We start from the raw sequence: 56728 nt of genomic DNA, 5'->3' as shown, positions 1-56728 counted from the left end.
GGCAATGGGCACGCTCGCCGCGTTCGCCACGTTCGGCGTCGGCTTCCTGTTCCGCCCGCTCGGCGGCTTCGTGTTCGGCCACTACGGCGACCGGCTCGGCCGCAAGCGGATGCTGGTGCTCACCGTGATGATGATGGGTCTGTCCACCGCGGCGATCGGTCTGCTGCCCGGCTTCTCCAGCATCGGCTGGTGGGCGCCGGTGCTGCTCGTGACGTTGCGTGCGATCCAGGGCTTCGCGGTCGGCGGCGAATGGGGCGGCGCGGCGCTGATGGCGGTCGAGAGCGCACCGGAGAAGAAGAAGGCGTTCTACAGCAGCGGCGTGCAGGTCGGCTACGGCGTGGGCCTCGTGCTCTCGACCGGACTGGTCGCGATCATCAGCCGTTCGATGGACAACGCGTCGTTCCTGAGCTGGGGCTGGCGTCTGCCGTTTCTGTTCAGCGTCGTGCTGGTGCTGATCGCGCTGTGGATCCGCTCGAGCATGGAGGAGTCGCAGGAGTTCGTCGAGAAAGTCGGCGAGCACGGTGAACGCAGCGTCCGGCTGCCGATCGTCGAAGCCTTGCTGCGGCATCCGAAGGCGTTTCTGCTGATCATCGCGCTGCGCCTCGCCGAGTTGTTCACGATGTATATCGTGACCGCGTTCGCGCTGAACTACTCGACGGCGAATCTGCACATGCCGCGCGAGTTCTTTCTGTCGATCGGTCTGCTGGTCGGCGCGGTGAGCTGCGTGACGATTCCGTGCTTTGCGTGGCTCGCAGACCGCTTCGGCCGGCGGCGCGTGTATATCGTCGGCGCGCTGGTCGGCATGTTCAGCGCGGTGCCGTTCTTCCTTGCGCTGGACGCGCGCTCGACGGTATGGATCGTGGTTTTCGCCGTGATGCTCGCCAACGTCGCGCACGACATGGTGGTCAGCGTGCAGCAGCCGATGTTCACCGAACTGTTCGGCACCGAGTACCGCTACAGCGGCGCAGGTGTCGGTTACCAGGTGGCGAGCGTGGTCGGCGGCGGCTTCACGCCGTTTATCGCGGTGGCGCTGGTCAGCTTTGCCGGTGGCTCGTGGCATCCGGTCGCGGCTTATCTGGCGATCGGCTGTCTGATCTCGGTGCTGGTGGCAGCAAAAATGAAGACCGGGCGCACGCTCGCCTGATTCTCGCCAACGGCTGCTGTTGCGCGGGCCGGCGTGGCAAGGTTGCCACTGCCGGCCCGCTTTGTTTTTGGCGCATGGTTTCTTGTGGCGGAGATTTTTCTTTCGCCGCCTTACCTTCTTGCCGGTTCCGGCCTTCCCTTTGCGTTCCATTCGGCGGCTCCCCCGGCGAATTCGCCACGTACTGCCGCAATCCGAGATGACGGGCGCATTTCGTCAGACCTAATACTTATGCATTTTCATCTCATATTGCAAAGCAAAACTTCCCAATCTATCGTTCCGCCGAGCAGTGTTTGTTGTAAATGTGTGCGCCTCATATGAAATTAGAGCGCATATATTCGGCGACGGATACCTGCGATTTTTACACCGTGACATCTCAAGCATTTGTTCCACGCGCCGATAACAAAGAATTCGTCTACGGAGACCGACCATGAGCAGCATCACTGAGCCGAGCGGCAATCAAGGCTCTGCCCCCTTCTTTTCCAAGCAGGCCACCGTCGCGAAACCGGGCTTCTCGCGCTGGATGGTTCCGCCCGCGGCGCTCGCCGTCCACCTCTGTATCGGCCAGGCGTATGCCTTTTCAGTGTTCAACGGTCCGCTGACCAAAGTGATCGGCATTACGCAGTCCGCGGCGGACGATTGGTCGCTGACTTCGCTCGGCTGGATTTTTTCGCTGGCGATCGTGTTTCTCGGTTTGTCTGCGGCGTTTGCCGGCAAGTGGCTCGAACACGTCGGTCCGCGCCGCACGATGTTCACCGCGGCATGCTGCTTCGGCGGCGGCTTTCTGGTGTCCGCGCTCGGCGTGCATCTGCATCAGATCGCGTTGCTGTATCTCGGCTACGGCGTGATCGGCGGCATCGGGCTCGGCCTCGGCTATGTTTCGCCGGTGTCGACGCTGATCCGCTGGTTCCCGGACCGCCGCGGCATGGCGACCGGCATGGCGATCATGGGTTTCGGCGGCGGCGCGATGATTGCCGCGCCACTTTCCGTGGCGCTGATGAACCACTTCCGCAGCGCGACCAGCGTCGGCGTGGCCGAGACCTTTGTCGTGCTCGGCATCGCGTATTTCATCTCGATGTCGATCGGCGCGCTGGCCATCCGCGTGCCGCCGGCCGATTGGAAACCCGCCGGCTGGACGCCGAGCGCGACCAATCAGAAGAAGATGATTTCGCGCAACCACGTGCATATCGACCAGGCGCTGAAGACGCCGCAGTTCTATCTGATCTGGCTGGTGCTGTTCCTGAATGTGACGGCCGGCATCGGCATTCTCGGCCAGGCTTCGGTGATGATTCAGGAGAGCTTCAAGGACACCGTGACGGCAGCCGCGGCGGCCGGTTTCGTCGGCCTGCTGTCGCTGTTCAACATGGGCGGCCGTTTTGTGTGGGCTTCGGCTTCGGACTGGATCGGCCGTAAGAACACCTACTTCATCTTCTTCGTGCTCGGCGCCGTGCTGTATTACCTCGTGCCGGGTTTCGCCGCTTCCGGCCAGATCGCACTGTTCGTGCTCGCCTATTGCGTGATCCTGTCGATGTACGGCGGCGGTTTCTCGACAGTGCCGGCGTATCTCGCCGACATGTTCGGCACGGCGTTCGTCGGCGGCATTCACGGCCGCCTGTTGACCGCATGGGCCGCGGCGGGCGTCGCAGGTCCGGTGCTGGTGAATTACATCCGCGCCTATGAAGTCGCGCACGGCGTTGCCAAAGCGGACGCCTACACGATGACGGTTCACATCATGGCCGTGCTGCTGGTGGTCGGTTTCGTCTGCAATCTGCTGATCAGGCGCGTGGACGACAAGCACCACATGACCGATGCACAACTCGCCAAAGGCGCCTAAGGAGACTCGCATGTCGACCATTCAAGCCGTTCATCCGACCAACAAGGTCAAACTCGCCGTCTTCTGGCTGTACGTGACGATTCCGCTGGCGTGGGGCGTGGTGAATACCCTCTCGCAAGCGATGAAGCTGTTCAAGTAAGCGTTTGAACGGCACCCCGCGCGATGCTATGTGCGGGGTGCCGAAGTGGTTATCCGGCTGCGTTTTCCCGACGCGGCACCCTCCCCCGCCAGGCTGCCACCGGTGCGCCGCACCGGCGCCGAGCTCTGCAACGGACCACAAGCGGACCCACTGCGGACCCACTGCGTGCCCGCGCCGGACGCCCGGCGGCCGGCGAGGCCTCGCCGCCGCACGAGCCCGACGCGGCTACGTGGCCCAGCCCGCCTAGATCTTCTCGAACAGCACTTCCTGCGCGCCTTCCCATAGCACCTTGGTGCCGAGTTCACGCAGCTTCTCCTTCCCTTCGACGATGGTCAGGAAGTGATTGCCCGCGAGCTGACCCAGCTTGCTTGCGAAGCAGCACGAGCCGTACGCGAGGATGATCTCCGTTTCGCTGTAGCCGCCCGGGTAGAACAGGATGTCGCCGACCGACGGGTGGCTCGTGTGATTCTCGAAACCGACCGCCGCGCCGTCGTTCTCGAGCTTGAAGTCGCCGAGGGGCACCCAGCAGCCCTCGCCGCTCCAGCGCACATGGATGATCTTCTGGCGGTACGGCAGCAGCTTCAGGAAGGCGGCCACGGTTTGCGGCGCATCCGGATGGGTTTCAGCGGTAAATACATGGCCGCATGAGGTGATTCGAAGTCGGGTCATCGCTAGGTATCCGGTATGACGGGTTGAATGGAATGGTCGGTTAGACGCCGGTCAGGTCAAGCCGCTGGCGCGATATTCTGTCGGCCGTTGCGTGGCTTCGACAGGTACAGTTGCCGCGCATCCGGTCAGGCCAGTTGAAAAAGAGCACCCAAGCAGCATCGAGGCCAGCCGTCGCCATTTCTCTCTTCGCATGCGCCCCGAAAGTTCGTAGTTTGCAAGCCGCGCAATGAGCAGCACACTGCGCAAGTTGCGTGTTTGCCGCCATGGCGGCTCATCGGACTTTCCACTCGATGATCCGCCGCGGCCGTTGGCGATACGTTGCGCGCAGCGTGCCGATCGCGGCGGCCGGTAATCGGCCGGTAATCTATTCCCGCACCGCACAAGGTCCACGCGAACGGGCACGCGCACAGTGCCGGCCGCGACTGCCGCGGCGCGGCCGGCTTGCGGTCACGAACCATCATCCAGCCGCGAGCCGCGCAAACCTCGGATCAGCCGCGCAACCGGTAAGCAAGCGGCGTCACGCCATAGCCACGCTTGAACTGCACGGAGAAATGACTGGCATTCTCGAAACCAACCGCAAGCGCAATTTGCAGCACCGTCTGATCGGTAGCGCGCAGCAGCCTCGCAGCTTCCTCGAGCCGCAGGCGCGTAACGAACTGATGTGGCGTTTCGCCGGTCTCGCGGCGGAACACGCGCGCGAAGTGAAAACTGCTGAGCCCGGCATGCGCGGCCAGTTCGCTGATCGCCAGATCGGCGGCAAGATTGGCCCGCACGTAGTCGATCACGCGGCGAATGCGGCGCGGCACCAGCCGCTCCGGACCCGCCGCGGGGCCTGCTGAACCGTTGTTGCGGCCGCGCGAATAATGTTGCAACAGATGCGCGGCGAGGGCATGAGCCAACGCGTCGACGTAAAGACGTGAGTCGGCCGGATCGCTGGCAGCGCGATGCAATGCAGCGAGCATCGCCGCGATCAGCGGATCGTGAAACTGCATCGCGTCGCCCAGCGACAGCTCGCGTGAGCCGCCCAGTTCCATCTGGTCGGCGACGCTGTCGATCAGGCTTCGCTCCATGTGCAGATGGACGGTCGACAACGGCTCGTCGCTGATCGAACGCCAGCGCCAGGAGATCGGCACGGGCGGCACGAACCAGACGTCGCCCACCCGCAGGTCGGCACTTTCCCAGCGGCCGTCGAGGTTGCGCTCGAGGTGTTCGGCGCCGCTGCCGAGAGTCATCAGCGTGAGGTCCTGTAAGCCGGGCGCCTCCAGCAGTTCCTGCTCGGTCGGTTCGAGATACGAGCGCAGCACCAGGTTCCGCCACGGCCGGTCGACGCTCGACACCAGTTTCTGGCCCGCCATATAGCGATCGTAGGCGAGCGTTGTTGTCAGCTTTGGAATTCTTGCCATCGCGTCTCCTGGAACATGCCGCATGCAGATGAGAAACCCAGCGGGCTCGCGCCCGCCCACAAGCGGTCAGCGCAAGATCTCAAAAATGATAGCAAGGAACCGGCTACCGTAATATTTGGAAATAGTTAATCATTCAGGTCGTCGTCCATCACGCGTTTCGAACGCCGGAGCTACCGTTTCATGGAACACGAATGCGATACGCTGCCGCATTGGCTGACCGGCTCGCCGCAAGGCGAAGCCGGCCGGGCGTCGGCAACTTACAACTCAGCGGTTTCCGCACAATCGGCTTACCAGGCCGACGCGCGGCAACCGGCGAAATCAGCCCACGCGGCTGAAGCAACCAGGGCGGCAGTCCGCACGGCTTCGTCAGGCATGGCGCCAGCGGGCTTTCTCACGCTCTTCACCGAGGAGGAAATCGGCACGCCCTCGCCTGCCAAGCGGCAGGCCACGCCCGTCATCAGTCCGCTGGTCCGTTTTGGCAGTGCGCAGGACCGCATCGAATTCGTACGGCAGCGCATCAAACAACTCGGCTTCGACTCGTTCAGCTATACGGCCACGCGCACCACCGCGCATCACAAGACGATGTTCGTGCTCACCAGCTACGAGTCGCAGGCGTGGCTCACGCGTTACTTCCGCGAGCGCTATTTCGAGCTCGATCCGCGTGTCGCGCTGGCCTCGCCGACCGGGCTGCCGTTCCTGTGGAATACAGCCGACATGCGCGCCGACCTGTCGCGTGCGCAAATGCGCAGCGAGCGGCTCTGCGGCCTGATCGACATGCTGGAGGCGACCGGCCGCAAAAGCGGAATTCTCACGCAGATGCCGCTGCCCGAGCCGGAACTGAGCGCGAGCCTGTGCTTCAATTCGGAGATCGCCAATCCGCGCTGGATGACAGAATCGATCGCGGCCGAGACGCTGATGTTCGCGCACACGATCCACGAATTCATCTGGACGCATGCGAAAAGCGTGATCGGCATTGCGCCCGCGCAGCAGCAGCGCGTTGCGCTGAGCGACTTGCAGCATGCGGTGCTGAAGGCGGTCGTGCAGGGACAGCGCGACAAGGAAATCGCCTACTTCCTCGGGCTGTCGCCGCACAACGTCGACTACCACCTGCGTCGGCTGCGGCAATTGTTCAAGGTGCGCAACCGTGTGCAGTTGATCAACGTCGCGCAGGGGTATGTGTCGTAATGGCTATCGGCATCCGTGGTTTGGATGCCGATCAGCGGATGATCGGCGAACGTGTTGCGCACGGCAGGTAGCAAGCGTCAGGACTTGAGACGATAGCCCGTCTTGAAGATCCACGCGACGATCGCGAGAAACACCGCAAGAAACACCGCGGTCATGCCAAGGCTCACGCCGACGTTCACGTCGGCGATCCCATAAAAGCTCCAGCGAAACCCGCTGACCAGATAGACGATCGGATTGAACAGCGTCACGACCTTCCAGAACGGCGGCAACATGTTGACCGCATAGAAACTGCCGCCGAGAAAGGTCAGCGGCGTGATGATCAGGAGCGGCACGAGTTGCAGCTTCTCGAAGCTATCGGCCCAGATGCCGATGATGAAACCGAACAGACTGAACGTCACCGCGGTGAGCACGAGAAACAGAATCATCCAGAACGGGTGCTGCACCTGCAACGGCACGAACAGTCCCGCGGTCGCGAGAATGATCAGGCCGAGCAGAATCGACTTGGTCGCCGCCGCGCCCACATAGCTCACGACGATCTCGAGATACGAAACCGGCGCCGACAGCAGCTCGTAGATCGTCCCCGTGAAGCGCGGAAAGTAAATTCCGAACGAAGCATTCGAAATGCTTTGCGACAGCAGCGACAACATGATCAAACCCGGCACGATGAACGCGCCGTAACTGATGCCGTCCACTTCCTTGATGCGCGAGCCGATCGCCGCGCCGAACACGACGAAGTAAAGCGAAGTGGAAATCACCGGCGCGATGATGCTCTGCATCAGCGTGCGCCACGTGCGCGCCATTTCGAACTTGTAGATCGCGCGAATTGCGTAGAGATTCATTGGTCACCTCGGAGCAGACTGACGAAGATGTCTTCGAGCGAACTTTGCGTGGTATGCAGGTCCTTGAAACGGATGCCGGCATCATCGAGCGCCTTGAGCAGCGCGATGATGTCGGTGCGGCCGCCGTCGCCCTCATACGTGTAGATCAGCTCGTTGCCGCCCGTCGCGACATCCAGCCCATACTGAACGAGTGCCGGCGGCACCTGCTCGAGCGGGTTGTCCAGTTGCAATGTCAACTGCTTCTTGCCGAGCTTGCGCATCAGCTCCGTCTTCTCTTCGACCAGCATGATCTCGCCCGCGTTGATCACGCCGATGCGGTCGGCCATTTCCTCGGCTTCGTCGATATAGTGCGTGGTGAGGATGATCGTCACGCCGCTCGCGGCGAGCGAGCGCACCAGCTTCCACATGTCGCGCCGCAACTCGACGTCCACGCCCGCGGTGGGTTCGTCGAGAAACAGCACGCGCGGTTCGTGCGAGAGCGCCTTCGCAATCAGCACGCGCCGCTTCATGCCGCCCGACAGCGTAATGATCTTGCTATTGCGCTTTTCCCACAGCGACAGATCCCGCAAGACCTTTTCGATGTAAGCGGGGTTGTTCGTTTTACCGAACAGTCCACGGCTGAATGAAACGGTCGCCCAGACGGTTTCGAACGAGTCGGTAGTGAGTTCCTGCGGCACCAGCCCGATCAGCGACCGCGCGCGACGGTAGTCGGCCGCGATGTCGTGGCCGTCCACCGTCACATTGCCTTCGCTTGCGTTGACGATGCCGCAGATAATGCTGATCAGCGTGGTTTTGCCCGCGCCGTTCGGGCCGAGCAAGGCGAAGATTTCGCCGCGGCGGATAGCCAGATTGATGTTTTTGAGTGCATGAAAACCCGTAGCATAGGTTTTTGAAAGATTCGTAACCGCGACGATTGGCTGCATGGATTCGACGATGGCAGACACCGGTATTGGATTGGAAGGAGGCGGTGCGAATGCGCGACCGCACCCGCAATGTAAATGAAAGAACGAAAGCGTGCAGCGTGCCGTTCTTTGACGTCAAGAACGCGCGGGCTTCGCTTACGCCGCCATCACGGTTCAGCGCACACGAAACTGCTGGCGAGATTCAGATTGCCCTTGCCCGCATAACGTGGAAACAGCGGGTAGCGGCACAACGGCCGGGAGCGCCCATTGGTGGCCGCCGCAATGTCGGTCGCGGTCAGCGTTTCGGGCGATACGCCACGCGTCACCCAGTTGTCGAGCGCGCCGAGCAGGTCCACCGACGGAATGAACACGCCGCTGCCGTGCTGGAAACCCGGCACCATATAAAGCCGCATGAACGCGTTGACCTGGTCGATGCCGAAGCGGTCGATCAGCGCTTCGTAGTAGGCGATCGTCTGGTTCGGGCTGATGACTTCGTCGGCGAGACCTTGAAGCGTGATGAGCTTGCCGCCGCGTGCGATGTAGCGCGTCAGATCGGTGTTCATCGCGCCGATCGTCTGCGACAGCGCGACCAGCTGGGCGCGATATTTGCCCGGACGTTGCGGGTCGAAGCTGAGCGAGTCGAAGCTCGCGTCGCGCGCGACGAAATAGCGGATGTAGCCGTCGCCCTGAGCGAACAGGTAGCCGTTGGCGAAGAAGGTCGGCACCGGCTGCCGGTCGGGTTGATGCCCGAGCCCGAGCGTGCCGGTCAGATGCGTGCCCTGAAAGATGTTGTAGCCGTGATAACCGCTGACGTCCCACGCCAGCCGGTATGGCAACGACAGACCGTCGCGCATCACGAGCAAGGTGGATAGCTGCGCAGCGGTGAGGCATTCATCGTGCGACGGCCTATGCCCGGCGCAACGCAATGAAGCGATGATTTCCGCTTCGTGCTGGCGGCATGCGGCGACGTCGCTGACGATGCCGTCCGCCGCGCCGTCGAGCCGGTCACAAACCGCCAGCGTGCGTTGATACACGCGTTCGAGCAACAACGGCGGGATATAGCCGCCGCGCGTGGCGTATTCGGCCTGGCCGAGTTTCACGCCGAGCAGGCGCACGCCGGAAAAATTGAGCGCGGGCGAATTGGCGATCACGCCGTCGTAGTCGTCCGGAAAGCGCTGCATCACCGTGTAGCCTTCGCGCCCGCCGGTCGAACCGCCGGCGAAGTACATCCGTTGTGGCGGCCGTCCGTAAGCGCGCGCGATGAGTGCAAGCGCCGCGTCATGCGTTTTCTTCAGATGTGCGTAGCCGAAATTCGTCACTGCCTCATCGACCAGCCCGAAGATCGCGAGCGACGAATCGCCCACGTGTCCCGAGTCGTCGCCGAAGGTCGCATAGCCTTGTGCGAGCGGCGCGCGATCTGGCGAAAACGGCATCACGCCAGTGCCGCTGACCACCACGCCGTTGTACCCGCCGCCGCCGATCTGCAGCGCGCGGCCATTCCAGCGGCGCGGCAGATTCAGGTCAAAACGGATATCGGGCGTGCTCGCGTTGAGCCCTTTGATGCGGCCTGTGATACGGCAATATTCGCCGCCTTGCTGATTGCCGGGCGCGGTCGCGCCCACCATCGCCGCGCTTTCGATCTGCACGCCGGCAGTGGGCATGGCGATGAGTTCCGGCGGCAACACGGCGCCGGCGAATTCCGCGCAACGCATCGCGAGCGGTGCGTCCTTGGGCGCGCCGAGCGCCTCGACGGCGCTCAGCCATAGCATCGCACTGACAGCCGTGACGACCGCGCGTGAAACTCGTGTGCGCATGCGGCGCGAACGCGCCGTCATCCGTAACCTGCCCCATTGGCCGCCGCGCGCGACTGCTGCCCTTTCCAGCCGTCCCAGCCGCGCGCGATCATCAGCACGGCGCCGATGGCGACCAGATCGCCGCCGAGTCCGATCAGCGTGCCGCGAAAACCGTGAAACGTATGCGGCGTCGCCGTATCGATGATCAAGGAGACCAGCGTGCCGGCGACGAAACACACGAGCCCGGTGCGGCCGACGGTCACCACCGCGGGCAGCCGCCTCGCGAGCCGCGCGATGCTGCCCATGCGCACGAACTGCGCCGCGAGCCAGGCAATGACGAGGAAGTTGATCACACGGTCCACGGAAAGGTTCTGTTTAAACGTGCCGGGCAGCGGTTGCGTCAGCACGAAGAGTTTGACTATAGCGAATGCCAGTACCGCGATCGCCGCGGCCCATGTCAGCCAGCGCGCGGTGCGGTTTGTGTGAAAGCGCTCGCTGACGGGTTGCACCCGGCACAGAATCCCGAGCACGAACATCAGTTGCCACGCAAACGGATTAAAAGCCCAGTCGGCCATGTCGTCAATGCTGAATAGCGCAGCCAGCGGCCGGGCGAGCGCCCAGATCGCCAGACTGAGCCCAAGCGCCAGCAGCGGCGAACGGCGCGCCAGCGGCACCGCGAACGGCACGCACAGCGCAAAGATCACGTACATGGGCAGCACACTCGACAGATACGGCTGACGCCGCAGCACGGCGATATCGAGTGCTTCGCGCAACGGCTGCGCCGCGAACGGCGTCCAACTGGTCAGATCGACCATTGGCGGGTTCAGATGCAGCGTCGCGAGAATGGCGCCGGACAATAGCGTCAATACGGCGGTCAGCAAATAGGCGCGGTAGATTTCCCAGCAGCGCCGGACGAAACGCAGGTTCGCCGCGCTCTCGCCGCGACCCGCGAGCACCCCGGTATAGGCGGCTGCGGACGCGTAGCCACCGATAAACACGAACACTTCAGCCGAATCGCACAATGCATAGGCATGCAGCATCAGATGCGACAGCACGCTGCCGGGCATGTGGTCCAGCACGATGACAATCAGCACGATACCGCGGAAAAAATCCACTTCGATCGAGCGTCCGCGGCGTGATTCCATTCAGGTTCTCGCAGATGGCGCGTCCGTCCAATGCGCCGTGAGAGGCGGTCATATACCGCTGTTTCTCATAGGAACATTAGAACGTTTCCGCCGATGCCGTGCATTATCCCGGCGCGCGCTGACAACCGCCCTTTAATCGCGCAGGCATTGGCAGCAATCTGAAATTTAGATGTCGGCGTGCGGTAATGCTGAATCATTCCGTATTCGCTTGCCGGAAAGTTTTGCGGCTTTGAATGGCGAATGAGCGATTCATACCGGTAATGACCGCGGAAAAAAAATAGATGAATGCCCTGCGCGATTTTTTTCGCTTTTTTTCGTCGTAGCATGGGTTCATGCACGCCTGTCGGACATCGCGCATTGCGAGCGGTGCCACCTCCCGACGGCAGCCACCCATGTGGACCGGATACGCCGCCAGCCCGATCTTCGATCGGCTGGATCGCTGAGCGTCCTTGCGGCGTCCTCTAGTTGCCATTGCTGACTTTGCCGTCGCGATGCGCTCCGGTCCTTCCGCTACTGCCCTGAACGGCGATGCTTCGCGCACCGCCGTTGCCCCTGGAAGACGACCACATGAACAACAGGATTGCCGGCTTCGACGGATTGCGCGCGATCGCGGTCCTGATGGTGTTTTTTCAGCACCGCCTGTTTGGCGACATCGGCGAGATCGGCCATCTGGGCGTATGGATTTTCTTCGCGCTGAGCGGCTTTCTGATTATCGGCATTCTGTCCGCGCAACGCACCCGCATTGAACGCAACGGCAGTCGCTTTGCCGCCGAACTGAAGCGTTTCCTGTTTCGCCGCACGCTGCGCATATTTCCGATTTACTACCTGATGCTCGTGGTGATGTGCATATTGATGACGCTCGGCATGGCGAGTCCTGAACTGGCTAGCGGCATGCCGTTTCATTTTGCTTATCTGACGAACTTCTGGATCGGTTCGGTGTTGCATTACTGGCCGGGGCGTTACTCGCATCTATGGAGCCTTGCGATCGAGGAGCAGTTTTATCTGGTGTTTGCGCCGTTGTTGTTGCTGATCGCCGCGCGGCGGCATTGGGCGGTGTGTGCGGCGGTCGTGGTGGTCGGACTCGCTTCATTGCTCGCGATGCGCGCGGCGCACTGGCAGGAGATCACTATCTACACGCATCCGTTGACCAATTTCTGGATGCTGGCGCTCGGGGGAATCTGCGGCTTGATGATCGCCGGAGACACACACCGCTTGCGGGCCGTGCTGGGACATGGCGTGACGTTAATTGCGCTTGCGGCATGCCTTGTCGGGTTTTGCGCGACCGAGCCCGTGTGGAGTGAGTTGACGAGTCCGCTTGGGTTGACTGTTGTTTCCGCGGCGTATGGTGCTTGCATCGCGGCGCTGGTGTGTTCGATCGCCTGCTGCCGGAGCGCTGTGATCATGGGTCTGCTCGAGACCCGTTGGCTGGTGAGTTTTGGGCGTATCAGTTACGGGTTTTATCTTTATCACAATCTCATTCCGGATTTGATGCGGAATCATCATGCGGCGGTTTTTTTCGGCGGCGCCGTGCCGGGGTGGGCGCATGTTGCAGGGATGGTGGCTTCGTTTCTGATTTCGTTAGCGATCGCCGTTTTGTCCTGGCGATTCATCGAAGAGCCTATCTTGAGGTTTAAGGGCCCCAAGGGGGCCGGTGCCGCTGCGCAAGCCGGGACCACTGCGCAGCGAGCCGGACGCGGGTTTGTGGCTCGGGGCGATGCTCCTTGATGCCTACGGCGTCGCCTTTCCTTGATTTGATCTTGATTTATTCGCGCCCGGCGGATCAATAAAGCAATTGCGTAATCTGCACAGCTTCGAGCTGATGATGATTCATAAGAAACGTGGACCAACCAACGGTGATCGGGATTGTGCGCAAAACACGCCGATCATGTCACGATCGGCGCCGTACACAGATCCGATCGCGATTGGCGCCGACGTGCCGATGCTCTGGGGCATCGATATGGTCTCCCGCTGCTAACCCCGATTACCGCAATTCACTCCAACATCAGATTCCGACTGCCGTCCTACGCCGCACCGTGATACCCGCTTACCTCTGAAGCCGGTCGAGCAGCTTGCTGACGCGGCGCTGCTGGCTGGCAACCAGATCGTGCGTTTCTTCCAGCGCACGAACGCGCTTTTCCCAATACTCACGGTCGAACCGGTTCAGAACACTATCCGCGTCCCCACGCGTCAAGTACTGGACCATGCTCTCGAGATGCTCCAACTGGCTGTCCGCCAAACTGGCCGGACGCAGCCCACCGCGCCGCGCGGTCGGCCGATTGATCGTGCCGCTCATTTTCTCGTGCCCCGTATATTGGCCAGACGGGCGATGCCTGACGCGCTCGCCCTTATGGCGCCGCGCATGGCAAAGCGGCGCTCTTTCCATCGCGCAGTTGCGCTTTCAAACGAGGCTACGGATACAATGATTCGCCGCGCCACTAGCGAAAACGATCTGCATCTTATTGTCGGACGATAACGCTGTTTTTTTGTCTGGCTTTACCATACGTCTCAGTTTCCGATGGCAGCGTGTTAAAAATTCGCTTGCCGGGACTGCTTTGCCCGAACCGTATCCCTCGCTCGCTGCAATTGGCTCATGAACCAGCGCTCACTGCCGTGTAGCCCGGTGGCCGACGCAACCGCCGCCGCAGCCGAACCGCGCTCAGTCATCACGACGAGCAGCTTCAGCACACGCGCGCTGGCGGCCGACGAGCAACTGCTCGCATGGCGCAAGCGCGTGGGCCACGTAGTCGACGTACGGCCGTCGAAACAGCAGATCGCCGAGGGGTTCCGCGGAGAGATCGATTTATATGCGGTTGGCGGAATGACGTTGACCGACTGCCGCAGCGAGAAACTGGTGCTCGAACGATCGGTGGCGCGCGTTTCCACCGACACGCGCCGCGACTACGCCTTTCAGCTGTTCGTGGAAGGCGAAATCGGCAACGTGACAGGCATGCGCAAGAAGCGCAGCGATCCCGGCTCGGTGCAGGGCATCGTCGCGTTCGATCTGAACCAGCCGTTTCGGGCCGAGCGGCCCGCCTGCCGTCTGCTGAGTCTGTTCTTGCCGGCGGCGATCGTGGACGAGGAACTGCGTGACGGCGCGTCGCTGCATGGCCGCATCCTCCCGCTGGGCTCGCCGCTGACCCACCTCGTCATGGCTCACATGGCGGCCATCGCCCGGGAAATGCCGACGCTCGACCCGCAGAGCGCGGCCGGCGCATTGAATGCCGGTGCCCAGCTTCTGATCAGGGCGTTTCGCAAGGAATCGCGTCTGACAGGCAGGGGCCGCGCCGCGCTGCAGGCCGCGGTGATGGGGCAGGTCCGGCGTTACGTCGAAGCCAATCTGCACCAGAGCGACCTCACGCCAACCCGTATCGTCGAGGCGCTGCAACTGAAGCGCGCCACGATCTACCGCTGGTTCGAGCACTACGGCGGGCTCGGCGCCTACATTCGCAATCGCCGGCTGCGGGAAGCGGCGGACGAACTGGTCCGTTTCCCGCATCTGCAGGTAACCGAAATCGCTTACGGGCTCGGCTTCCAAAGCGCGTCGGATTTCACGCGCGCGTTTCGCCGCGCGTTCGACATGAGCCCGCAGGACATGCGGGCGCGCGCATGGGATCTGAAGCATCGCAATGCGGCGTAGCGATTGAACCGACGCATTACGCCGGCGGCTGCGCAGCGTATGCGGGCCCCTCCGCCGGCGCCTGCTCGGGAAACCGGTTCAGCGCGACGAGCGTGAGCCCGGTCGCGGCCATCACGTACCACGCCGGGATCATCGGGTTGCCCGTCACGCTGATGAGCCATGTGACGAAGAACGGCGAAAACCCGCCGAACACGACAACGCCGACACCGTAGATCACGGCAAGGCCCGCCGCGCGCCGATGCGCGGGAAAGGCCTCCATCATCAGCACCAAAATCGCACCGTCGTTATTCACCGCGAGCGCCACGTACGCCGTGATGATGACGAGCGCGGCGAGATCGCTCACGCCGTGGGTCAACATCCAGAAAACCGGCCATGCCGCCGCCAGCGACGCCGCGAAAAGGAGGGACTGGAGCGTCTTGCGGCTCGCGAACCGGTCGGCTGCGCGCCCCATCAGCGGCGTCATCACGAAGATCGCGAGGCCCGAGAGACTGGCGGTCAGCAGACTGATCGCCGGCGGCCGATGCAGCGTTCGCACCAGGTAGGACGGCATGTAGAACACGGTGAGATAGATGGTTACCGAAGTCGCCGCCGTCATCGGAATGCCGCAGACAAGCGGCCGCGTGTACTCGACGAGCAGGCGCCTGGGATTCAGCCGCCCAATCGGCTGCCCCAGGGCCGCCGGCGCCGGCATATGGCGGCGCAGATACCAGCCGACCGGGCCGATCAGGCCACCCAGCACGAACGGAATGCGCCATCCCCAGCTCTGCATGGCCTCGGTAGAAAGCAGCGCGGTGGTGCTCGCGCCGACCAGCGCGGCGGCGAACGCGGCCGCGCCCTGGCTCGCGCCGCGCCAGCTCACCATGAAACAGCGGTGCCGGTACGCGACCGACTCCATCAGCGAGGCCGCCGCCGGACCGATCTCCCCGCCTGTCGCGAGCCCCTGCATCAGCCGCGCGAGCACCATCAGCACCGCCGCCGCCGGACCGATCGACGCATAGGTGGGCAGGCACGCGATCAGCCACGTGCCGAGCGTCATCAGCGTGAGCGAGACGGTCATCCCGGCCTTGCGGCCGCGGCTGTCGGCAATGTGGCCGATCAGGATCCCGCCGAGCGGGCGCATCACGAAACCCGAGCCGAAGGTGGCGAGCGACAGCAGCAGCGATGACACGGGGTTGCCGGACGGAAAGAACAGATTGCCGATCAGCACGGCCGAAAAGCTGTAAACCGTGAAGTCGTACGCAACGAAGCCGTTGCCGATCACGATCGCCACGATGAGGCGCCGGAGTTCGGCGCGGGACAGGTTGGCTGGCTTGGCTGCTGTTTTGTGCATGGGCGCGGTGGACGGGGTCGGCGTGGTGTTCCGGAAGGTCGGCGGCAAGAACGGTGCTCTTCCCGCTCTAACGGCCCGCAAAGGGACGACTTTACGTCACGCGCCGGTTCGTTGCATGGGTCTGGCCGCCACGAACTTCGTCGAACGCTCGTTGGACTGCGGCTCTGCGCGGATCCTCTACCAGTTAGTTCGGTAAAAACGCTTACTTCAATTGCAATGCGATTAAATGCATTTCAATGCGATTTTTTTACTTCTATGCTTTTTTCCAGACATCGCGGGTTTCGCCGTTTCGAACCGGACCCGCGCATCTCTCGAGGAACCGCACATGAACCCTGTCCTGCCCCTGGTCGCAGCGCTGCAAGCCGAACTCGCAGCGGACGCGGTGTTGACCGCCGAGTCCGATCTGGAAGGTTTCGCCGAGGATTGGCGCGGCCGGTACAAGGGCCCGGCCGCCTGCGTGGTGCTGCCGTCGAACACGGCGCAGGTGGCGGCGGTGGTGCGGCTGTGCGCGGCACATGGCGTGCCGGTGCTGCCGCAAGGCGGCAACACCAGCCTGTGCGGCGGCGCCGTGCCGGCTGCTCGGGGCGTGGCGCCGGTCATCGTCAATCTGGCGCGGATGCGGCGTATCCGCCATATCGACGCGGTCAACGACTCGATGGAAGTCGAAGCAGGCTGCGTGTTGAAGACCGTGCAGGACGCGGCCGCGGCTGAGCATCGCCTGTTCCCGGTGAGCCTCGGCGCGGAAGGCTCATGTCAGATCGGCGGCAATCTGTCGACGAATGCGGGCGGCACCGGCGTGCTCCGCTACGGCAATACACGCGACAACGTGCTCGGCCTCGAAGTCGTGCTCGCCGACGGCACCGTGTGGAACGGTCTGCGCGCGCTGCGCAAGGACAACACGGGGCTCGATCTGAAGCATCTGTTCATCGGCACGGAAGGCACGCTCGGCATCATCACGGCGGCCACGCTGAAGCTGCATCCGCTGCCGACACAGCACGCGCTCGCCTGGTTCGCACCGGCCGACCCCGCCGCCGCATTGCGTATTCTCGGCATGTTTCAGGCCTCCTGCGGCGCACGGCTGAACGCCTTCGAAATGATCAACCGCCGGCAACTCGAACTCGTCATCGAGCATGTGCCCGAGCGACGCAATCCGCTCGGCGAACCGCACGAATGGCACGTGCTGGTCGAACTCGCCGACACGCGCGACGGCGACGAGATGGCCGAACTGCTGCAGCACACGCTCGAACAGGCCGCTGAAGCCGGCCTCATCCTCGACGCGGTGCTGGCCAGCAACGATACGCAGCGCGCGGCCCTCTGGGAGGTTCGCCACAGCGTGTCGGAGGCGAACAAGAAGGCCGGCGTCGGCTTGACGACCGATTGCGCCGTGCCGGTATCGGCCGTGCCCGCCTTCATCGAACGGGCGACCCGCGCAGTCCATGCAATCGTGGCGGAGCTCGACATTCTGGTGGTCGCCCATCTCGGCGACGGCAACGCGCACTTCATCCCCTTCTTCACGTTCGACGCCTGGCGCGAACTCGCCGACCCCGCCGCGATCGCAGCCGCGCTGCGCCGAAGCGTGAACGACGTCGCGCACGAACTGCATGGCACGTTCAGCGCCGAGCACGGTGTCGGGCAAACCGGGCTGACGGAAATGGCGCATTACAAATCCGCCGCCGAACTTTCTTTGATGCGCGCCGTGAAGCAGGCGCTCGATCCGCATCATCTGTTCAACCCGGGACGTTTGCTGCCCTGACGCCCCACACGTTGCCTCCGATCACGCCGTTCACACGGTCTGAAGCTTCGCTTTCCTCTTCTCCTGGAGCCGTCATGAAAAAGCAGCCCGCACGCGATCAGATTCAACAACCCGGCCGCCGCACAGCCATCAAGACGGCACTGGCAGGCGCCGCAGCGGTGGCGTTTCCGTTCGTCTGGACGCCGTCGCGCGCGGCCGGCAAACGGATCGTCATCCGCGACGACGGCGGCATTTATACCAAGGCGTACGGCGCGGTGTTCTACCGGCCGTTCACGGAGAAGACCGGCATCGAAGTGGTCGGCGTGCAGGCCAACGCCGAGCCGACCGCGATGATCAAGAGCATGGTCGAGACCGGCAGCTACACATGGGACATGGCGAAGATCAGCCAGCCGGCCATTCTGCTGCTGACCGGCGGTGGCAAGGAGTACCTGGAGAAACACGGGCTCGAATCCGATCCGTCGATCTCGAAGATTCCCGCGCAATACATGTCGCCCTACGGCGTGGGCACCAACATCTACACCACGGTGCTCGCCTATCGAACCGACGCGTTCAAGGGCCGCAAAGCGCCGGCCTCGTGGGCGGACATGTGGAACGTAAAAGATTTCCCGGGCCGCCGCGGCCTGCGCAAGTATCCGTTCGACACGATGGAGCAGGCCTTGATGGCCGACGGCGTGCCAGCTTCGCAGGTCTATCCGTGCAACCTGGACCGCGGCTTCGCGAGCCTGAACAAGATTTCGAAGCACGTCGACGTGTGGTGGACCACTGGCGCGCAGGTCGAACAGATGCTGGGCTCGGGCGAAGTGGACATGATCAGCACGTGGATATCGCGCGCGCAAGCAGCGATCGCGACTGGCGCACCGGTGGGCATCGTCTGGGACCAGAACATCTGGGGCGTCGACAACTGGTCGATTCTCAAAGGCACGCCGAACGCGAACGCCTGCCGCGAATTCATCAAGTTTGCCGCCGATCCGAAACGCCAGGCCGCGCTCGCCGAATACTTTCCGGCCGGTGTCACACAGCCGGAAGCGTTCAACTTCATCAAGCCGGAAATCGCCAGAAACTGCCCGACGTTCCCGGCGAACATGAAAAACGGTCTGCATATCGACGCGAAGTTCTGGCAGGAAAATCAGAGCGTCGCGCTCGAGCGGTTCAACCGCTGGATCCTGACGTAAGCCCGTTTCATCAGCACGTTTCATCAGCACGCCTTGCCGATCCTGCCCACACTTTTCACGGATGCCGATGCCATGTCTGCTTCGAATCTTCAAATCGCGGGACTGTGCAAGCGCTACGGCGACTTCGTCGCGCTCGCGCCGACCAGCCTCGACGTCGCCGAAGGTGAATTCCTGACCTTGCTTGGACCGAGCGGCTCCGGCAAGACGACGCTGCTCAGCCTGATCGCCGGCCTCGCCCAGCCCGACGACGGCCAGATCCGCATCAATGGCGTCGACGTCACATATGGCGCACCTTACGAGCGGGACATCGGCATGGTGTTTCAGAACTACGCGCTGTTTCCGCACATGACGGTCGCGCAGAACATCGCGTTTCCGCTGCAGATGCGCAAGACCGACGCCAAAGCCGCGCACGACAAGGTGATGCAGGCGCTGGAGATGGTGCATCTGCCGCATGTGGCGGGACGTTATCCGCGCGAGTTGTCCGGCGGCCAGCAGCAGCGGATCGCGCTCGCCCGCTGCATGGTCTACCGCCCTTCGATCATTCTGATGGACGAACCGCTCGGCGCGCTCGACAAGAAATTGCGCGATCACATGCAGCTCGAAATCAAGCGGATCCATCGCGAACTCGGCACGACCATCGTCTACGTCACGCACGATCAGGAAGAGGCGATGACCATGTCGGACCGCATCTGCCTGATGAACGCCGGTTCGATTGCGCAACTCGGCACGCCGGCTGATTTGTACTTCCGGCCGAACAGCGTGTTCGTCGCGGATTTTCTCGGCGAATCAAATCTGCTCGACGCGGTCGTCACCGAGCGCGCCGGCGACCAGGTGCAAATCAGCGTGCAAGGCGTCGCGAAAGGCCGGGCGATGGCGTACGACCCCGTGATCGGCCACGGCAAGCCGGTCAAGCTGATGCTGCGTCCGCAAAACCTGCGGGTTCACGACGGCGCGAGCGCGGACCCGGCCAGCGGCGGCGCCTTGTCGGCGCGACTCACCGACATCATGGTCACCGGCAGCATGACGAAGCTCTACCTTCAGCCGCAGGCGGCCGATGCCGCGCCGCTGGTCGCCGCCTTCCCCACCCACCGCCTCGGCAGCCAGTACGAGGTCGGGCAGACGCTCGGGCTCTCATGGCTTGCCGCCGATGCCGTCGCGATCGCGGGGTAAGTCATGAATCATTCCGTTCTGAGCGCGCAGCGCACGCATCCCGCGCCGTCGCCGGCCCCGCGGCGCGCGGCGTGGCGCGCGTGGTTGAGCCCCGGCGCGAAAGGGGCGCCGCTCGTCATGCTGCTGCTCGTGATGCTGGTCTACCCGGTGGGCCAGCTCCTGCTGCTGAGCATTCACAACGGCAGCGGCTTCACGCTGCTCGAGTACAAGCGGCTGTTCGCGTCCTCAGTTTATGTGGACGTATTGCTGATCACACTGAAAGTGTCGCTGTGGACCACCTTCTTCTCCGTGCTGACCGGCTATCCGATCGCGTATCTGATTTCGTCGCTGACGCGCGAGCGCAAGAACCGGCTGCTGTTCTGGGTGCTGCTGTCGTTCTGGACCAGCTTTCTGGTGCGCACGTTCGCGTGGGTCGTGCTGCTCGGGCGCAACGGCGTCATCAATCAGATGCTGCTCAAGCTCGGCATCATCGACGAACCGTTGAGCCTGCTCTATCACTTCTCTAGTGTGATCGTCGGGATGGTGCACGCACTGATGCCGCTCGCGGTGCTGACCATGCTGTCGGTGATGGAGAACATCGACCGCCGTTTGCCCAGCGCCGCCGCCACGCTCGGCGCGCGTCCCGGCACGGTGTTCTGGAAGGTGTACTTTCCGCTGTCCTTGCCGGGCGTCGCGGCCGGCGCGTTGATGGTGTTCGTCACGTCGATCGGCTTTTTCATCACACCGACGCTGCTAGGCGGCCGTCATCAAACGATGATCACGCAACTGATCATCGATCAGGTGATGCAGGCACTGAACTGGGGTTTCGCGGGCGCGATCTCGGTGCTGTTGCTAGCTGTCGTGCTGATCGTGTTCCTGGTCTACGACCGCATGGTGGGACTCTCGACGATGGCCGGCGACAGCAGCGCGGCAAGCGCCTCGCGAGCCGGCGGCGGCTGGAGCCGCAAGCTCGGCGACGCGATCCTCACCGTGCTCGGCAACGCGACGGATGCGCTGATCGGCGTGCTGCCGAGGCGCCGCAAGCGGGCCATGTCCGGCAGCGGCGAAAGCCTGAGCTTACGCGTGATCGTGTTTCTGCTGCTGGTGTTCCTGAGCGCGCCGGCCTTCCTGATGATTCCGCTTTCCTTCGACTCGGGCTCCGGGCTCACCTGGCCGCCGCATGGCTTTTCGCTGCAGTGGTACCGGCAGATCGCCGACTCGCCGCTGTGGATGCAGGCGATCACGCGCTCGATGCTGGTCGGTTTCGGCACCGGCGTGCTGTCGATGCTGATCGCCACACCTGCCGCCTTCCTGCTGGTACGCGGCGGCATGCGCGGCAAGGCGGCCATGCTCGCGTTCGTGCTCTCGCCGATCGTGGTGCCGCGCATGATCATCGCGGTCGGCATCTTCTACTTCTTCGCGAAGATCGGCCTGGTGGGTTCGTCGTTTGGCCTGGTGCTCGCTCATACCACCGTGGCCGTGCCCTACGTGGTGATCACGATGATGGCCGTGCTGCGCAACTACGACACGCGCCTCGACCTCGCCGCGCAAAGCATGGGCGCACGCCCGTGGGCCACACTGCGCCGCGTCACCTTTCCGATTCTCGGCGCGGGTCTGATGTCGTCGTTCCTGTTCGCCTTCGCCACTTCGTTCGATGAGCTGACTATCGCGCTGTTTAGCTCGGGTGGCATGAGCACGACCTTGCCCAAGCAGTTCTGGGACGAAATCACCATGCAGATCTCGCCGGTCATCGCGGCCGTATCGACCTGCCTGTTCGCCTTCATCGCCGTTCTTATCTGGGTAGCGGACCGCCTGCGCCGGCGCAGCCTCGCTTCCTGAACTCACCTCATCTACCGGGACTTCTTATGCTTTCAGCACAACAACTGCGCGGTGTCCTGCCGGCCATTCCCACCCCGGTCAACGCCGACGACACCATCAACGCCGACGCCGCACGCACGCTGATGCGCTACCTGCTCAAACAGGGCGTGGACGGCGTCGTGCCGCTCGGCGGCACCGGCGAATATGGCGCGCTGGCGCGTGCCGAGCGCATCCGCATGGCCGAAATCACGGTCAAGGAAGCCGCGGCGGCAAGCATTCCGGTCATCGCGGGCGTGCTCGATCCCGGCTATCACGACGCGTTGCAGGCCGGCAAGGAGTTCGCCGCGGCGGGCGCGGACGGCTTGCTGGTTCTGACGCCCTATTACACGAATCCGACCCAGGCCGGCATTCGCGATTACTTTATGCGCTACGCCGATGAATCGCCGCTGCCGATTCTGGTCTATGAGATCCCGTATCGCACGCGCATCGCGATCGCCCCCGAAGTGCTGCACGACCTGTCGAAGCACGAGCGCATCGTCGGCATGAAGGCGTGCAACACCGACATGTGGCACTTCCTGCGCACCGTGGCGGGCGTCGACGAATCGTTTGCCGTATTGAGCGGCGAAGACACGCTGTTTCCGCTGCATGTCGCGGCCGGCGCCCGCGGCGGCATTGTCGTCACGGCCAGCCTGTTGCCGAGCGCGTGGCGCGAGATCTATCGGCTCGCCTCCGAGGGCAAGACCCAGCAGGCGCTGGCGCTGCACCGTTCACTGATTCCGTTGATGAACATGGCCTTCGCCGAAACCAATCCGGGGCCGATGAAGTCGGTGATGGATCTGATCGGCGTCCATGCGCCCGATATGCTCGCGCCGCTGGTGCAGGCGGCGCCCGAATTGTCGGCAAGCCTGCGCGTCGAACTCGACAAGCAGCTCGACGTGTTCGAGCGCCGTCTTTGATCGGCCGGCGCGGCCGGCGCGGCCGGCGCGATCCGTGCGATCCGTGCGATCCGTGCTATCAGCGCTGATAGCCTGTGAGCCGCGACTTCGAGATCGAAGTCGCGGCGACCTGCACGTGCTGCGCCAGTTCGGCTTCCACCCTTTCGCGCGACCAGCGCGAGGTCGGCACCGAGATGTTGATCGCGGCCACGCCCATGCCGCCGTGATCCGTGACCGGCGCCGCAACCGAAATGTCGCCGAGCACGGTTTCGTTTTCGATCACAGCGTAGCCGCGCCGCGCGACTTTGCGCACACGCTCCAGCAGCTTGTCGGGATTGGTTTCGGTGTAGTGCGTGAGCGGATCGAGGCGGGTTTGCGCAAGGATTTCGCGCACGCGCTCGTCGGACAGGCGCGACAGAATCGCAATGCCGGCGGCGGTGAACATGGCCGGCAAACGGGCGCCGACCACGATGTCGATGTTCACCAGATGCTGACCGGGAAAGCGCGCGACGAACACGATTTCATGGCCGTCGAGTTCCAGCAGATTGGTGGTTTCGCCGAGCCGCCGGCTGATGTCGAGCAGATACGGCGACGCCTTGTCGATGAGTTCGTTGGCGCGCACGTAGTTGTACGAAAACTGCAGCACCTTGGTGGTCAGTCCGTAGTTGCGCGTATCGGGCACGCGGTACAGATAGCCGAGCACCTCGAGCGTATGGACCACGCGTTGAGTGGCGCTGCGGTCGAGACCTGACACGCGGGCGATATCGACGAGCGTCATGTGCCGGTTCGGACCGTCGAACGCATGCAGCACCTGAAAGGCTTTCTCGGTCGAGCCGACGAAAAGCGACGAGCGCGAACTGGCCGGCTCGCGGGGTTCACGGGATCTGCCGGAGGCGCGTTCTGACATGGCGGTGAATGGCCTCAAAGAGATTGCATGACGGTTATCTCGATTGTAATGCAATCGAATTGCTCAACTGAAGTACTAACCGAGGCGCGCGAGACGCCGGGAGTGTTCATGTTTTCATGCGTCGCCGATTACCGGTTAGCCGCCCGCAGGCGCCTGCCCCGTCTCGCCTTCGACTATCTCGACGGCGGCGCCGAGGACGGCGACGCGTTACGGCGCAATGGCGAAGCGTATCGGCATTGGCTCTTCAAGCCGCGCGTGTTGACCGACGTCTCGCGCTGTTCGAGCGCGACGCAATTCTTCGGACACGCCGCAGCCGCGCCGTTGATCGTCGGGCCGACCGGCCTGAACGGTCTGTTCTGGCCGCGCGCCGATGAATTGCTCGCGCAGGCCGCGAGCGCGGCGGGCTTGCCGTTTGTGTTGTCGACTGCGTCGACGTCTTTGCTGGAGGATGTGCGCGCGGCCGCGCCGCGGGGCGACCTGTGGATGCAGTTGTATGTTCAGCAAGATCGCGGCATTGCGGAAGATCTGATGCGCCGCGCGCGCGCCGCCGGTTACTCGACGCTCGTTCTCACCGTCGACGTGCCCGTGCACGGCAAGCGCGATCACGACACACGCAACGGCTTCCGCATGCCGTTGCGACTCTCGCCGAAGCTGATCGCCGATTGCCTGACGCATCCGTCGTGGTGCTGGCACATGCTGCGGCACGGCTCGCCGGCGCTAAAAAACATCGCGAAGAGTGTCGGCGAGCGCAACGACCTGGCCCGTCACGCCGCGATGCTGAGCCGCCAGATGGATTTGACGCTGTCGTGGACGGATCTTGCGTGGCTGCGGCGGCATTGGGATGGCAAGCTGATCGTCAAAGGCGTCCAGGGCGTCGACGATGCGTTGCTGGCGCTGCGTCACGGCACCGACGGCATCGTCCTGTCCAATCACGGCGGGCGGCAATTGGGCAGCACGTTTGCGCCGCTCGAAATACTGCCGCAGGTCGCCGAGGCGGTCGGCGGCCGGCTCGATGTCTTTATCGACGGCGGCGTGCGGCGCGGCAGCGATGCGTTGAAAGCGGCCGCGCTAGGCGCACGCGGCGTTCTGCTGGGGCGCGCCCCTTTGTATGGACTCGCCGCGCGAGGCGCCGACGGCGTCAGCGAGGTGCTGACGCTCATGATGAGCGAGATGCTGATTTCGATGCAGCTGCTGGGATGCGAAAGGATCGCGGACCTCAACCCGGCATTCGTCGAGCTCACGCCGGCCGCGGACGCTCCCCGCGGTTGAGCGGGAAAAAGCCGGCCGCTACGAATCGGCACGGTGAGAGTCCCGTTCCGCGGGTGCTGAAAGCGGGTTCGCGCAGAACTTAAACGAACGAAGCGATCGCGCTATTTCATCGTTCGAGTGAAGTCGTGACCGTGGGTCAACTCAAGCGGCTGCTAGTGGAAATCCCGTATCGGGCATGGACCTCCGTGAAAGCCAAGGGAAGGATTCGCTCACCTAGAATCGCTCCGTCAAAGCAGACCGACAGGCGGCATTCCGCCGCCAGAAACAATAAGGGAGACTATCGATGACCCACGGCTTTCGCACGCTGCGCCATATCGCCATCGCTTCCAGCCTGCTTTTCGGCCTTGCCTCGCAGCAGGCGACGGCGGCGGACAGCGGCAAGATCACCATCATGGTGGGCGGCATCACGAAGCTGATCTACCTGCCGGCACGCCTGACCGAACAGCTCGGCTATTTCAAGGACGAAGGGCTCGACGTCGAACTGCTGTCGCAACCGGCCGGCGTCGACGCGGAAAACGAACTGCTGGCCGGCGCTGTCCAGGCGGTGGTCGGCTTCTACGACCATACGATCGACCTGCAAACCAAAGGCAAGGACGTCAAGGCGATTGTGGTGTTCGGGCAGGTGCCGGGCGAGGTGGAGCTGGTATCGACCAAAGCCGCCGACACAGTCAAATCGATGGCCGACGTGAAGGGCAAGACGCTTGGCGTGACGGGCCTCGGCTCGTCGACCAGCTTCCTCACGCAATACCTCGCTGGCCAGCACGGCATCCAGTCGACGGAATACACAATGCTGCCCGTGGGTGCCGACGCCAGCTTTATCGCGGCAATCAAGCAGGGCCGGATCGACGCGGGCATGACGACCGAACCTACGGTTTCGGCGTTGCAGAAGTCCGGCGACGCCAAGGTGCTGGTCGATATGCGCTCGGTCGAGGGCACGAAGGCAGCACTGGGCGGCACCTACCCGGCGTCGAGCCTCTATGTGCAGGCGGCATGGGCCGAGACGCACAAGGCTGAAGCAGCGAAGCTCGCGCACGCGTTCGTTCGCACGATGCAGTTCATCCACACGCACAGCGCGGAAGAAATCGCCGCGAAGATGCCCGACGACTATCAGAAGGACAAGCCGCTCTACGTGAGCGCGCTGAAGGCTTCGCTGCCGATGTACACCGCGGACGGCAAGATGCCGGCTGACGGCCCGGCCACCGTGCTCAAGGTCTTGTCGGCGTTCAATCCGTCGGTCAAGGGCAAGCGTGTCGAGCTGGGGAAAACCTATACCAACGAGTTTGTCAGCGCGAAATAAACCGGCGCTTACCGACCGTTGTTGCGTGTCGCGTGCCGCCTGACCCCGATGCCATGCCGGTACCGCCTTCGTACCGGCAACTTCGTGGTAGTCGGCAATGCATTCCAGTGTGTGCGTGAAGCCGTCCGCGTGTTCGCCCGGGATGTGGACGTCGAGCCCATGAGCCTCGGCGCCACGGGTTGCCCGTGCGTCGCGCAAGTGAGGAAACGCGATGAAGCTGCTGCTGGTGGAAGACAACGCTGAACTCGCACACTGGATTGTCAACTTGCTGCGCAATCAGAACTTCACGATTGATTGCGTCCCCGACGGTGAACGCGCGGATGTGGTGCTCACGGCTCAACGCTACGACGCGGTGCTGCTTGACATCCGCCTGCCCCGCATGGACGGAAAGGAAGTGCTGGCGCGGTTACGCCGTCGCGGCGACAAGGTGCCCGTATTGATGCTGACGGCATATGGCTCGACAGACGACAAGCTCGATTGCTTCAGTGCGGGTGCTGACGACTATGTCGTCAAGCCATTCGATGCACGTGAACTGGTAGCGCGTATCGAGACGCTGATTCGCCGGCAATCGGGCGGCATGCCGGACGTCCTCGTTTGCGGCGACCTGCAGTACCTGGCCGGCACGCGCGTATTCCTCCTTGACAACACGCCACTGGTGTTACGACGCCGCGAGCACACCATTCTCGAGGCGCTGATGACAAGACAGGGGAAGACGGTTTCGAAGGCGGCCTTGATGGAGAGCATGTCCGGTTTCGGCGACGAGCTGAGCGCGGACGCCATTGACCTCTATATCCACCGTTTGCGCAGGCACCTCAGCACGTCGAGCGCGCAGATCATGACATTGCGTGGTCTTGGCTACATCCTGCGCAGCAAGGATACGTTCTAGCAGAAACATGTCCAATCCCGTACATCAGTGATTTCACCTAGTTGTACAGGTGAACCGCGATGGCTTTACCAACCAGTCGTTCTCGGTAGGCGGCAACTACACGTTCGGTATCGCTGCGGCGCGCCTGCCTATTGCGCCCCGGCGCCCCGGCGCCGCGCCCCCTCAAGCTGGCCCGCAAAGAGCGTCAGCGCACACTTTGCGAAGGCACAAATCCGGCGAATATGAGAAATTGCTATTTCCGACACGAGTCGGCGAGCGACCGGACCAGGTGCTCGCCCATCCGGCATGAAAACGCACCTTCGCATCGCTCTAGTCATGCTCACTGCACTGCGCGCGACCCTCTGGTCGGTGGTGGCGCACGCCCATCCACTTGATAGCGAGTTCGACTGCAGATCGAATCCTCACACATTCATCATGTCGCTGGAGAACGGGCAATTCATCGATTCGAATCCGATGCGTGTCGAGAATAATTCGGTCAATGCGTTTCGGCCGGCTCACGGCAGCGATCTGACGGTGTTCGGCTTTCGAGTCTATGCCGTCATCGGTTTCGAGCGGGACGACACGATCTTCAAGAAAGGAAGCGGCGCTGCGATTGCAGCGCCGCTTTATGGCGCCGTGGTGTCGGGGCCGGTCGAGACAGTGGAAACACGCGTGCGCCAGGCCGGCAGCGACGCGATTGTGCACCAGGTCATTCCCATGTTACTCACGGCAATCGTCTGCAACGAGCATCAGATCGGGCAATCGACGCATGAGACGCATGAGACGCGTTAGGCGCGTTAGGCGCGTTGACGCCGCACGAGCGTGCTCGACGCAACGCAACCGCTGCGTGCGCATCCATCATGCCTGCGTCGTCATCAGGTTGGCCGCGCACTAGCAGCCAGCGTCCGTCGGCTTGCTTGCGCAGAATCGTCACAGCCGTCGCTGAATACTTGCCCGTGCTCGATGCGAATGTCGACGGCCGTGAGTGCCGCGCCCCGACAAGGGCCGTCGATGCACAGGCCGTCCTCGAAGCGAAACATCGCGCTGTGATGCGCGCACATCAGCAATTCGGCGTCATAGGCCCAGAACGTGTTCGGCTCGTAGTTCAGCGGAATCGAAAAGTGCGGGCACACGTTGCGGTAGGCCCACGCCAGATCGCCGCGGCGCAACACGATGACACCTGGCGCGCCGGATTGCTCAGCGGCAATCTCGAGCGCGCCGCCGTCAGGAATGTCGTCGAGCGAACACAGGAAATCCGCTCGAGGTTCGGGACTCGCCGCGTTCATGACCCGGTTCCTCAAGCGCGCCGTGAAGACAGCACAAAGTCGCGCTTCACTTCGAAGAACGGGCTCGGCAAGTCCCACTCCTTTGCCGCCGCCGCGCTGCTGTTCGGCACATAGTCGATCACGAGCGACGGCTTTGCGCCGAACACCGCATCGGATTCGACATACGGGTCGCCGGCGGAATACAGCGCAGTGGTCAGCGTTTCGTAGCCGGACGCCTCGATCAGGAAGTGAACGTGCGCGGGCCGCATCGGATGACGGCCGGTCGCCATCAGCATTTTTCCGACCGGACCGTCGCTCGGAATCGGATAGCTGGTCGGTTTGATGGTTCTGAACGCGTATTCGCCGTTCGGCCGTGAGCGGAATTTACCGCGCAGATTGCTCTCGGGCTGATCGGGGTCCTGGCCTTCGTACATGCCGTTGTTCGCCGTTTCCCATACCTCGATCAGCGCGCCGGCCACCGGCGCGCCGCGCTCGTCGACGAGGCGGCCGTGGAACAGCGCCGGTTCGCCTTCGGTGCGCGCGATGTTGGCGCCGAATGCTTCATTCCTGGCGCCCTCGCGATAGAACGGGCCGAGCAGGCTGCTCTCGGTGGTATCGCCCTCGCTCCCGTGATTGATCGCATCGACCATGATCGACAGGCCGAGCGTGTCCGACAGCAGGATGAACTCCTGGCGGATGCCGCTGCACTTGTCGCCGGTGGCGGTGAGAAATTCGATGCCGCGGCGCCATTCGTCGCCGGTCAGTTCTACTTCGCGGGCAAACGCGTGCAGGTGTTCGACCAGCGCGGTCATGATCTGCTTCAGACGCGGATCGGTGCAACCGGCAAACGTCTTGAGCACGTTCTGCGTCAACGGATGGATGGTTTCGTCATTCATGATCGACCTCATGTGCTTCATGCGCGGTGGGGAGCCGGCTGCGCGTCGACGGAATCGGCCGAAGCGCCGTGATGCGAAATCTGCTGCGATGAACCGGCATCGACAAACACGACGCGCCGTTGCGCCGGGAACAATTGCAGGCCATAGCGGCGCGATACGAAGCCCCACAGGCCCTGCGGAAAAAACAGGGTCACGACGATCGCCAGCACGCCGAGTCCGATCAGATACCCGGTGCCGAAGTCGGACAGGAACCGGTTCAGCACGAAGAAAATCAGCGCGCCGACGATCGGTCCTTCCAGCGTACCGAGACCGCCGATCATCACGATAAAAATACCGAACGCGGTCCAGTTCACCGAAAACGCGGCATCGGGCGAAATGCGCAGGTTGCCGACGAAATACAGGCCGCCGGCTAGTGCCGTACCGCACGCGGACACCAGATACACGATCAGCCGCGCGCGCTTCACGTCGACGCCCTGACTGCTGGCTGCCACTGCATTGTCGCGCATCGCGGTCAATGCGAGGCCGGCTTTCGAGCGCAGGAACAGATACAGCAACCCGAGCGCCGCCGCGACGATGGCCAGCGCGAGCCAAAGCGTCAGCGATTCGCGCAGCGCGCGCGGCACGCCCTGCAGCGCGGTCAGGCTCGTGCCGGAGCCGCCGCCGAGCACCGACAGGTTCGCCACCGTCAGCCGGAACACCTCCGCGATCACCCATGTGCCGATCGCGAAGTAGCCGCCTTCCAGCCGGAACGCCACCAGCGATACGGGAATCGCCACGATCGTCGCAATCAGCGCCGCGACCGGTACGGCGACGAACGGCGAGATGCCGCAATAGTTCGCGAGGATTAGCATGCCGTAGCCGCCGATTCCGAAGAACGCCTGCTGCCCGATCGACACCATCCCGCCATAACCCGCCAGCAGGTTCCACATCAGCGCGAACACCAGATACGACGCGAGCTGCACGAAATCGCGCATCGCGTCGCGCCCGGCCCACCACGGCGCGCTCGCCACCGCCAGCGCGACGAGCACGAGCACGATCGCCGCCACCCGGCTCGCGCGGGTCGCGCGCCGCACTTCGAAACCCGCTGCGGGCATGTTCAATTGCATGGTCATGTCGAACCTCTATGCGGTTTTGGGCAGCAAGCCCTGCGGCCGCGCCACCAGCACGCCGAGAAACACCACGTGGCCGAGCCAGATGCCCCAGCCGGGATCGAAATAAAAGCCCACCTGCTGCGCGATGCCGAGCGCGATGCCGCCGATGCAGGTGCCCCAGAACGAGCCCATCCCGCCGATGATCACCGCTTCGAACGCGTACAGCAGCAACGCCGGGCCGTCGGTCGGCGAGACTGCGGTGCGCATCGAATAGAGCGCGGCGGCGAGCGCGATCAGCACGAAGGCGATGCCCATCGCCAGCGCATAGGTGCGGCGATACGAAACGCCCATCAGTTGCACGATCTCGCGGTCGTCCGAGGTGGCGCGAAATGCTCGGCCGAGCGGCGTGCGGCCGAACAGCCACTGCATCGCGAAGGCGAGCGCAACCGTCGCCGCCAGCGTGATGAGCGGCAGATAGCCGAGCGTAATGCCACCAGCGCCCCCCGCGAGCGCGATGCTCTTCGACTCGAAGCTGCCTGTTGCGACCGAACGCGGATCGGCGGAGAACACCTGCTGCAGCACGTTCTGGATCACGATCGACAAACCGAACGTGACGATCAGCGAAGGCAGCGGATCGCGGCTGCTGACCCGGTTGAGGATCGCGTACTGCACCGCATAACCCGCGCCAAACGCGATCACGAGCAGCAGCACGAGTGCCGCGGCAAGCGGCAGATGGGCGAAGCTCGTCAACGCGAACAGCACGAACACCAGCAGCACGATGAAATCGCCGTGCGCGGTGTTGGTCAACCGCATCACACCGAACACCAGCGACTGCCCCATCGCGAAAAGCCCGTACAGCGCGCCGAGCAGCACGCCTTGCACGACGATATTGAAGAAGGTAGTCATGCCACCGCTCCAAAGTACGCTTGCGTGATCGCCTCGTCCGACACCTCGGCCGATATGCCCGCCAGCGACACACGTCCTTCCTGGAAGCAATAGAAACGCGACGACACGCGGCGCGCCAGTTGCACGTCCTGCTCGACGACGATCGCGCTCATGCCACCCGCGACGATCGCGGGCAACGCCGCATAGATCTCGCGCACGATCACCGGCGCGAGGCCGAGCGAGAGTTCGTCGCACATCAGCAGATCGGGATTGCTCATCAGCGCGCGGCCAATCGCGACCATCTGCTGCTGGCCGCCCGACAACGCGGAGGCTGCGTGATGACGGCGCTCCTGCAACACGGGGAACAGCGCGTAGACGCTTTGCAGGTTCCAGCGCCCCGGCCGTTTGCAGAACGCGCCGAGCAGAAGGTTTTCTTCGACGCTCAAGCTCGCGAACAGGCGCCGTCCTTCCGGCACCAGCGCAATGCCCTTGCCGACGATGCCCGCCGCAGCCGCGCCGCCGATCGGCTCGCCGCGATACAGGATCTGCCCGGCGGCACGCGGGCGCAGCAGACCCGCCACCGATTTCAGGAAGGTCGATTTGCCCGCGCCGTTCGAGCCGATCAGCGCGATCACCTCGCCCGGCGCGACCGTCACGTCGATGCCGAACAGCGCCTGGAAGTCGCCGTAAAACGCGCTCAGCGCGCGAGTCTCCAGTAATGCCGACATGGTCATGCCTCCAGTCCGAGATACACGCGCCGCACTTCGGGGTTGTCCATCACGGCGGCGGGCGCGCCTTCGGCCAACCGTTTGCCGAAGTTGATGACGAGCAGCCGGTCGGCCACCGCGAGCAGCGCATGCACGACGTGCTCGATCCACACGATCGTCACGCCGCGCTCCTTGACGCGGCGAATCTCGTCGACGAGTTCGTGCGTTTCGGGTTCAGTCAGGCCGCCGGCGATCTCGTCGAGCAGCAGCAGCTGCGGCTGGGTCGCGAGCGCGCGGGCCAGTTCGAGGCGCTTGCGGTCCAGCAGCCCGAGCGTGCCGGCCAACTGGTTGGCACGGGCTTTGAGGCCCGTGCGTTCGAGCACGTCGATGCAAACGCCGTAGGCGGCGTGCTCGGCCAGTTCACCGCCGAAGGTCGCGCCGACCAGCAGGTTCTCGAACACCGTCATGCCGCCGAACGGCCGCGGTACCTGATACGAGCGGCCGATTCCGGCGGCGCAACGCCGATGCGGCGGTAAGTGGTTCACATCCGCGCCGTCGAATTCGACGCTGCCCTGATCGGGCCGCACGTCGCCGCTGACGAGATTGAACAGCGTGGTCTTGCCGGCGCCGTTCGGGCCGAGGATGCCGTAGGTTTCGCCGCGTTCGACGGCGAAGCTGATGTCGTCGGTCACCTGTAGCGCGCCGTAGCGCTTCGATACGCCGGTCAGTCTGAGAACTGGGTTCATCGTCCCTCTCCGCTATCGAGTCACGCGATCAGCTTGAGCGGGCCGGACAGCGGCACGCTCGGCGCGAGCTGGTTGTTGACGATCGCGAGATCGAAGCGATGCTTCTGTCCCGATCCTTGTGCACTGCGCCATTGCCCGCCCACCAGCGGCGTCTTCGCGACATTCTTCACCGGCCCGCTGCCCCACGCGACATGCCCGACCAGCGTATCGAGCTGCGTCGACGCCACCGCGTCGCGAATCGCTTCGTTCGAATCGACGTCTTTCGCGCGCTTTAACGAATCGACGGCGATTTCGAACAACGCATGAGCGAAGCCGATCGGCTGAGTCCATTGCTTCGACGTGACGCGTTCGTAGTCGTCGGCGAGCTGCCGCGCACTTTGCCCCGTCAACGACGACTTGAACGGATGCGACGGCGACCACCACACCTCGGTGGAAAGGCCCTCGCCGAGATCGCCCAGCGCTTCGATAGAGGTCGGAAACAGCAGCGCCTTGCCGATCGAAATGACCTTGGGTTTCAGACCTTGCTGGCGCGCCTGCACCAGAAAATTCTTCGCGTCCGGCGGGATCACGACGCCCGTGACGATCTGCGCATTCGCCTGCCTGAACGACGAAATCTGCGCGGAGAAGTCCTGCGTCATGCTCTGGAAGCGGCCCGGGTCCTTCAGCGTGAAACCCTTTTGTGCGAGCACCGGCGGAAAGCCGAGCTTTGCGTCGCCCCATGCGTTGCCGTCGCCATCGTTCGGGAACAGGCCGCCGACGCTGTGGTTGGTCTGCACCGATTGCCACATGCCGGTGTAGACGGCGATCACGTCCTCCAGTCCCCAGAAGAAATGATAGGTAAAGCGAAAACCCTTCTTCGGATCGCCCTTTCTGCCGAAGAACCACGGCTGCCACGGCACCACCGTCGACACGCACGGCATCTCGTTCAGCTCGCACGCGTCGCTGACCGGATTCGCGGTCTCGGGCGTGCCTGACACCAGCATGATGTCGACCTTGTCCTTCAGGATCAGATCGTTGGCGACCTCGCCGGCACGATTCGGATTCGACTGGCTGTCCTTGACGACGATCGACACCGGATACGTCTTGCCGCCGATCGCGATGCCGTTTTTCAGCACCGTCTGCATCTGCTGGATCGTGAAGCGGTCCGCTTCGCCGAACGGCGCGAGCGGTCCGGTTTGCGGCGACACGTAGCCGATTTTCAGCGTGCGTGGACCGGCGGCGAATACCAGCGGCGAGAATGCCGAGGCCGTGGCGGCGAACGCGCCGCCTGCCGCGAGTGTGACGAAGCGGCGGCGCCTCGCATCGAAGGAATATGCGTCCATGGTTGTCTCCTGAATTTTTTATATGAATGGGATCGAGCGGGATCGAGCGCACTAAATCGGTCGCCGCCCGTCGAAAGCCGCTTCGAGTAACGCCCGCAGCGGCGCATGCTCGACCGGCCGCGGATTCCAGTAAGGGTTCGGGTTCTTCAACGCGAGACCGAGCGCGACGTCGAGATCGGTTGCGGTGAGACCGATGTCTTTCAGCGCAGTCGGTGCGCCGTGATCGCGAGCGAGGTCGAACACGGCTTGCGCGGCATCGCCGGCGTGCAAGGCGCAAGCGATACGCTGCATCGCGTCAGGCGCGGCCTCGCGGTTGTAGGCGAGCACATGCGGCAACACGATGGTGTGCGTCTCCGCGTGCGGCAGATTGAAAGTGCCGCCGAGCATATGACACAGCTTGTGATGCAAGGCCATGCCGACGCTGCCGAGCACCGCGCCGCACAACCATGCGCCGTACAGGCAGTCGCCACGCGCGGCGAGATCGCCCGGTTGCTCGATCACGCGGGGCAAACCCTGGCCGAGCGCGCGGATGCCCTCTTCCGCCATCAGACTGATGATCGGATTCGCGTCCTGCGCATAGAGCCCTTCCGCGGCGTGGGCGATCGCGTTGATACCGCTCGTGAGCGATAACCCCGGCGGCAGCGACGTCGTCAACGCGGGGTCGTAGATCACCGTCTTCGGCAACACACGCAGATCGCGACCGGTCTTCTTGACGCCGCCCTCGGTGAGACCGTAAATCGGCGTCATCTCGGAACCGGCGTAGGTGGTCGGAATCGCGATGATCGGCAGTGAGGTTTCGAGTGCGATCGCCTTGCCGAGACCCGTCGTCGAACCACCGCCTATCGCGATCGCGCAATCGGCGCCGACCTGTGCGGCAAACTCGCGTGCCGCGCGAGCCGTTTCGACCGGCACGTGCATCACGGCTTCTGCGTAGACCCCCGCCGCTCGCGCGCCGAGACTTGCGGCCAGCGCTTCGGCCTGTGCACGCTGTTGGGGTGTGGACAGCACGATCGCCCGCGTCGCGCCGAGCAAACCGATCTCGCGACCGAGCTGGTCGAGGCTGCCCGCGCCGAAGATCACGCGCGACGGCAAGCCGTTGTAGATGAACGGTTCCATGGCGGTTCAGCGCGGGTAGTAAGGCGGAATCTGCGCATCCACGTTGACCCACACCGACTTGGGCTGCGTGTATTCGCGCATCGCTTCGAAACCCATCTCGCGGCCATAGCCGCTCGCGCCGACGCCGCCGAACGGCGACGCGGGGCTCACGCGCTTGTAGCAGTTGATCCACACCATGCCGGCGCGAATCTCGCGAGCGAGCAGATGCGCGCGTTGCAAATCGCGTGTCCAGAGACCGGCGCCGAGACCGTATTCGGTGCCGTTCGCGATGGCGAGCGCTTCTTCGTCGGTGCGGAATCGGGTGACGGTCATGAACGGGCCGAACACTTCTTCCTGCGACACCCGATGCTCGGGCTTCGCGTCGACGATGGTCGGTTCGACATAGCAGCCGTTCGCGAGCGCAGTGTCGTCCGGCGCCTTGCCGCCCGCCAGCACGCGGCCGCCCTGCTCGCGCGCGACATCGACGAACGACAGCACGCGGTCGCGATGCTGGCGCGACGTGAGCGGGCCCATTTCCGTCGACGGATCGAGCGGATTGCCGATCTTGATCGTGCGGCTGAGCGCAACGAATTTCTCGAGCACTTCGTCGGCGATCGATTCATGCACGATCATCCGCGAGCCGGCGATACACGCCTGCCCCTGGTTGTGGAAGATCGCGAACGCCGAGCCTTGCACGACGGCGTCGATATTGGCGTCGCCGAATACGATGTTCGCGCCCTTGCCGCCGAGTTCGAGCTGCACCTTCTTCAGATTGCCGCTCGACGCCTGCACGATCTTGCGGCCCACCGCTGTGGAGCCGGTGAAAGCGACCTTGCTGATCTCCGGATGCTCGGCGATGTACTGGCCCGCCACCTGCCCCAAACCCGGCAGAATATTGACGACGCCGTCCGGGAAGCCCACTTCCGCCATCAGCTCGGCAATAGCCAGGCTCGACAGCGGCGTGAGTTCGGCGGGCTTCATGATCACGCAGTTGCCCGCCGCGAGCGCGGGCGCCATTTTCCAGCTCGTGAACATCAGCGGAAAATTCCACGGCACCACCTGCCCGACGATACCCACCGGCTCGCGCGTCAGGTAGTTCAGAAAACCCTGCTCGACCGGAATCACCGAACCTTCGAACTTGTCGGCCATGCCGCCGAAATAGCGGAACGTGGCCGCGGTGCGCGGCACGTCGAGATTGCGCGTGTCGCGAATCGGGTGGCCGGTGTCGAGCGATTCGAGGCGTGCGAGCGCGTCGGCGTTCGCTTCGATCGCGTCGGCGAGTTTGAGCAGCAGGCGCCCCCGCTCCATCGCGGCAAGATTGCTCCACTTCGGAAACGCCGCTTTCGCCGCTGCGACAGCGCGGTCGACGTCGGCGGGTCCGGCCATCGCGACTTCGGCGATCACCGAGTTGTCGTGCGGATTGAGGGAGGCGAGCGTTTCGCCGTTGGCAGCCGGCACGAAGCGGCCGCCGATGAAGAGTTGCGTTTGCATATCAGTCCCGCGCAAGTAAAACCTGGACGTGACATCCCCCGCGGCGCCGGCAGTCCGGCGCCGTTCGATCAGCGATCGGGGGGAATGCCGGCGAGTTACATCTGGATCGGATACGGCGGCAGTTCGCCGCTTTCGTAGCGCTTCGGCAGATCGGGCGTGGCGTTCTCCCACACCAGCAGCATCGAACGCTTCTGCGAGTAGCCCTTATGGCGAATGTCGGCCGGCATCGCGGCGATATCGCCCGCGTTCATCGTGATGCGCGCACGCGGCTCGCCGCTGTCCTTATCCGCGACATCCCAGATGATCTGGTCGGACAGTTGCAGGAACCACTCGACGCGGTCGTTGCCATGAAACACCGGCAGCACGAATTCCTCGGTGGTCGGACAGAACAGGCTTTGCTGACACACGGAAGTGACCGACGGATTCCACGTCACGTCCGAGCGCGACAGATACTTGAAGAGGCTGAACGCATGCAGCGCGTTCTCGAAGCCGGGCTCCGCGTGAATCTCCGGTTCATCCTGGACCACATCGGCGAACTGGCGGTTGACCGGCAAGTCGTCGCGCAACGGCGAGTCGCCTTCGAGGCCCGGCATGCGCCTGGTCGCGATCCGCGTGCGCTCGATCGCCGCGATGTTGTCGCCGTGTTTCGTGCCGAACGCGGAGCCGGTTTCTTCGGGCGCGGCGAACGGATCGAAGCCTTCGTTGACCCAGTCCTTCAGAATCGCCTTGAAGGTCGCCATGATGAGCGGCGTGTCGAACTGCTGCATGTGGTCGACACCCGCTTCCTTGAGGCTCGCGTTATACGCGCCGGCGTACATGTCGACCTTGCCGTAGTGATTGCGCGTGCCGATCACTTCGTCGAAGTTGACCCAGCCGTAGAAGAAGCCCCAGGCCACATCGCGCATCATCGCGCGCAGGAAGTCGTCGGCGTGCATCTGGTGCGAGCGGATCTGGCCTTTGGCGGGCCATCTGACGGTGGCGAAATAGGCGTCGCGGCTGAATTCGAAATCGCCGAGGCGGAACACGCGATAGCCGGTGACCGGATCGGCCTCGCTCGCGGTAACGTTTTGCAGGGTGCTGGCTTTGTCCATGACGGGCTCCAGAAGAGGATCGATCGTGTAGCGGGAATCAGTGGATGCAGATGTCGGCCCACTTCTCGACCGAATAGCGTCCGAGGATCGTCTGCACGAGCAGCACGCCTTTCGTCACCGCTTCGAAGCGGTAGGCGGCGCCCGCGGGCAGCAGCGCCTGGTGGCCGCGGCGTAGCCGCACGTAGCCCATTGCCTGGCCCGGCGGCTGGCCTTCGAGCCGCACGCTGCCTTCGGTCTGCGTGTCGACCAGCGGACCGTCCGACGGCTTGATGAAGTAGACGTCGATCTCGCCGTCGAGCACGACCGCGAACTCGTCATGCGACGCGGCGAACCACGGCGACGAACCTTCCGCGCGCAGCGTCTCGATCACGTACTTGAGATTCTTGCCGACGACGACTTTCTCATAGGGCTCAGCGCGGCTCGCCACGTCGAACACATTCGACATGGCGTAGTGCTCCGGTTTGCCCTTGATGATTTCGATGGAGCCCTTCCGAAAATTGTCCAGGCTGCCGAACCAGGTCTGTTGCATGTCTGCCTCCAGTTGATCTACGAATGCGTTGCTTGCATCGAAGATTAAGTGGCGGCAGGCGCAACAGCAATGTTCCGAGGGTCGGGAAACGCGAACCCTAGGTGCATCAGAATCCCGCCAGGGAAACTACCTGGTGGCGAACCCGGACGGGCGTCCGGCTGAACTCAGTCTTCGGCCAGTTCCTCGCCGACGCTTTTGGTCTCGTCGTCCGGCGGCGCAATGCCGAGCGCCTTGTCCCACTGCGGCTCGCGCAGATAGCGCGCGCGCAGGAAGTCGACGAAAGCCTTGACCTTGGTGGTCGAGCGGTGCGAGGCGGGATACACCGCCGACAGCCACAGCGGCGGCGCCGCGTACTCCGGCAGCACCCGTTCGAGACGATGCTCCAACAGATCGGCGGCGGCGACCATGGTCGGCAAATAAACGACGCCTGCGCCGGCTCGCGCGAACTCCAGCAGCAGATGCACGCTATTGGTTTTCAGCACCGGATTCAGCGCGATTTCGAAGCACTCGTTGCCGCGCATCAGCGGCCACTTGTCGCCCCACGGGTAGTACGAATAGCGGGCGAAGTCGTGCCGCAGCAAATCCAGCGGTGTTTCGATCAGCGGCTCTTCCTTCAGGTAGCCAGGCGCTGCGCATAGCACGCCGCGTACTGGAAACAGACGCCGCTCGACCAGCAGGTTCGACGCCGGCGGATAGATTTGCAACGCCAGATCGAAGCCTTCCTGAACCGGATCGATGACCCGGTCGCTGACGGTCACGACGAATTCCACGCGTGGGTACGCGGCGCGGAATTCGATCAGCGTCTGCGAAAAATGCCCGAGTGCGAAGCCCGGCAGCACGTGCACATTGAGCGTGCCGGCCAGCGCTTGCGGATCGCCGCGCGAACGTCCGGACAGTTCGTGAACCTTGTTGACCAGTTCGGCGCACTCGCGGTAATAAGTCTCGCCGAGTTCCGACAGGCGCACGGCCCGCGTCGAACGATGAAACAGCGGCACGCCGAAATGGTCTTCGAGCTGTTTGACGCGCGAGGTCACCACCGATTTGGCGACGCCCAACTGGCGCGCGGCGCCGGCAAAGCTCTGCGCTTCCGCGGCCCGCACGAACGCTTCCATCGACATGAAGAGATCCATGCTGTCTCCTGTGGCCGCTGTGCCCGCGGCCCTGTTATGCGGCTGAAGTGTAATCCTGTTTGCGGGGCGCTGTTGCGCCGGGTCGCCGTGTCCGCTCGAACTGACACCGCGAAGCCGGCAAAACTGAGACCACCCCATCGACTGCGTACACGCCACTCACGCATAGCGTGCGAGAAACATATCGGCGGCGGATTCCGCGACTTGCTTTTGTTCAGCTTTGCTGAGGGGGCGCTGCCCCATCGTCACCTGCGGCCAGAAAGCGAACGCTTTCACGAGGCCCTGCAACTGCTGCGAGGCGAACGTCGGGTCCGATGTCTTGAGGCGGCCAGCAGCAGCGGCTGCACGTATCCACACGGTCAAGTCTTCTTCACGCTCGCCCATGCGGGCCACCATGTCGCGCGCGCGCTCCGGTGAATGAATGCCTGCCGCGATCGCAACGCGCGCGAGCGACAGGAATGCCTCGTCGTTTAAAAGGCTCAGCTTTTTCAACAGCAACTGGAGCAACTGCGCGCGCAACGGCTGAGAGTCGGAATAAGCGGGCGCCTTGCCGGTGTCGCTCGAGTCCCACAATTGCCGCAGGATCGCCGCGAATAGCGCTTCCTTGCTCGGAAAATGGTTATAGACGGTACGCTTCGAAACGCCCGCGCGGGCGGCGATGCGGTCCATGCTGGTCGCGTCGAAGCCGGCGGCGAGAAATTCGTCGATGGCCGCTCCGATCACGGCGGCGCGCTTGCGGTCGGTCAGGCGTAGCGGGCTGGCACTGGTATTCATCGTTAAATTTTACACCAGGCAGTTTACTTTTTTCGATAATAAACTACACTGAGCAGTCTACTTTCCGTTTCGGGACGCCTTACATGACATCGTTCACCGCTTCTATCCGCCGCGCTTTGGGCTTGACAACAGCGCGACGCGGGCGTGAATTGTTCGACTCGTCAGTTCAACATGACGGCGAGCGCTTTCGTAACGTCAAGCCGCGTCCGGCCGAAGGAATCGGCAAGACCTTGAGCATCGCGTGGAATGTGTTGTTCAGGAAACCGGAGGGCACTGCGCCGGCAAGCACCCTGCCCGTCGACGCGCTGACGCGCGAACAGCTTGACGCGGCGCCTGACCGCAGTCTGTATCGCCTCGGGCATTCGACCATGCTGCTCAAACTGCGCGGGCAGTTCTGGCTGACCGACCCGGTCTTCGCCGAACGTGCATCACCGTTCCGGCGCTTCGGTCCAAAGCGTTTTCATGCACCGCCCATTGCGCTCGCCGACTTGCCGCCGCTGCGCGGCGTGATTCTGTCGCACGACCACTACGACCACCTGGACCGCGAGACGGTGCTCGCGCTCACCCGTACGACGAGCGTATTTCTGACGCCGCTGGGCGTTGGCGACCGGCTGATCGAGTGGGGTATCGATGCGTCGAAGGTCCGCCAGTTCGACTGGTGGCAAGGTGTCGAGATCGACGGTCTGGCGTTCACCGCGACACCTGCCCAGCATTTCTCCGGCCGCAGCCTCTTCGACGGCAACAGCACTTTGTGGGCCTCGTGGGTGATCGTCGACGGCGATCTGCGCGTATTCTTCAGCGGCGACACGGGCTACTTCGACGGTTTCAGGACCATCGGCGAGCGGCTCGGTCCATTCGACGTGACGCTGCTCGAAACGGGCGCCTACGACGCCCAATGGCCCTACGTCCACATGCAGCCCGACGAAACCGTACAGGCGCACCTCGATCTGCGCGGCTGCTGGCTGGCGCCGGTTCACAACGGCACATTCGATCTGGCGATGCATCGCTGGCAGGAACCGTTCGAGCGCGTGATGGGGCTCGCCGCCGCACACGGCATTCCGCTCACGACGCCGCGCATGGGAGAGCGGCTGGATCTGGCCGCGCCGCACCGCGGTGAGCGGTGGTGGCGCGAGGTCGCCGAGATCGTGCCCACAAGATCATTGTCGCGATTGACGCCATAGACAAGGTGGATACTGGGCAGGTCTTTGCTGCATGCAAAACGGACGCCACTCCGTCGCAATCACGTGTATGCAGACGCAAGCGAACCGCATTATTGCCGTTGCGGATGATCAAGAAAGAAGCGCAGCATTTCGGCACTTGCGTCCGGACCGGTGGGGTCCGTGTAACTGCCTCGCGCATTGCCGCCCGCCCACGCGTGCGGCGCGCCATGAATGGTCCACAACTCCGCATCGACACCGTCGCTGGAAACCAGCCGCGAGACGGTACAGGCACGTCGGCCAGCGTCGATCCGACGCCCTTCGCTGCCGGCGTCCGGCCGTGCGTCGAAGCCGTGCACGATCCGCGCGGCATTCGCTATGTGAACCGTGGCATCGGCGTCACCATGAAAGACGATCATGGGCCGTTGCGGTGAGTCTGTATCGTGCTTCGCGCGCCGTACCTCTCGGGGGCGTTTGCCGCCTTTCATCGCCGCGAGCGCGGAGGGTAAATCGTGCGCGCACCGCGCGGGGAGACCGGAATGCACGCCGGCTGCGGCATACAACTCGGGATACGCGGCGATCATGATCGCCGCCATTGCGCCCCCGGCTGACATGCCCGCGACGTACACGCGCGCAGGATCGACGTTGTGGGCCGCGATGATCTCGCGTGTGATGCCTGCGATCAATGACGGCTCGCCGCGCTCGCGATGCTGATCGTCGGGCTTGAACCAGTTCCAGCACTTCGACGGATTGGCCTGGCGTGGCTGTACCGGATAAGCAACGAGACATCGATGCCGCTCGGCAAGCGCATTCATCTGCGTGCCTGCTGCGAAGTCGTCGGCATCCTGCGTGCAGCCGTGCAGCATCACAATCAGCGGGAGCGGCTCGCCGGCGTCCCCCGCCGGCACATACAGCCGATATCGACGGCGCCCGGCGGCGTTCGAATACGCAAGCGTGCTGAAATGTCCGCGATCCTCCACGTCGATGCATACTTCCCGCGCCGTACGCGCGGCGGCTTCCTTCGCCTTTGCCTCGGCAAACGGGAAGATGACCGGTTCCGGCGCCTTCTCACGCGACACGGTATCGTGCGCCGCGCCAGCGGTCTCGCCTCGCAGCGCGCGTTGTATCACTGCTGTCGCTTCGGCAGGGCCGCGGGTACGCAGCAAAGTCATCGCTTCGCGCATTGAGTGCAGGAAGCCTTCGTTCAGGTTCATCGCATTTGTCCAGTTATCGGGTTGGGAGTCGCGCGGCTAGAGGATTCTGTCCGCGAGCACCGTCTTGACGGCAGGTGAAGCGTGAAAGGCTCCCAGCACCACGACGCTCTCGATGGTCGCGAGCGCGAGCTCAGGTGAGACGTCGGCGGCAATGCTGGCCAGTCCCAGCACCTGAATGTTGAGGCGCTCGTGCGCAGCGCGTACCGCCTCGAGATCCTGCCTGGAGAAATGCTGCAGCCCGAGCACAAGCGCACGACGCGTAATCGTTTCCCGGACGACCTGCGCATGCAGCGCGAGCTGGTTTCGAATCGCCGTGCGAATCAGGTCGGTCCGGTTCGAATAAAAGCCTTCCTCGACCAGAAGATCGATCTGCCCGAGATCAACCGGGCCAAGGTTGATCGTGATTTTTTCCGAGTCGCCACCTTTGGACCGCGTCGTGTCGGGTAACGCCGTTTTTTTCATTTAGCCATCCTATTGCCATCCATATGGATGGTTATAGGATGATTTTGGGTGCGCCGCAACATTAAAATTTGGGGTCGGGGCGCTCGGCCGCTTCCCGTCGAACTTCGGCCGTTTGGGAGTGGTTGCAGATTATCTCTTCATGGCCCGGATGCTGTCTTATGCGATGGGCATACGTAGCTCGAAACTCATGATCAGGCGATCGGCTGCGACCCTGAAGGCGACGTTCACCGCTCCTACGAAGCGGACATTGATTCAAGATAACCCGACCCGCCTCTGAAGCTGCTCCCAGATCTTTCAAAATCACAGTCCTTGAGTACGTTCACGGGACGAGCGTGTCGTCGACTAACCGCTGCCCAGGAGCTGTACCTGCCATGAACGCCTCGGCCTCCGTCGCGAACGGATGCTGGCTGTCTGCCGTGATGCATATCGGCGCAACCGTGGGGCGAGTAGCGCACACACTTCTGATAATGGTTAATACTTCTTTTCCGGCTTCTGTTTTTTATTTTTTTGCCTTACTTTTAGGGTGGCATACTTGGCTCACTTGTGGTTGAGTTAAAATGGGCGTCAGCTTACGCAAGCCAGGCATTCTTATAGCTATAAGTCTAAGAGGAGGTGCCGAAATGAACAGTTTCGATACAGCAATCCAGACTTTCCTGACGCACATCGCTTTTAGCTCGATCATGCTTAACCACGCGATAAGGGTTATCGCGGGCCTATATACATTCAAGGGCTTCGTGCTCGTACCCATTTTGTGGTGGATATGGTTCAAACCCAGTCAGCGTGGTGAATGGGAGCGTGAAATGGTCATCGCGACGATTGCGAGTGGCCTCCTGGCGCTCGCAATCGGCAGGCTTCTCGCCCATTACTTGCCATTTCGGGCGCGGCCGATCTATAACCTCGAACTGCACCTGCACTTTCCATCAGCCGGTCTGCGAGAGGCGGTACTGCGCACCTGGAGTTCCTTTCCGAGCGACCACGCGATGCTGTGGATGTCAGTCGCGACAGGAATTTTTCTCGTCTGGCGTCGCGTCGGCGTGCTCGCGCTTTTGTACACCGCGATCTTCATATGCCTGCCGCGCGTTTATCTCGGCTTGCACTATCCGACCGACGTACTCGCGGGGGTGGCGATCGGGATTATCATCACCTACGTAATGACTCGGGACTCTGTTAGAACGCGTTTTGCAGCACCGATCTTGCGATGGATTCACAGATTTCCCGGACCCTCTTATACGTTGGCATTTCTGTTGTGTTTCGAATTAATAACCCAGTTTGACGAAATACTACTGCTCGGGCAGTCGGTTTCAAAAGCACTGTGATTGCCCGTGCCCGCAGCTATCGGCCCGGCAACTACTGGCAATAGCGTGAGCTTCGGCGCAAGCATGACGGATGGACAGATTTAAATACGATTCGCACACTTAATGGCAAACGATCCTCGAGATTGAGTCGGGCGCCCCTTATTGGCCGACTACTGCCCGATGCGGTCGGCCGTAATCGACCCGCCGTTCACTGTCTTGCAGAACGGAGATCCCCTTTCGGCGTGGAAGTGCCATTCATATATAACGAGTTGTAGCTAGACGCGCGCCTCTCGTTTCGGCGCAGGGCGCCGCAGGCCGGGCGTCACTCACGATTCGGTCCGACCTCGAGCGTTCGACGCTGCGCACCGCGCATCCCAACATCCCAATGTAATCGCCCTGACGACGGCGCAATCCCCGCGTTGGAATCCGATCGCGCGGGCGGCGCTGGAATTTGCCACCCGTCCCGATCGTTCTTTCCGTGGAACTGTAACAGCGGTAACGATTTCGACCGGGCAGCAGCCCCGCGTTCGCGAATTTGCACGTTCGAACGGAGTCAAAAGTACAACAGACCAGCGATGTCTGGTTCGAGGGCGATCCGCAGCCGATCTGCGTGGATCGCGCCTTGCGAGGAGGGAAGATGAAGTCGACCATGTTCCGGATTCTCGCCGGGATACTGGCAAGCCTGATCCTCGGAGCATCATCGGGAGTGCATGGTGAGAGCGAGGTCCAGCCGGCGCCGCAGGCCGCCGCGCCGTTGACGGCAGAGCAGTTCGATCAAATGCTCGCGCCGATCGCGCTCTATCCTGATCCGCTGGTCGCCCAGATCCTGATGGCGGCGACCTATCCGCTGGAAGTCGTCGAAGCCGATCGCTGGGTTCAGCAGCCGGGCAACGCGGCGCTCCAGGGTGGGCAGTTGACTGACGCGCTCGAGCAGCAGCCCTGGGATCCGAGTGTGAAGTCGCTCGTGCCGTTTCCGCAGGTGCTGAAGATGCTCGATGACAACCTCGAGTGGACCGAGCGCATTGGCGACGCCTTTCTGGCCAGCCAGCCGGCGGTCATGGATTCGATCCAGCGCCTTCGCCAGCGTGCGCAGGCGGCAGGCACGCTGCAGTCGATACCGGAGGAGGCGGTCAACCAGGTCGGGCAGGACATCACGATTCAGCCCGCCAGCGCGGACACCGTCTACGTTCCGGTCTACAACCCGACGACCGCCTATGGCGCCTGGCCTTATCCCGCTTATCCGCCCTACTATTTCCCAGATAACTTCTACGACGCGGTGCCCGGTCCGTTCGGCTTCGGCTGGGTGAGCGTAGCCATAGTCGTTCCGCTGTGGGGTTGGGAGCATTGTGACTGGCATCGGCACCACGTCGACCTCGACCGCGACCGCTTCGCCGATCTGAACCGCCACCATCGGCCGTCGGGAGTCGAGTGGACGCACGATCCGTGGCATCGGCACGGCGTTCCGTACCGCGACCCGGTCGTGCAGAGCCGGTTTGCGTCGAACGCCGCGTCGCCGGATGCGCGCCCGGCTTTGCGCGGAAATCCGGCAGCGTTGGCCGTTCCTTCATCGCGCACCGTGCCGGCCGTCGCGGGGATGCCGGGGGACGCGCATCCGCAGGCGGCTCCGGTGCCGGCGCCGCAGGGTCCTCATGCGCAGATGCCTCGGGTGTGGACAGCGCCCCGCGCAGAGGTGACGCCGGCGCCACAGGTCCCTCATGCGCAGATGCCTCAGGTATGGACGGCGCCGCGCGCACAGGTCCCTCAGCCACCGCAGGTTCCTCACGCGCAGACGCCTCAGGTATGGACGGCGCCCCGCGCGCAGGTCCCATCGTCGCCGCAGGTTCCTCATGAGCAGATCCCTCAGGTATGGGCGCCCCGCGCACAGGAACCTCTGTCACCGCAGGCGCCCCACGTACAGGCGCCTCAAGTACTGCGGGCGCCTCCAGCGCAGATGCCGCACCCGATGCCGCGGCCAACCGCTGTGGTGATGCCGCACGTCGCGCCAGGCTTCGTACCGTCCGGTCGCGGCCTTGGCATGCAGGCGCCAGCCATGCCCGGACGCGTCAGCGGCATGCCAGCGCCCGTATTCCGTCCTGCGGGCGGGGTGGCGCGGCCGGCGACGTCGGACGGCGCCAGGACACACTGAAGAGCGGCGTATCGGTCGCCTGCGGACAACCACGAACAGCGCATCCGGCACAGGCGTCTGACGTATCGAACCTGCAACGATGGACGGCCAGCGGCAGCCCGGACCGGATCCGCGCGTTCACACGTCCTCCGGAATCGGGTTGCAAAAGCTGATGAACAGATCAGGCTGATCGAGAGTCGTCGAGGAAAAAAAGCGCGTCTGTAACTACATAACTTCGTTTTGAACGTTTGATCGGTAACGCTAACTTTGCTCGTATGAAGCGAAATCATTGTTGAAGTTAAGGTCCTTCCGTCCTACATCGACTTGAGCTTGTCACGTTCACGTTGAAGATCCTTCGGCGATAACGGCACAAAACCGCCCTTAACCAGCACTGGCGATGCAATCAACGCCTGCCCCTCGTCCGAAAGCGCAGTATCCAGATACGCCTTCATCCACGGTTCCAGCGGTTTTCCATCCGCACGATTCACGTAAAACTGGACAAACGAAGCGAGCGGATATTTGCCCTTCGCAACGTTATCGTAGGTGGGTGTGAAGAACTTTCCCGCTTCCGTTCCAAGGGCAAGCGTTCTCACTTTTGCCGGCGGTTTCGGCGCATCTTTCGGCCCGACAATACCAATGCCGCACACATCCTCGGCAACCGCATTCAGGACCTCATCGGAAGTGTCGAAGGCTTCATAGGTGGCGGCGAACGGATGATTGCCCAGCTTCGCCTGCCGCATGGAGGTCGTCGCGCCGCCGTCGTCGCGTCGACCGTAGAGGTGAATGCGCCGCTTGCTGCATTCCGGCGGGATCGTCGCACCTTCAATCTGCGACCAGAGATTGATATCGCCCTGTTCGGCGCCCGATGTGAAAATTTGCGCAAGCTGAGTGAGCGTCAGACCCGGCAGCGGATTGCGCTGGTTGACGAAAACCGATGCGGGATTGTGCATCGATTCACCCACTCCGTATCCCGCGTAGCCGATACGGATCGTCACCGGATCGCGGCCATGAACCTGCCTGAATGCGGCGCGTTCGCCGCCGAACGCGTCGCGCGTGATGGGCGCGAGTGCGCTGACATCGGCGGTCAGTGCGGGTAATGCAGTCGAAGCGCCCTTCAGATCGAGATCGAATTTGAACTGCGGGTGACTTCTCACGAATAATTGATCGAGTTGTCGCAGAAGACCGCTCATGCTGTCGTCGCCTGCGATAACAACCGCTCCCGCCGGATTCAGATAAGAAGCATGGGCTGGAACCGCGAGGTCGCTGGCCGCTGAGGCAATCGCGCAGGTGGTAAGTCCCGTCAAAACGACGATAACCGCAGCGGTGCGACGAGAATAATTGGAGCGCTTCTTCAACATGACTTTTCCGGTTCCCTGTTTGTCCATCGACACGACTCAGTTCAGCTTGGCGAGTTCTGCTCTCGCCTCTTCCGCCGAGAGCGGCAAATAGCCGTTCGCCTGGGACGCGATGATCTGCTGCCCTTCCCGCGACAGCACCATGCGCATGTATTCAGCCACGAGCGGATCGAGCGGCTGATCTGGAACGCGCCGCAAGTAGAAATAGAGAAAGCGCCCATACGGGTAAGCATTGCTGACGATCTCGGCGGGCGTGCCGGTTGTCGTGTGTCCATTCCTGCCGATAATCGGCACGGCTTTGATGCTCTTCGTTTCACGTCCGATAGCCGCCACCGCGATGCCGGCAGGGTCCTGCTCCAGACGATGCAGGATCGCGCCCGTGTCGCCGTACTGTTCGGAGTCGGGCGCGAGCTTGCGCCGCTGCAAGTGGTTTGCTTGCAGATAGTCGCCGAAGCCAGTGTGCTCCGGTGTGCCGTAAGGATGGATCGCGCGGGATGCCCACACACCGCCCAGCCCCAGTTGTCCCCAGCGTGAATAGTCGCCGTTTGCATTGCCGATCGACAGGATCTTGCTCACCTGCTCCTCGCTCAGCCGCTCCAGCGGATTCGCGCGGTTCACGTACACCGCGAGCGAAGTGGCGAGATGCTTCGACGTATCGTTCGATGCATGGGCCACGCGAATTTCGATCGGCGCACCGCCGACGGCTTCCTTGTACGCCCGCTCTTCCGAGGGATTGATGCCGCGTCCCACCGGCCCGAACGGAATCACGCCGTACGTGACCAGCGGGATGGCGCTTGTGGTGCCCTTCGCCTGATTGTCGAAGCGGATGTCGGCGTGGGTTTGCGAGAACAGCGCGTTGAAACGCTCCACGATGAACTGCACATGTTCTGCGCCGCCAACCCGGATCGCGCCCGAGTCCGTTACGTAGCGGGCGTTATCGGGGATGCGAACCGGCGTCGGCCGATACGTTGGGAGCGCGGCATCGACCGTCGGGAGAGACGTCGTGCTGCTCGTACCGGTAGCGCAACCGGCGAGCAACGCGGTGAGTAAACTGGTGAGTAGCACGGCAGAAGATAACATCGCACGCGCCGTGGGCCGGTCAACCGAATTGTGAGTGACCTCAAGCATCATTTCAGCTTCTCCAGTTCGTCATGTCGTTCCTGATCCGTGAGCGGGATGTAGCCGCCCGGCTGCGAAGCGATCACCGCCTGTCCCGCCGGCGAGAGCACCAGACGCAAATACGCGAGCGCCACCGGATCGAGCGGCTCACCGGCGACCTTGCGTACATACACGTATAGATATCGGCCGTAGGGGTAGCGGCCGGACGCGACTTCGTCGCGGCTGCCGCGCATCGGCGTGCCGCCATCGACCGGCACGATGCCCACTTGCTTCAACCGCTCGTTGCCACGGCCGATGCCCGCGAACGCGATGCCCGCGGGATCGTCGGCGAGACGCACGAGGATGTCCGCGGTGCTCCCATGCTGTTCGTAGGCGGCGGAAAACGGCCGTCCATCCACCTGCGTGGTTTGCATGTAAACACCCATGCCCGTCCATTCCGGCGTGCCGTAAGGATGGATCGCGCGCGGCTCCCAGGCGCCTGTGAGACCGAGCTGTCCCCAGCGCGAATAGTCGCCGCCAGCATTGCCGACGGACAACATCTTCGCGACCTGAACCGGCGTCAGGTTCTCGATCGGATTCGCGCGGTTCACATAAATGCCAAGCGAATATGAGAGGTCTTCTGTCGCGTTGTCCGACGTATGCGCGATGCGGATCTCAAGCGGCAGCGCGCCGTTCGCGGCCTGATAAGCATCGGTTTCCTGCCGGGTCGCCGTGCGTCCCATCAGCGCGAACAGGACCTTTCCATACGTGAGCCATGGCATCGCGCTGCTCGTCCCGCTCAACGGTGCGGCGAACGTGGCGCCCGGATTCGCCTGCACGTAGAGGCGATTAAATCCATCGACGATGAAATCGCCGTGCTCCGCACCGGCAGTGCGGATCGCACCGTCGATCAGATAACCGGAATTTTCCGCGCCGCCTGACGCTTGTGTTACGCCCAGCGCCAGCAGACCAAATAGCGCGACACGGCGCAAGAATCGCATAGGCATTTCGATCATCTTCAGAAGTCGAGCCTGGCGGAGAGCATGACCTGGCGGCTCTCGCCGATACTGACAAACGGCGTGCCCGTACAGCAGCTTCCGGTGTAGTAAGTCGTGTTGAACAGGTTCCGCGCGTTCAACTGCCAGTCGATGTACTGCCCGAAGATGTGCGAATTCCACGATACGAACGCATCGAAGACACGGCCGTAGGGCAAGTGATAGACCTTGCCGGTGCCGTCGCCGACGGCCATGCTGCTGAACACCCTCACGCCGCCGCCTGCGCGCACGCGACCGGACGCGGGTCCCACTTCCACGTTGCCGAAGTCGCGGGTGAGATAGAACGCGCCCTGGTGCTTCGGCGTGTTCGGCAGCGGATTGCCAGCGAGCTTCGGATCGTCCTGATAACGCGCCTCGGTCAGCGCATAGCTGGCGATCATGCTCAAGTGGTCGGTGAGCTGGCCGTTGACATCGAGTTCAAGACCACGCGAGCGCGCCCGGCCGGCGTTGCGCGTGTAGTTGATGCCGTTGATCGTCTCGGTGGTCTGGATGTTCTGCTTGCGGATATCGAAGAGCGCCATGGTGCCGGTAAGCCTGTCGGTTTCCAGCTTCGTGCCGATCTCGAACGCCTTGGCCCGCTCCGGCGGCAACGTGCCGATGGGCGTCGCAATCGACGTGTTCGGGCGGAACGACTCGCCATAGCTGCCGTAGGTCGACCATTGCGGCGTGATCTTGTAGACGAGCCCGGCGTGCGGCACGAAGCGGCTGTCGCTTTGCGTCGAGCCGACAACGAACGGCCGGCCCTTGCCGGTCAGCTCCTGGAAGCTTTCATAGCGGACACCGCCCAGCAGGATCCATCGGTCACCGAAATGAATTGCGTCCTGGACGAATGCGCCGCGGTCGATGAGCTTGTCGGTCTGGTTGCTGTCGGCGGCAGAAAGCGTATACGTAGCCGGCAACTGTCCGTAGACCGGCGCGTACATATTGAACTGCGAGTTGTTCTTCCCCCGATAAAGATCCGCCAGCACGCGATAGTTCCGCATGTAGTCGAAGCCCGTCAGGATGTCGTGGCGCATGCCGAACCATGTCACCTTCCCTTCCAGGTTCAAGGTCAGGTTTTGCGTGGATTGCACGCCGTTCTGGGTCGAGTCGACGCGCCGCGTCAGCACGCCCGTGGTGAAATTCGGCGAGATGATGCGCGCTTGCTGGTCGTTATAGTAGGTTCGGTTCCAGCCGTAACCCGCATGCAGCGTCCAGTCCGCGCCGAGCTTCTGATCGACGCGCACATTGAGCGCATCGGAACGGCCGGCCGAGATGTTATAGGCCTCGTCGAAGCGCTCCTTCTTCGACACCGCGACGGGATTTCCTGTGCGTGTATCGATGATGGTCCCCCGGTCGATCGGCACGGCATAGCTCATGTGCTCGTACTGCACCATGACCGTGGTGCTGCGGCCGAACCACGCAAGCGACGGCGCGATGGTGTCCTGCCGGTTGTAGCCGAAGTTGCGCCAATAGTCGGTGCGCTGATGATCCGCGATAAACCGGTAAGCCAGCCCCGACGTACCAATTGGACCGGTCAGGTCAGCTTGCGCCCCACCGCCGCCGTAGCTGCTGGTGAATCCGGACACCGAGTGCGCAGCCTCCAGTTCCGGTTTCTTCGTCACCACGTTGATCAGGCCGCCGGGGTCCTGAATGCCATAGAGCATCGACGCGGGTCCCTTGAGCACTTCGATGCGCTCGGTCGTCGGCGTGAAATTGCGCGGCTGCACCGACTGCATGCCGTCGCGAAGAATGGAGTTGTCGCGGTTGTCGCCGAAACCGCGCTTGACGATGGCGTCGAGCGTACCGCCCAGCGTGTTGCCCATGCGCACGCCGGGAACCGTTTCGAGCGCTTCGGCGAGGCTGTCCGGCTGGCGATCCTGAATAGACTGCTGCGTGACGACGTTCACGGCCTGCGGGATGTCGATAAGCGGCGTGTCGGTGCGGGTAGCGACGGACGCGCGCCGTGCCTGATAGCCTCGTTCGGCGTCCGCGTCGGCCGTCGGCCTGGCCGCTTTGACGTTCACGGCCGGCAAGGTGTTGTCCGATACCGCCGGTGCGGGAGATTCGTCCGTGGCGGCAACTGCGCGGCTCGATATCGCTACGAGGGCCACTGCAAGCACAACGGGACGAAGGGTTGTGCGGAGCTGCTTACCTCTTGGCGGAATCATCGTTAACCCTTGCGTTTTGTAAGGGAACGCATCGTAACGTTAACGATAATTATTCGCAATACGATTTCGAATAATTGTAAGGTGACTCCTGGGGATCTTCGGGGCAACCCGAGGCGGCCATGCGCAAGTTGCTACAGTCATCCTTGCTTCAGTTCGTGGTATCCATCGATCGCGCGTCGTTCGCCTTCACGACCCGTCCTGCTGGGCGAACCATTTCGGCGGTCTGCCCCTGCCCGACCAGGTCTGCCCGGTTATGGGATCGCGATAGGGTGGCGCTTCCGACAGGCGCCGTCGCTGCGCGCGCCGGTACCGGTCCAGCTCCGCAATGCTGATCGACCAGTCAGACATGATCTTCAGGATGCGGTCCATCACTGTACCGATCTCGTAATCGCGCGCCCGCCGTATTCCGGCATCGAGTTGGTCGAGTTCGCGCTGTAGTTCACTGACGCTTTTCTTCATGCTGTTCGATAGGTTCGCGTGGGCCCGCGCAATCGCCACTCAATCTGCACCGTCCGGGCTTTCCCACTGGGCCAGTAACTCAGCGGGAATGGCCCGTACCACTTCCGCATAGCGCTTGCCGACAAACTGCTCGGCGCGCCTGAGCAGCACCGGAATCGGGCTGCTCGGTTCGTGCTGCTCGAACCACTGACGCGCCTCGCGGATCAGGTCGAGCGCGGCGTGCCGATCGGCCACAGCCCCACCCCTGCGCGACCGGCCATGCACAGGTGCCAGGTCTGCGGTGCCCGCGTCGCACACGGTTGAGGACTCATCCAGCGCAGGTTCCGCCGCGCCCGGCACTTCCTCAACGAACGGCACAGGGTCGGCTGCGACTTCCCGGCCCTCGCCGTTTGCCAGCGTGTCCCGCCGCTCCGGGTCGACGAGATGCCGCAGCAGCCGGGCAAGCGCGGACAGATCCGGCGCGTAGACGTCGAGGTGTTCTCGGCACCACCCCTCGATCGCGGCCAGACTCGCAAGCGCATTGTCGAAACCTGCCATCGCAGCCGGTTGTTGCGTGCGCAGATCCTCCAACTGCCGCGTGACGGACTCAGGTGCGAGCGCGTCGCCCGGGCGCGGATGCGCGAACGCGCGTTCGACGTCGCGCACCTGCAGTCGTGTCGCCGTTGATTTGGTGAGGGCAACCTCGCGCACGTCGGACAGGAGCCCGTCGGTGTCGGTCAGCGCCTGCAACGCGTTCATCCGGATTTCCTGTGCCGCATCGCGATCTGAATCCGCGTCCGGCTGCGGATGCAGCGCATCCGGAAACGCCGCGAGCCACGCGGCCAGCAGTCCGGTACCCTCTGCCAGTCCCGTCGCGCCAGCCAGCCGCGTGCGGCATCGCGTGAAGAGCACCGCCAGTCGCATGTCCTTGCTGCGCATCATGAGCCGCCGGCAGTCACGGTCGATGTCGCTCCAGTTGACAGGTTCGGGCGATCCTACAAAGTTACCGTACTGCGCTTCTGCCTTCGGCGTTACCTTCGCCGACAGCACAACGAATTCGGGATCGTATTCAAGATCGGCGCCACACTGTGCCGTCGCATCCACCGGTGCCATCCAGTCGAGAGACGTCGGGCTCCTCGTCGAATCCCTGGCCGGCGCGGACTTTTGCGATGTGTGTTTCCTGTTACTCATGTCTGTCCTTGCGCCAGGGGCGCCTCCTGGGATCGTGCAGCCTTGCGCGCCAGCAGCTTGGCGTACGCCTCTGGTTCGAACCGCATGCCGACCACCGGCTTATCCGTGGGCGAGAGCCCCAGCCATCCGGACCAGCCAAGCCGCTGCGAGCCGCCCATGGCCGCCGGTGATGCGCTGCGCGCCTTGATGCGCAACTCCAGTTCCCAGACGAACTCGTAGCCAACAAATGCTCTGACCCATTCGATCAGCTTCGGCAGATCCGCGCCCTGCGGCGTGAAGCGCAGGTACTGGTCGAGATCGAGCGGGCCCATGATGATGCGGAATTTGTTCTGCCGGTCGGGAACCCGCGTGCCGGGCATTGCGTTCCCCATCGTGGCCGCCGTGCCGAGCTTGCCGAGATAGCTGCAGTCGGTCGGATCCAGTTCGATCCAGTGAAACACGTGTTCCTCGATCGCCACCGGCACGTCGAAGTAACGCTCGAGTGTCATGCGCAATCCGTCCGGATTACGCGCTTCACGCACCAGATGCGCCGATGCCGCGAGGCGCGCATGCGCGGGCAGCGGACGATGACCGATCTCGCCCGTGTCCAGGCCGGTGAGGCTTGCGACGTAGAACGAGAAGCGCTCGTTGTCGGGCCGGTCGAGTCCAACCGTAGCCTGTGCGGAACTCCACGCGCGGTAAAGCAGCGTCAGGTAGCGGTGATGGAAGATGTCGAGGAAATTGACGAGCGTCGTGTCGCGCCGGCTCTCCTCGCGGTCTCGCGCAATCTCGGTCACATGGATCGGCAGCGGCCCATTCGGCCCGAGCGTCCCAAGGCCGAAGAGGCGTACCTTCAGCCGTCCGTTCGTCTGCCCGACGGCCGCGATTTCGCGTGGCGCAAAGGCCAGGCTTGGCTGCTGCCCCAGGCGGAACGGCTCGGCCTGCGGGCGCCGCGCGGTGCCGACCGGGTCGATCCGCAGATCGGCGCCGATGCGGCGCAGCAGCGTCAGGAACCCGTAGCGCCACGGCGCGGCCTGCAGGCGCTCGATGAACTCTGGCGAGAGTGTGGTCTCGCGCACGACCGTCTTGAGCGACGCCCGGTCCATCAGGCGATCCCTCGCGTGCCCATGCGGACAGGCCAGCGCGCGACGCGCCCACGCTGCATGGAGTGCAGTTCGGTCTGCGTGAAACTGTTGATCGACACATGCCGGGCCAGATAGTGCTCGAGGACGAGCCCGAACAGGTATGGGCTTACGCCCGAGAAACCGGACTCATCGACCGTCAGCGCACATTCGATGCCGCGGCCGAACACGAGCGGTCCGTTTCCCGGCAGCTTGCGCGTCACGGGTTGCGTCTTCACACCGACGAGGCTTTCGACCTGCCGCTGATGTTCGGCGTCATCGCCCGTCAGGAAGAGCCGCAGCAGATCCCGCAACCCCTGGCCGCCCGCACGGTGATCGAGATCATCAAACGGCAGGTAGTTGAAGTTGAGCTGCCGGATCAGCCGCCAAGCCATCTCGCGCTCCGCATAAGGCGCTTTCGGTGCAGTGGGCGCCCGGATCAGGCCAACGCTCTCCAGCGGCGCGGACCGGGCCATCCTCAGGTCTCGCACGCCATCGCGCGGCACAAGGCTCGGCAGATCGCGGTTCGTCACCAGCGCGTCGACCGACAGAAACCGGATGTGCTCGCTGTAGGGCGCCTCATTCTGGTCCACCAGCGAGACGAACATCTCCGTGCCGATGTACGGCGTGCGCGTGCCGTAGCGCCGCGCCGAGTCCGACATGAGCCGGCGCTCGCGACGTGTCGAGAAATACCGTCCATGATTGCCCTCATCGTTGTTCAGCGTCTGGTAGAGCGGCCGGAATTCGAGTTCCTCGGATGTCTCCGCCACCTGCCCGATCATCGTCCCGACGGAAAACACCTCGTAGTCAAGCGGCGTGAGACGCGCCGGCACGATCCGGAACTCGGTCTCCTGTGCCGATAGCTCGATGCGGTCCGTGTGCTTCGGAAAGAGGTTGATGACCGGCGTGCAGAAGAGCGCGAAGCGCGACGCATCGACCAGGTTCGCCAGCCGCTCCGTGGACTGGTCGAGCAGCACGACAATTTCGGCCTCGCGCCCGTTCACGCGGCGCAGGCCCGCCTCGAGCCCGGTCAGGGCGAAAAAATAGAAGCGGCTCGGGCAAGCGAAGTATTCGTGCAGCAAGTTGTGTCCGTGAAACTTCGACCAGGTGAGCGGCAGCAAGCCCTGGTCAGCGCCGAGCCCTTCGTGTTCAATCGCGTTGACGCTGACTGCGTGGAGCGGCCGGCCAGGCGTATTGAATTCGCCGGGCGCCGCGGTGATCGACGCGACGCCCGCCGTGTGGAGCAGCTCGAACAGGTGGGACGCCACCTGTTCGTCGCCTGCCAGATACACCGGCAGACGGTCCAGCCCCGTCAGGTCGGCAATGCCCGCGTCGCCCGTGGTGCGCAGCCGCAGGCGCAGCGCGCCTCGCACCCTGGTGTTCGCCGGCACGTAGCGATCGAGCGCGGGAATGTCGGGAGGAATGCCGGTCAACCGCGCCTCGGTGATCTCCAGCGGCCAGAGTGTTACGTCCTGGCCGCTACGGAACTGGCACGCGGTCTTCTCACCATCGGGCACGCGCGCAGTAAACGCAGTGCCGCGCGCGATGCGATAACCCCTGGCGAGACTGCCTTCGGTGCGGCCCGGATAGAGGCGCGCGACAGCCATCGACGGCGTGGGCGCGACATAGTTCGGGTAGACCACTTCGAGCAGCCGCCCCGTGAAGCGCGGAAACTCCGCATCGAGCTTGATCTGCATGCGTGCGGCCATGAAGCAGAACGACTCGATCAGGCGCTCGACATACGGGTCAGCCACTTCGCCGGCCTGCATGCCCAGGCGCCGCGCGATCTTCGGATGCGCCTGGGCGAACTCGCCAGCGAGTTCGCGCATGTAGATCAGTTCCTGGTTGTAATAGTCGAGCAGTCTCGGATCCATCGGAGTTTTTCTC

General features: G+C 63.3%; 51 protein-coding genes (1 of these 51 running past the window's edge). 18 read left to right on the top strand and 33 right to left on the bottom strand.

Features of this window, described 5'->3' with window-relative positions; translation table 11 throughout:
* From shiA to AC07WT_RS25960, 3 genes are all read left to right on the top strand, one after another.
* Window positions 1-1144 carry the 3' portion of a shikimate transporter gene (gene shiA, locus AC07WT_RS25970; RefSeq protein WP_492593034.1) on the top strand. Its footprint begins 176 nt before the window's first position, so the window shows 1144 of its 1320 coding nt (coding positions 177-1320); the start codon falls outside the window, past its left edge; its stop codon occupies window positions 1142-1144.
* Between the two features lie 427 nt (window positions 1145-1571).
* A complete protein-coding gene (locus AC07WT_RS25965) occupies window positions 1572-2975 on the top strand; it encodes an L-lactate MFS transporter (RefSeq protein WP_492593033.1) in 1404 nt (467 codons plus the stop codon).
* A 10-nt stretch (window positions 2976-2985) separates the two neighbouring features.
* On the top strand, window positions 2986-3114 hold the full coding sequence (locus tag AC07WT_RS25960; protein ID WP_494949141.1) for an MFS transporter small subunit: 129 nt from the start codon (window positions 2986-2988) through the stop codon (window positions 3112-3114).
* Between the two features lie 243 nt (window positions 3115-3357).
* On the opposite strand, the gene AC07WT_RS25955 is transcribed toward AC07WT_RS25960, so the two are convergent.
* Window positions 3358-3783 carry a DUF3830 family protein gene (locus tag AC07WT_RS25955; protein WP_325042798.1) on the bottom strand — a complete coding sequence of 142 codons (426 nt, stop codon included), beginning with the start codon at window positions 3781-3783 and terminating at the stop codon, window positions 3358-3360.
* A 488-nt stretch (window positions 3784-4271) separates the two neighbouring features.
* Window positions 4272-5186 carry a helix-turn-helix domain-containing protein gene (locus AC07WT_RS25950; protein ID WP_494949140.1) on the bottom strand — a complete coding sequence of 305 codons (915 nt, stop codon included), beginning with the start codon at window positions 5184-5186 and terminating at the stop codon, window positions 4272-4274.
* A 180-nt stretch (window positions 5187-5366) separates the two neighbouring features.
* Between AC07WT_RS25950 and AC07WT_RS25945 the strand changes: the two genes are divergently transcribed.
* Window positions 5367-6371 (top strand): helix-turn-helix transcriptional regulator, encoded by a 1005-nt coding sequence (locus AC07WT_RS25945; protein WP_494949139.1) that lies wholly within the window; start codon window positions 5367-5369, stop codon window positions 6369-6371.
* A 77-nt stretch (window positions 6372-6448) separates the two neighbouring features.
* Here the strand turns inward: AC07WT_RS25945 and AC07WT_RS25940 are convergent, their stop codons facing one another.
* From AC07WT_RS25940 to AC07WT_RS25920, 5 genes are all read right to left on the bottom strand, one after another.
* On the bottom strand, window positions 6449-7210 hold the full coding sequence (locus AC07WT_RS25940; protein ID WP_341316213.1) for an ABC transporter permease: 762 nt from the start codon (window positions 7208-7210) through the stop codon (window positions 6449-6451).
* On the bottom strand, window positions 7207-8133 hold the full coding sequence (locus tag AC07WT_RS25935) for an ABC transporter ATP-binding protein (RefSeq protein ID WP_494949138.1): 927 nt from the start codon (window positions 8131-8133) through the stop codon (window positions 7207-7209). Before AC07WT_RS25935 ends, AC07WT_RS25940 begins: the two co-directional genes overlap by 4 nt.
* Before the next feature lie 146 nt (window positions 8134-8279).
* Window positions 8280-9926, bottom strand: coding sequence for a tannase/feruloyl esterase family alpha/beta hydrolase (locus AC07WT_RS25930; protein WP_494949137.1), 1647 nt, complete (start codon window positions 9924-9926; stop codon window positions 8280-8282).
* Between the two features lie 17 nt (window positions 9927-9943).
* Complete coding sequence (locus tag AC07WT_RS25925) at window positions 9944-11050, bottom strand: OpgC domain-containing protein (RefSeq protein ID WP_494949136.1); 1107 nt, start codon at window positions 11048-11050, stop codon at window positions 9944-9946.
* Between the two features lie 65 nt (window positions 11051-11115).
* A complete protein-coding gene (locus AC07WT_RS25920) occupies window positions 11116-11376 on the bottom strand; it encodes a hypothetical protein (RefSeq protein ID WP_494949135.1) in 261 nt (86 codons plus the stop codon).
* A gap of 241 nt (window positions 11377-11617) precedes the next feature.
* Between AC07WT_RS25920 and AC07WT_RS25915 the strand changes: the two genes are divergently transcribed.
* Window positions 11618-12775, top strand: coding sequence for an acyltransferase family protein (locus AC07WT_RS25915; protein WP_494949134.1), 1158 nt, complete (start codon window positions 11618-11620; stop codon window positions 12773-12775).
* Between the two features lie 319 nt (window positions 12776-13094).
* Here the strand turns inward: AC07WT_RS25915 and AC07WT_RS25910 are convergent, their stop codons facing one another.
* Window positions 13095-13343, bottom strand: a complete 249-nt coding sequence (locus AC07WT_RS25910; RefSeq protein WP_494949133.1) for a hypothetical protein — start codon at window positions 13341-13343, stop codon at window positions 13095-13097.
* A gap of 297 nt (window positions 13344-13640) precedes the next feature.
* On the opposite strand from AC07WT_RS25910, the gene AC07WT_RS25905 reads away from it, so the two are divergent.
* Window positions 13641-14687 carry an AraC family transcriptional regulator gene (locus AC07WT_RS25905; protein WP_494949132.1) on the top strand — a complete coding sequence of 349 codons (1047 nt, stop codon included), beginning with the start codon at window positions 13641-13643 and terminating at the stop codon, window positions 14685-14687.
* Window positions 14688-14703: 16 nt separating this feature from the next.
* Here the strand turns inward: AC07WT_RS25905 and AC07WT_RS25900 are convergent, their stop codons facing one another.
* On the bottom strand, window positions 14704-16017 hold the full coding sequence (locus AC07WT_RS25900) for an MFS transporter (protein WP_494949131.1): 1314 nt from the start codon (window positions 16015-16017) through the stop codon (window positions 14704-14706).
* A 325-nt stretch (window positions 16018-16342) separates the two neighbouring features.
* Between AC07WT_RS25900 and AC07WT_RS25895 the strand changes: the two genes are divergently transcribed.
* The 5 genes from AC07WT_RS25895 to dapA all read left to right on the top strand — a co-directional run bounded on the left by AC07WT_RS25895 (window position 16343) and on the right by dapA (window position 22865).
* The gene (locus tag AC07WT_RS25895) at window positions 16343-17770 is read left to right on the top strand and encodes an FAD-binding oxidoreductase (protein WP_494949130.1); all 1428 of its coding nucleotides are present in this window, start codon (window positions 16343-16345) and stop codon (window positions 17768-17770) included.
* 74 nt (window positions 17771-17844) lie between these two features.
* Complete coding sequence (locus tag AC07WT_RS25890) at window positions 17845-18942, top strand: ABC transporter substrate-binding protein (protein WP_494949129.1); 1098 nt, start codon at window positions 17845-17847, stop codon at window positions 18940-18942.
* 72 nt (window positions 18943-19014) lie between these two features.
* Entirely contained in the window at window positions 19015-20112 is a 1098-nt protein-coding gene (locus AC07WT_RS25885) for an ABC transporter ATP-binding protein (RefSeq protein WP_494949128.1), read from the top strand.
* 117 nt (window positions 20113-20229) lie between these two features.
* Window positions 20230-21930, top strand: coding sequence for an ABC transporter permease subunit (locus tag AC07WT_RS25880; RefSeq protein WP_494951044.1), 1701 nt, complete (start codon window positions 20230-20232; stop codon window positions 21928-21930).
* 26 nt (window positions 21931-21956) lie between these two features.
* Window positions 21957-22865, top strand: coding sequence for a 4-hydroxy-tetrahydrodipicolinate synthase (gene dapA, locus AC07WT_RS25875; RefSeq protein ID WP_492593019.1), 909 nt, complete (start codon window positions 21957-21959; stop codon window positions 22863-22865).
* 58 nt (window positions 22866-22923) lie between these two features.
* On the opposite strand, the gene AC07WT_RS25870 is transcribed toward dapA, so the two are convergent.
* Window positions 22924-23751 (bottom strand): IclR family transcriptional regulator, encoded by an 828-nt coding sequence (locus AC07WT_RS25870; RefSeq protein ID WP_492593018.1) that lies wholly within the window; start codon window positions 23749-23751, stop codon window positions 22924-22926.
* Between the two features lie 108 nt (window positions 23752-23859).
* On the opposite strand from AC07WT_RS25870, the gene AC07WT_RS25865 reads away from it, so the two are divergent.
* The 4 genes from AC07WT_RS25865 to AC07WT_RS25850 all read left to right on the top strand — a co-directional run bounded on the left by AC07WT_RS25865 (window position 23860) and on the right by AC07WT_RS25850 (window position 27974).
* On the top strand, window positions 23860-25020 hold the full coding sequence (locus AC07WT_RS25865) for an alpha-hydroxy acid oxidase (RefSeq protein WP_494949127.1): 1161 nt from the start codon (window positions 23860-23862) through the stop codon (window positions 25018-25020).
* A gap of 283 nt (window positions 25021-25303) precedes the next feature.
* Window positions 25304-26317 carry an ABC transporter substrate-binding protein gene (locus tag AC07WT_RS25860; protein ID WP_494949126.1) on the top strand — a complete coding sequence of 338 codons (1014 nt, stop codon included), beginning with the start codon at window positions 25304-25306 and terminating at the stop codon, window positions 26315-26317.
* Window positions 26318-26528: 211 nt separating this feature from the next.
* Complete coding sequence (locus AC07WT_RS25855) at window positions 26529-27203, top strand: response regulator (RefSeq protein ID WP_494949125.1); 675 nt, start codon at window positions 26529-26531, stop codon at window positions 27201-27203.
* Window positions 27204-27518: 315 nt separating this feature from the next.
* On the top strand, window positions 27519-27974 hold the full coding sequence (locus tag AC07WT_RS25850) for a hypothetical protein (RefSeq protein ID WP_494949124.1): 456 nt from the start codon (window positions 27519-27521) through the stop codon (window positions 27972-27974).
* A gap of 83 nt (window positions 27975-28057) precedes the next feature.
* Here AC07WT_RS25850 and AC07WT_RS25845 read toward each other — a convergent pair whose 3' ends face one another.
* The 13 genes from AC07WT_RS25845 to AC07WT_RS25785 form a co-directional block, all read right to left on the bottom strand.
* Window positions 28058-28468, bottom strand: a complete 411-nt coding sequence (locus tag AC07WT_RS25845) for a Rieske (2Fe-2S) protein (RefSeq protein WP_494949123.1) — start codon at window positions 28466-28468, stop codon at window positions 28058-28060.
* A gap of 11 nt (window positions 28469-28479) precedes the next feature.
* Entirely contained in the window at window positions 28480-29343 is an 864-nt protein-coding gene (locus tag AC07WT_RS25840; protein ID WP_494949122.1) for an intradiol ring-cleavage dioxygenase, read from the bottom strand.
* Between the two features lie 17 nt (window positions 29344-29360).
* A complete protein-coding gene (locus tag AC07WT_RS25835) occupies window positions 29361-30455 on the bottom strand; it encodes a branched-chain amino acid ABC transporter permease (RefSeq protein WP_494949121.1) in 1095 nt (364 codons plus the stop codon).
* Window positions 30456-30464: 9 nt separating this feature from the next.
* Window positions 30465-31340, bottom strand: a complete 876-nt coding sequence (locus AC07WT_RS25830; protein ID WP_494949120.1) for a branched-chain amino acid ABC transporter permease — start codon at window positions 31338-31340, stop codon at window positions 30465-30467.
* On the bottom strand, window positions 31337-32047 hold the full coding sequence (locus tag AC07WT_RS25825; RefSeq protein WP_492593009.1) for an ABC transporter ATP-binding protein: 711 nt from the start codon (window positions 32045-32047) through the stop codon (window positions 31337-31339). Before AC07WT_RS25825 ends, AC07WT_RS25830 begins: the two co-directional genes overlap by 4 nt.
* A gap of 2 nt (window positions 32048-32049) precedes the next feature.
* Window positions 32050-32772 (bottom strand): ABC transporter ATP-binding protein, encoded by a 723-nt coding sequence (locus tag AC07WT_RS25820; RefSeq protein ID WP_494949119.1) that lies wholly within the window; start codon window positions 32770-32772, stop codon window positions 32050-32052.
* 20 nt (window positions 32773-32792) lie between these two features.
* Window positions 32793-34094, bottom strand: a complete 1302-nt coding sequence (locus tag AC07WT_RS25815) for an ABC transporter substrate-binding protein (RefSeq protein ID WP_494949118.1) — start codon at window positions 34092-34094, stop codon at window positions 32793-32795.
* A 51-nt stretch (window positions 34095-34145) separates the two neighbouring features.
* On the bottom strand, window positions 34146-35210 hold the full coding sequence (locus tag AC07WT_RS25810) for a maleylacetate reductase (RefSeq protein ID WP_492593006.1): 1065 nt from the start codon (window positions 35208-35210) through the stop codon (window positions 34146-34148).
* Window positions 35211-35216: 6 nt separating this feature from the next.
* Entirely contained in the window at window positions 35217-36680 is a 1464-nt protein-coding gene (locus tag AC07WT_RS25805) for an aldehyde dehydrogenase family protein (protein ID WP_492593005.1), read from the bottom strand.
* Between the two features lie 95 nt (window positions 36681-36775).
* On the bottom strand, window positions 36776-37771 hold the full coding sequence (locus AC07WT_RS25800) for a hydroxyquinol 1,2-dioxygenase (protein ID WP_494949117.1): 996 nt from the start codon (window positions 37769-37771) through the stop codon (window positions 36776-36778).
* 37 nt (window positions 37772-37808) lie between these two features.
* Complete coding sequence (locus tag AC07WT_RS25795) at window positions 37809-38300, bottom strand: cupin domain-containing protein (RefSeq protein WP_494949116.1); 492 nt, start codon at window positions 38298-38300, stop codon at window positions 37809-37811.
* Window positions 38301-38464: 164 nt separating this feature from the next.
* Window positions 38465-39430: a LysR family transcriptional regulator gene (locus AC07WT_RS25790; RefSeq protein ID WP_494949115.1), complete on the bottom strand. Its 966-nt coding sequence runs from the start codon at window positions 39428-39430 to the stop codon at window positions 38465-38467.
* 156 nt (window positions 39431-39586) lie between these two features.
* Entirely contained in the window at window positions 39587-40201 is a 615-nt protein-coding gene (locus AC07WT_RS25785) for a TetR/AcrR family transcriptional regulator (protein ID WP_494949114.1), read from the bottom strand.
* An 83-nt stretch (window positions 40202-40284) separates the two neighbouring features.
* Here AC07WT_RS25785 and AC07WT_RS25780 point away from each other — a divergent pair, with 83 nt between their 5' ends.
* A complete protein-coding gene (locus tag AC07WT_RS25780; protein WP_494949113.1) occupies window positions 40285-41382 on the top strand; it encodes an MBL fold metallo-hydrolase in 1098 nt (365 codons plus the stop codon).
* Between the two features lie 89 nt (window positions 41383-41471).
* Here AC07WT_RS25780 and AC07WT_RS25775 read toward each other — a convergent pair whose 3' ends face one another.
* Both AC07WT_RS25775 and AC07WT_RS25770 read right to left on the bottom strand, forming a co-directional pair.
* On the bottom strand, window positions 41472-42572 hold the full coding sequence (locus AC07WT_RS25775) for an extracellular catalytic domain type 1 short-chain-length polyhydroxyalkanoate depolymerase (protein WP_494949112.1): 1101 nt from the start codon (window positions 42570-42572) through the stop codon (window positions 41472-41474).
* 36 nt (window positions 42573-42608) lie between these two features.
* Entirely contained in the window at window positions 42609-43034 is a 426-nt protein-coding gene (locus AC07WT_RS25770) for a CopG family transcriptional regulator (RefSeq protein WP_492592998.1), read from the bottom strand.
* A gap of 620 nt (window positions 43035-43654) precedes the next feature.
* Here AC07WT_RS25770 and AC07WT_RS25765 point away from each other — a divergent pair.
* Both AC07WT_RS25765 and AC07WT_RS25760 read left to right on the top strand, forming a co-directional pair.
* A complete protein-coding gene (locus AC07WT_RS25765) occupies window positions 43655-44350 on the top strand; it encodes a phosphatase PAP2 family protein (protein ID WP_492592997.1) in 696 nt (231 codons plus the stop codon).
* Between the two features lie 616 nt (window positions 44351-44966).
* Window positions 44967-46475 carry a DUF3300 domain-containing protein gene (locus AC07WT_RS25760; RefSeq protein ID WP_494949111.1) on the top strand — a complete coding sequence of 503 codons (1509 nt, stop codon included), beginning with the start codon at window positions 44967-44969 and terminating at the stop codon, window positions 46473-46475.
* Between the two features lie 293 nt (window positions 46476-46768).
* Here the strand turns inward: AC07WT_RS25760 and AC07WT_RS25755 are convergent, their stop codons facing one another.
* The 8 genes from AC07WT_RS25755 to tssF form a co-directional block, all read right to left on the bottom strand.
* A complete protein-coding gene (locus AC07WT_RS25755) occupies window positions 46769-47812 on the bottom strand; it encodes a PstS family phosphate ABC transporter substrate-binding protein (RefSeq protein WP_494949110.1) in 1044 nt (347 codons plus the stop codon).
* A 36-nt stretch (window positions 47813-47848) separates the two neighbouring features.
* A complete protein-coding gene (locus tag AC07WT_RS25750; RefSeq protein WP_494949109.1) occupies window positions 47849-48889 on the bottom strand; it encodes a PstS family phosphate ABC transporter substrate-binding protein in 1041 nt (346 codons plus the stop codon).
* 47 nt (window positions 48890-48936) lie between these two features.
* The gene (locus tag AC07WT_RS25745; protein ID WP_494949108.1) at window positions 48937-49914 is read right to left on the bottom strand and encodes a PstS family phosphate ABC transporter substrate-binding protein; all 978 of its coding nucleotides are present in this window, start codon (window positions 49912-49914) and stop codon (window positions 48937-48939) included.
* An 11-nt stretch (window positions 49915-49925) separates the two neighbouring features.
* A complete protein-coding gene (locus AC07WT_RS25740; RefSeq protein WP_494949107.1) occupies window positions 49926-52055 on the bottom strand; it encodes a TonB-dependent siderophore receptor in 2130 nt (709 codons plus the stop codon).
* A 243-nt stretch (window positions 52056-52298) separates the two neighbouring features.
* Entirely contained in the window at window positions 52299-52571 is a 273-nt protein-coding gene (locus AC07WT_RS25735; RefSeq protein ID WP_494949106.1) for an H-NS histone family protein, read from the bottom strand.
* A gap of 39 nt (window positions 52572-52610) precedes the next feature.
* Complete coding sequence (locus AC07WT_RS25730; RefSeq protein ID WP_494949105.1) at window positions 52611-53663, bottom strand: type VI secretion system protein TssA; 1053 nt, start codon at window positions 53661-53663, stop codon at window positions 52611-52613.
* A 74-nt stretch (window positions 53664-53737) separates the two neighbouring features.
* The gene (gene tssG / locus AC07WT_RS25725; RefSeq protein ID WP_494949104.1) at window positions 53738-54826 is read right to left on the bottom strand and encodes a type VI secretion system baseplate subunit TssG; all 1089 of its coding nucleotides are present in this window, start codon (window positions 54824-54826) and stop codon (window positions 53738-53740) included.
* Complete coding sequence (gene tssF / locus AC07WT_RS25720; RefSeq protein WP_494949103.1) at window positions 54826-56715, bottom strand: type VI secretion system baseplate subunit TssF; 1890 nt, start codon at window positions 56713-56715, stop codon at window positions 54826-54828. The genes tssG and tssF overlap by 1 nt, the downstream gene beginning before the upstream one ends.
* Window positions 56716-56728 lie beyond the last annotated feature (13 nt).

Source organism: Paraburkholderia sp. GW821-FHT02A12 (assembly GCF_059422005.1).
The sequence above is the reverse complement of the archived record's forward strand: the minus strand, read 5'-3'. Positions and strand labels throughout refer to the sequence as shown.

Bases quoted from the DNA above. Each gene is read 5' to 3' on its own strand.
- AC07WT_RS25965 (WP_492593033.1), top strand. From the start codon at position 1,572: ATGAGCAGCATCACTGAGCCGAGCGGCAATCAAGGCTCTGCCCCCTTC.
- AC07WT_RS25960 (WP_494949141.1), top strand. From the start codon at position 2,986: ATGTCGACCATTCAAGCCGTTCATCCGACCAACAAGGTCAAACTCGCC.
- AC07WT_RS25955 (WP_325042798.1), bottom strand. From the start codon at position 3,783: ATGACCCGACTTCGAATCACCTCATGCGGCCATGTATTTACCGCTGAA.
- AC07WT_RS25950 (WP_494949140.1), bottom strand. From the start codon at position 5,186: ATGGCAAGAATTCCAAAGCTGACAACAACGCTCGCCTACGATCGCTAT.
- AC07WT_RS25945 (WP_494949139.1), top strand. From the start codon at position 5,367: ATGGAACACGAATGCGATACGCTGCCGCATTGGCTGACCGGCTCGCCG.
- AC07WT_RS25940 (WP_341316213.1), bottom strand. From the start codon at position 7,210: ATGAATCTCTACGCAATTCGCGCGATCTACAAGTTCGAAATGGCGCGC.
- AC07WT_RS25935 (WP_494949138.1), bottom strand. From the start codon at position 8,133: ATGCAGCCAATCGTCGCGGTTACGAATCTTTCAAAAACCTATGCTACG.
- AC07WT_RS25930 (WP_494949137.1), bottom strand. From the start codon at position 9,926: ATGCGCACACGAGTTTCACGCGCGGTCGTCACGGCTGTCAGTGCGATG.
- AC07WT_RS25925 (WP_494949136.1), bottom strand. From the start codon at position 11,050: ATGGAATCACGCCGCGGACGCTCGATCGAAGTGGATTTTTTCCGCGGT.
- AC07WT_RS25920 (WP_494949135.1), bottom strand. From the start codon at position 11,376: ATGCTACGACGAAAAAAAGCGAAAAAAATCGCGCAGGGCATTCATCTA.
- AC07WT_RS25915 (WP_494949134.1), top strand. From the start codon at position 11,618: ATGAACAACAGGATTGCCGGCTTCGACGGATTGCGCGCGATCGCGGTC.
- AC07WT_RS25910 (WP_494949133.1), bottom strand. From the start codon at position 13,343: ATGAGCGGCACGATCAATCGGCCGACCGCGCGGCGCGGTGGGCTGCGT.
- AC07WT_RS25905 (WP_494949132.1), top strand. From the start codon at position 13,641: ATGAACCAGCGCTCACTGCCGTGTAGCCCGGTGGCCGACGCAACCGCC.
- AC07WT_RS25900 (WP_494949131.1), bottom strand. From the start codon at position 16,017: ATGCACAAAACAGCAGCCAAGCCAGCCAACCTGTCCCGCGCCGAACTC.
- AC07WT_RS25895 (WP_494949130.1), top strand. From the start codon at position 16,343: ATGAACCCTGTCCTGCCCCTGGTCGCAGCGCTGCAAGCCGAACTCGCA.
- AC07WT_RS25890 (WP_494949129.1), top strand. From the start codon at position 17,845: ATGAAAAAGCAGCCCGCACGCGATCAGATTCAACAACCCGGCCGCCGC.
- AC07WT_RS25885 (WP_494949128.1), top strand. From the start codon at position 19,015: ATGTCTGCTTCGAATCTTCAAATCGCGGGACTGTGCAAGCGCTACGGC.
- AC07WT_RS25880 (WP_494951044.1), top strand. From the start codon at position 20,230: ATGCTGCTGCTCGTGATGCTGGTCTACCCGGTGGGCCAGCTCCTGCTG.
- dapA (WP_492593019.1), top strand. From the start codon at position 21,957: ATGCTTTCAGCACAACAACTGCGCGGTGTCCTGCCGGCCATTCCCACC.
- AC07WT_RS25870 (WP_492593018.1), bottom strand. From the start codon at position 23,751: ATGTCAGAACGCGCCTCCGGCAGATCCCGTGAACCCCGCGAGCCGGCC.
- AC07WT_RS25865 (WP_494949127.1), top strand. From the start codon at position 23,860: ATGTTTTCATGCGTCGCCGATTACCGGTTAGCCGCCCGCAGGCGCCTG.
- AC07WT_RS25860 (WP_494949126.1), top strand. From the start codon at position 25,304: ATGACCCACGGCTTTCGCACGCTGCGCCATATCGCCATCGCTTCCAGC.
- AC07WT_RS25855 (WP_494949125.1), top strand. From the start codon at position 26,529: ATGAAGCTGCTGCTGGTGGAAGACAACGCTGAACTCGCACACTGGATT.
- AC07WT_RS25850 (WP_494949124.1), top strand. From the start codon at position 27,519: ATGCTCACTGCACTGCGCGCGACCCTCTGGTCGGTGGTGGCGCACGCC.
- AC07WT_RS25845 (WP_494949123.1), bottom strand. From the start codon at position 28,468: ATGAACGCGGCGAGTCCCGAACCTCGAGCGGATTTCCTGTGTTCGCTC.
- AC07WT_RS25840 (WP_494949122.1), bottom strand. From the start codon at position 29,343: ATGAATGACGAAACCATCCATCCGTTGACGCAGAACGTGCTCAAGACG.
- AC07WT_RS25835 (WP_494949121.1), bottom strand. From the start codon at position 30,455: ATGACCATGCAATTGAACATGCCCGCAGCGGGTTTCGAAGTGCGGCGC.
- AC07WT_RS25830 (WP_494949120.1), bottom strand. From the start codon at position 31,340: ATGACTACCTTCTTCAATATCGTCGTGCAAGGCGTGCTGCTCGGCGCG.
- AC07WT_RS25825 (WP_492593009.1), bottom strand. From the start codon at position 32,047: ATGTCGGCATTACTGGAGACTCGCGCGCTGAGCGCGTTTTACGGCGAC.
- AC07WT_RS25820 (WP_494949119.1), bottom strand. From the start codon at position 32,772: ATGAACCCAGTTCTCAGACTGACCGGCGTATCGAAGCGCTACGGCGCG.
- AC07WT_RS25815 (WP_494949118.1), bottom strand. From the start codon at position 34,094: ATGGACGCATATTCCTTCGATGCGAGGCGCCGCCGCTTCGTCACACTC.
- AC07WT_RS25810 (WP_492593006.1), bottom strand. From the start codon at position 35,210: ATGGAACCGTTCATCTACAACGGCTTGCCGTCGCGCGTGATCTTCGGC.
- AC07WT_RS25805 (WP_492593005.1), bottom strand. From the start codon at position 36,680: ATGCAAACGCAACTCTTCATCGGCGGCCGCTTCGTGCCGGCTGCCAAC.
- AC07WT_RS25800 (WP_494949117.1), bottom strand. From the start codon at position 37,771: ATGGACAAAGCCAGCACCCTGCAAAACGTTACCGCGAGCGAGGCCGAT.
- AC07WT_RS25795 (WP_494949116.1), bottom strand. From the start codon at position 38,300: ATGCAACAGACCTGGTTCGGCAGCCTGGACAATTTTCGGAAGGGCTCC.
- AC07WT_RS25790 (WP_494949115.1), bottom strand. From the start codon at position 39,430: ATGGATCTCTTCATGTCGATGGAAGCGTTCGTGCGGGCCGCGGAAGCG.
- AC07WT_RS25785 (WP_494949114.1), bottom strand. From the start codon at position 40,201: ATGAATACCAGTGCCAGCCCGCTACGCCTGACCGACCGCAAGCGCGCC.
- AC07WT_RS25780 (WP_494949113.1), top strand. From the start codon at position 40,285: ATGACATCGTTCACCGCTTCTATCCGCCGCGCTTTGGGCTTGACAACA.
- AC07WT_RS25775 (WP_494949112.1), bottom strand. From the start codon at position 42,572: ATGAACCTGAACGAAGGCTTCCTGCACTCAATGCGCGAAGCGATGACT.
- AC07WT_RS25770 (WP_492592998.1), bottom strand. From the start codon at position 43,034: ATGAAAAAAACGGCGTTACCCGACACGACGCGGTCCAAAGGTGGCGAC.
- AC07WT_RS25765 (WP_492592997.1), top strand. From the start codon at position 43,655: ATGAACAGTTTCGATACAGCAATCCAGACTTTCCTGACGCACATCGCT.
- AC07WT_RS25760 (WP_494949111.1), top strand. From the start codon at position 44,967: ATGAAGTCGACCATGTTCCGGATTCTCGCCGGGATACTGGCAAGCCTG.
- AC07WT_RS25755 (WP_494949110.1), bottom strand. From the start codon at position 47,812: ATGTTGAAGAAGCGCTCCAATTATTCTCGTCGCACCGCTGCGGTTATC.
- AC07WT_RS25750 (WP_494949109.1), bottom strand. From the start codon at position 48,889: ATGTTATCTTCTGCCGTGCTACTCACCAGTTTACTCACCGCGTTGCTC.
- AC07WT_RS25745 (WP_494949108.1), bottom strand. From the start codon at position 49,914: ATGCCTATGCGATTCTTGCGCCGTGTCGCGCTATTTGGTCTGCTGGCG.
- AC07WT_RS25735 (WP_494949106.1), bottom strand. From the start codon at position 52,571: ATGAAGAAAAGCGTCAGTGAACTACAGCGCGAACTCGACCAACTCGAT.
- AC07WT_RS25730 (WP_494949105.1), bottom strand. From the start codon at position 53,663: ATGGCACCGGTGGATGCGACGGCACAGTGTGGCGCCGATCTTGAATAC.
- tssG (WP_494949104.1), bottom strand. From the start codon at position 54,826: ATGGACCGGGCGTCGCTCAAGACGGTCGTGCGCGAGACCACACTCTCG.
- tssF (WP_494949103.1), bottom strand. From the start codon at position 56,715: ATGGATCCGAGACTGCTCGACTATTACAACCAGGAACTGATCTACATG.